The sequence below is a fragment of the Chelatococcus sp. KU-N122 genome, assembly GCF_055391085.1.
The window spans coordinates 5,678,881-5,735,368 of the sequence record NZ_AP043981.1 but is presented as its reverse complement, the minus strand read 5'-3'; the positions used below and the strand labels follow the sequence as shown (position 1 = coordinate 5,735,368).

Here is a 56,488-nt window from a genome sequence, read left to right as displayed (position 1 = left end):
GGCTTCGGCTCTCCGAGCCTGCGTCGGCATAGCCGAGATGCTTGCCGAGCTCGCCCCGGGACACCGTCGTGCCCCCGGCCCGGGCCAGATACTCGAGCAGCAGAAGCTCTCGCCCCGAAAGGTGTATGGGGTCGCCACCGGGTGGCAGCAAGCGCTGATGGACGACATCCAGCTGCCACGCGGCCGAAGCGACAGGCTCGACGCCGCCTCTGGCTCCGCCTGTCGCCGGAGGCGCCGGCCGGGCATCGTGTACGCGGCGGGCCAGGTTCCTGACAGCGAGGAGCAGCTCTTCGCCGTCGACCGGCTTGGTCAGGTAGAGATCCGTTCCTTCGGCGTAGCCGCGAACGCGATCGTCCCGCCCCGTGCGAGCGGTCAGCAGGATGATGCCGATGTGCCCCTCGGAGGAGAGGTCGCGAGCGAGATCGAAGCCGCTCGTATCCGGCAGGTTGACGTCCAGGATGGCGATATCGAAGCGCTCCGAGCGCAAGGCCCGGTAGAAGGCGAGCCCCGAACCGACGTCGGTGACGATGACGCCGCTGAGCCGCAGGTAGTCCGCCACGCCCTGCCGCAGGTCGAGATCATCCTCTACGAGGATGACGCGGATGGCATGGTCGGCAGGCCGCAAGTCGGCTTGCGGGCGCTCCGAGTCCGACATCACCGGGCTTTGCGGGACATGCGCGCACCCTTGTCTCGCGAGAACAGAGGACGCTCCGATCGAATCGAAACCCTCGCTCCATCTCTTTATCTCAGCACCGGATTCATCCCAAAGCGGGGCCCCGCTTTGGGATTCGATGCTCAAGAGCATGTCCCGATCAGATGGACTCGTCCGATCCGGTAGAAATGCTCCAAGTCTTTGAATCTGGGCCCCTTCTCTCTGATCGGGTGGTTCCACCCGATCAGGAAGCGCTCTAGCATGCGCCCGCGCGGCGAGGCGGTGCGAAAGGCGGCCCTGTTGACAACGTATCGCTCAGTGAGGGCCAGCCGCGTCAGCCTCCTCGGGGGCCTGATCGCTGCTGCTGTGGTCGTCGCGCTGATCATGGCCGTTCGCCTGGGCGCCGCCGGAGCGGTGCCCTCGCTCGCATGGACGTCGGGCCTCGGCGATCAATGGCCGTTCGACATGCGGATGCTCGTCGACCCCTCCCGGTCGCTGAGCTTGCAGGAGGTCCTGGCGGCGGACGCCGATTTCTCGCCGGCTCGCGGCCGGGACGTGAACCTTGGCTATACCAGGAGCGCGGCTTGGCTGCGGATCCGCGTCGACACCATGCCGGCAGAGCCGCTGCTGCTCTCGCTCACCCCGAATTTCGTCGATTTCGTCGACGTCTACACCGCAACGCAGCGTCCGGGCCTCACGGCGGGCGACTTTGCGCATCATGCGCTGGGCGACCACCGGCCGCTGCCGGCCGACGGCGTGTCGGGGCTGGACGACGTGGTGGCCTTGCCCACGGCCCCCAGCGGCACGACGCTGATCTATATCCGCATGGCCAGCGTCAACTCGTCGCTCAACATATCCGCGTCGCTGTACCCGGCGCGCCAGCACACGTTCTGGGTCAGCCTCACCAGCCTCGTCTCGGGCGTCTGGTTCGGCGGAATGGGCATTCTGCTGGCGATCCAGCTGGTCTTCTACCATTTCGACCGCAAGCCGTTCTATCCGCTCCTGGCCTTCAGCATCTTCGGCGCCATGCTGGTCTATACGGGCAATCTGGGGCTTTCCCGGATGCTGCTGTTCGCGCACGGGGGGCTCGGCAACGACATGTTCACCGGCGGCTCCGTCTGGCTCGGACTATTTGCCAGCTCGCTGGCGACCGCGAGCATCCTGGAGCTGCCCGCTCGTGCGCCCCGGGCCAACCGCGTGCTGCTCGGCGGCGCCGCCATCGGGCTGCTCGGCATCGTCTTCGTCGCCTTCGGCGGCAACCGGGTGTTCGCGCCGTACGGGAACATGATCATCGTGCTGCTGGCGACCCTGGCCGCGGCGCTCAGCCTTCGCGACATCAACCACGGCGGCAGCGGCACGCGCCTGCGTGCGGCGGCCTACCTGATCCTCTGGCTCGGCCTCGTGGTCACCCTGGCGCAGCGGTCCGGCGTCTGGGAGCTGCCCAACTGGATCGCGCACGGCTACGCGGCAAGCTCGCTGCTGCAGACGCTGCTGCTGACCGGGGCGCTGGCCGTGCGTCTGCGCGACGCGGAGGCGATGAACAAGACGATGAGCGCCCAGGCGCTGATGGCCGCGCGGTCGGCCGAGCGGCGCGCCACGGCCATGGTGGACGAGAAGACCAGCGAGCTCGCCGCTGCCAAGAAGACGGCCGAGGACGCGCTACGCGCTGAGCTGCTGTCGCAGGAGCAGCAGGTCCAGTTCATGGAGGTCATCTCCCACCAGTACCGCACGCCGCTCGCGGTCATCCGCTCCAACGTCGACAGCATCGGCCTCAGCCTGCCCGCCGGGGATCTCGCCAATCGCGACCGGCTCGACCGGGTGCGCCGCGGCATCGTACGGCTGGTCGAGACGCTCGAGGTCAACCTCGCGCGCAGCCGCCTCCAGGGACCGACGTTCGCCCCGCATCTGCTGCGCACCTCGCTGAGCGAGGTGGCGGTCGCGGCGGCGGCGCGCGGCGTCGACCTGCTGCAAGGCCGCATCGTGGTCGACATCGCGCCGGCCGCCGAGGGCGCCGACATCATGGCGGACGCGGAGATGCTGGGCATCGCGATCATCAATCTGCTGGAGAACGCCGTGAAGTACTCCGCCCTGACGGGAGACGCGCCGGTGACGTTGTCCTGCACGGTGGAGGGCGGCCTCGGGGTCATCGCCGTCAGCGACAGAGGCATCGGCATCCCGGCCGACGAGGTCGCGGGCATCATGGGACGGTCGGTCCGAGGCTCCAATGCCCGCAGCATCGAAGGATCGGGCCTCGGCCTGTCGCTGGTCTCGCGCATCGCAGCCGCCCACGGCGGAACGATCGAGATCCACGGCGCGAGCGGCGGCGGCACGACCATCCGCCTGATCGTGCCCCTGCTACTGGTCGACGCCGGGGCGGCGTCGCCGTGACTCCGGCGCCCTGCTTGGGCCGGACCTCCGGCGGGATTCTCCGATGCACGTCCGGCGTGGTATAAGAGCGGAGTGGAACGAAATGGAACACCTTGTAACTAATTGGAACGATCCCGCTGCGACGATCATAAATGACGGCTGTTCAGCCCGATTTCTTCGCAGATCTTGCTTGTCAGGTTGATCGAAGCGCGTTTTAATTAGGCTGGTTCGATCGTCGGCATGCCCGAAGCTAGCCCTGCGGATCGGATCTAGGGCTGGCATTGAGCGAGACTCGATGCCGGCCCTTTCGCATTCAGGGGGCAGACCTATCGTCAGCTCCAGACCCCGTGAGCCGCCCGAGCCCGTCCCGAGACCATCGTCCCGCTAGATGGCCTCAGGCCGTACGCGGCGCTCGATCCCGTTCAAGCCGCTGCGTGCCGACACCAGCCCACCTTCCCTCACGACCGCGGACGATGCGACCGTCGGGGTCTCTACACACCTACTTCGCCGCCTCCGCCGCCTTGGCCACGAAGCGGCCGTCGAAAGTCCGTGGCAGGTCGATCGTGGCGCCCGCCAACTCCGGGTCGAAGGCTGTGAGCATGCCGAGCGCGTTCTTCATGCCCGCCTCGGAGACGATCCCGGTCACCGAATAGGTCGGCTTCGACGCCTTTACCGCGGCGATGTAGAGCGCCCGGTCACCCAGCAGGTAGTCCTCGGGCACCACCTTGGCCACGTCCTCGGGGCTGGCGGTGTGCAGCCATTTCAGCGCCCGGTAGAAGGCGTTGACCAGCTTCTGGGTGGTCACCGGGTTGGCCTCGACGAAGTCGCTCTTCATGTAGAGCACCGCGGCCGGATTGGAGCCGCCGAAGATCCTGGCGTTGCCCTCCTCCGTGCGGCTGTCGGCCAGCACCGTCACGGCGCCGTCGCTCTCCAGCTTGGTGATGACCGGGTCCAGGTTGGAGATGGCGTCGATCTGCCCGTGGGTCATCTGCGCCACGGCCGAGATGCCGCCGCCGACGCCGACGAAGGCGACGTCCTGTGGCTTGAGGCCGTTCTTGGCGAGCAGGAAGTCGACGAAGAAATTGGTCGACGAGCCGGGCGCCGTCACGCCGATCTTGGCGCCCTTCAGGTCGGCGATGCTCTTGTATTGCGCGGCCTTGTCCTTGCGCACGGCCAGCACGATGCCGGGATAGCGCCCGAGCTCGATCACCGAGACGATGCGCTGCCCCTTGGCCTGCATGCGGATGGTGTGCTCGTAGGCGCCGGTCACCACGTCGATCGAGCCGCCGATCAGCGCCTGCAGCGATTTGGCGCCGCCACCGAAATCGTTGATGGTGACGGTGAGCCCCTCGTCCTTGAAGTAGCCGTTGCGCTCGGCGATGGTCAGGGGCAGGTAGTAGAGCAGCGGCTTGCCGCCGACCCCGAGGGTCAGGCTGGGCTTTTCCGCCTGCTGCGCCAGCCCGGGCGTCGCCAGGGCGAGCATGCCGAGGATGCTCAGCGCGGCGGCTTTCGCGAAAAATCTCATGGGGGGCCTCCCTGTCATGGCCGCTCGATGGCGGGTGCCGGCCGCCACACCAGCAGCCGGTTCTCGATGGCGCTGACGCCGGCGTCGATGATGATGACGAACACGGCGAGCACCAGCATGCCGGAAAAGACGCCGGCGACATCGAACACCCCCTCGGCCTGCTGGATGCGGTAGCCGAGGCCGGCGGCCGAGCCGAGGTATTCGCCGACGACCGCGCCGACCAGGGCGAACCCCACCGCCGTGTGCAGCGACGAGAACACCCAGGTGAGCGCCGACGGCCAATAGACGTGGCGCAGCAGCTGGCGCTCGCTCATGCCGAGCATGCGCGCGTTGGCAAGCACGGTGGGGCTCACCTCCTTCACGCCCTGGTAGACGTTGAAGAAGACGATGAAGAACACCAGCGTGACGCCCAGCGCCACCTTCGACCAGATGCCGAGGCCGAGCCACAGCGCGAAGATCGGCGCCAGCACGACGCGCGGCAAGGCGTTGGCCGCCTTCACGTAGGGGTCGAACACGGCGGCGACGGTGCGCTGGCGGGCGAACCAGAAGCCGATCAGCACGCCGGCCGCCGCGCCGATGACGAAGGCGAGCACGGTCTCCAGCAGCGTGACGCCCAGATGATACCAGATGACGCCGCTGGCGAAGTCGCGCCAGGTGCGCTCGAAGACGGCGAGCGGCGTGGAGAAGAAGAACGGATCGAGCGCGTAGAAGGCCCTGTCGGAGACGATGCCGGCGGGAATCCGCACGGTGGCGCCGAGGTGCCAGATGGCGATCAGCACCACGGCGACGGCGACCTGCAGCGCGAGCAGCTTCGGCCGCGTCATGCCGGGACCTCCGCCCGGGCATAGGTCTTCGCCACCTCGTCGCGCAGCGTCGACCAGATGTCGCGGTAGAGCCCGTGGAAGGCCGGCTCCAGGCGCACCTCGGCGATATCGCGCGGGCGCGGCAGCTCCACCCGCCATTCGCCGATGATGCGCGAGGCCGGGCCGGCCCCCATGATGACGACGCGGTCGGCCAGCGCGATCGCCTCCTCCAGGTCGTGCGTCACGAACAGGACGGCCTTGCGCTGAGCGCTCCACAGCTCGAGCAGCAGATTGCCCATGATCTGCCGGGTCTGAGCGTCGAGGGGCCCGAACGGCTCGTCCATGAGCAGGATCTCGGGGTCGCGGATCAGCACCTGGGCGAGCCCGACGCGCTTGCGCTGGCCGCCTGACAGCATGTGCGGATAGCGCTCGGCGAAGGCGGCGAGCCCGACGCGATCGAGCCAGGCCCGGGCGCGGGCACGCGCCTCGCCGGCCGGGATGCCCGCCACCTTGAGGCCGACGGCGACGTTGTCGAGGGCGGTCTGCCACGGCAGCAGGGCATCGGCCTGGAACAGGTAGCCGGCCTTGCGGTTCAGCCCGGCAAGGGGCTCGCCGAAGATGGCGACGCGGCCGGCGCTTGGCACCAGCAGCCCGGCGGCCGCATTGAGCAGGGTGGATTTGCCACAGCCCGTGGGGCCGACGATGGCGACGAACTCGCCGGGACCGACCTCGAGGTCGACCTCGTCGACGGCGGTGAAGGCGGGCGCGCCGCGGCGCGGTGCTGGGAAGGCGATGCGCAGCCCGGCAAGCGTGACCGCAGCCCCCGTGAGCGCCGCCCCGGGCGGGGCCTGCGCGGCGATCACACCCATGTTTCCTCCGGCACGCCTGCGGCTTAGTCCGCTCTGTCGTAACGTCAGCGCCTACCCCGGCGATAAAGAAGGGGCCTCGTCGGCTGTCAAGGACGCCGGCCGATGCGAGACGGCTCGCTGCAAGACTCAGGCGGCCGTGAGCGGTCATGAATGACGTCGATGAGCGCGCAGCTGGCGCCCAAGCGGTCAGTCCTTGTTGCCGCGTTAGTTCAATGCACGATCGATGCCGATGAGACGTGGGAGCGGTGTCGGCTCACCGGGCTGGCCTATGCGGATCCCTCCCGTCCAATCCGCCTGATAGGCAGGCAAGCCCGCCTGGATCAAACGGCACGCGCTCGCATACGCCAACTTGTACGTCCCGTCGGATCCGACATCGACCTTCGCCAGCGCTCCCGGGTCGCGGAATGTGAACACATGCGTCGGATTGGAGAGCGCTTCGCGTCTCACCACCGCCTCGGACGCCGTACCGTCGTCGAGGCCACGCTCCACGCGGATGGCCCCCATGAGCAGCGGCGCGGGCAGACAGCCGCTCCGAGCTGCCTTCGTCCGTCCATCGATGATCGTGACGAACACGAACGAAGGCGACGTGGACGAATTCTCGATCGCCGCGGCAAATTGTGCCTGCTCTTGATGAAAGGGCTCAACGGCCGTCGGCGGACCCTGGAATGCGCCGAACAACATAGTCCAGGCCCAAAAATCGCTCGATGCCATTGCAATCACCGCGAAGCAATTCAAATAGTTTCGACTAACTCAGCGGCTGTGAACATGGATTTACCGTGACGGAGCAGCAGCAACAAAGGACTATGAGGCTTCGGCCTGCAAACACGGTCAGCCGGCGGATGCTCTCACAAGCCGAGCTCCGCCTCGATCCGGCGCAGCCGCGTCTCGAGCGTGGGCTGCTCCGGCAGCCTGAGGCCGAAGCCGCGGAAGAAAGTGGCGGCGATGCCTCGTGCGAGGCCGGCCGTATCGAGCGTCGCCGTCTCGCCGCGCACGATGGCCGCCCAGGCGACGTGCTCGATGCCACCGTAGACGAGGTCGCGCAGGGTGCCCGGCCCGAGGTCGCCGGCGAGCATGCCGGCCTCTGCCGCCTGCTCGAGCGCATCGCGCATGAGCCCCGTGTAGCGCCTGTTGACCTCGCGGCCCAGGGACTCGCGATAACCCTCGACGGCGCGCACTTCCCGCACCAGCGTCACGTAGAGATCAGGGTTGCCGACGATGACGTCGAGGTGGCGTTGGATCAGGAAGTGGATGCGGTCGGCGAGATCGTGAATGGCTGCTGCTTCGCGCTCGGTGACCTGCGCGATCTCCTGAAACCAGTCGGCGGCTACGGCCGTGACGAGGTCCTGCTTGCCGGCAAAATAGAGATAGACCGTGCCCTCGGCGACGCCGGTCGCCTGGGCTATGTCGGCCATCGTCGTCTTGCCGTAGCCGCGGGCGCCGAACAGCCGGCGCGCTGCGCGCAGAATGTCGGCGCGCCGCTCGCCGCGCCGCCCCTCCGGCTCACCGGCGTCGATACGAGACTGAGGCTTCCTCATGGGCTCGTCTCGCGGGGCGGCTGGTCCCAAGCCGCGCGATGCCGCGTCAGGCGCTCGAAGCGGGCCAGCGCCGCCGCATAGTCCCGCTCCAGGGCGTCGACGATGGCGGCCACCGGCTCGACCGCGCGCACCTTGTGCAGGCCCTGCCCGGCCGCCCAGGTGTCGCGCCAGCGCTTGTGCGGGGAGCCGAGCGACGAATAGTTCCGCGTCACGCTGGCGTCCAGGTCGATGCCGCAGGCGTCGAGGCTCGGCTTGAGCCACGAGGCCGCCGTACCGGTGACCGCGGCGCTGACGACGAGATCGTCGGGCCCGCAGTCCACCACCATCTGCTTGTAGGCGGGCGCCGCGAGGCTTTCGGCCGCGGCCAGGAAACGGGTGCCCATGTAGACGAAATCGGCGCCGGCAGCGAGCGCGCCGGCGATGCCGGCTCCGTCGGCAATGCCGCCGCCGAGGACGAGCCAGCCGTCGAAGAACTCGCGCACGGCCGAGACGAAGGCGAACGGTGACAGGTGCCCGGTATGGCCGCCCGCGCCGGCCGAGATGCAGGCGAGACCATCGGCGCCGGCGTCCGCCGCCTTGCGGGCGAGCTTCAGGCTCGGCACGTCGGCGACCACCAGACCGCCATAAGCATGCACGATGTCGATCGCCGGCGCGGGCGAGCCGAGCGCCGTGATCACGATCGGCGGCTTGTGGCGGGCGACCAATGCGAGATCCGCCGCCAGCCGCGCATTGGTCGAGTGGGTCACCAGATTGGCAGCCCAGGGCGCCACGGTTCTCGTGCCGTCGCGCGGCTGCGCCTCGGCCAGCCGGTCGGTGATGTCGCTCATCCAGCCGTCGAGCTCGTCCGTGCTGCGGCAGTTCGGCGTCGGGAAACTGCCGATGACGCCGGCACGGCACGCCGCGATCACGAGATCAGGCCCGGAGACCAGGAACATGGGCGCCGCCCAGACCGGCAGCCGCAGGTGGTGAGGAAAGGGCCGGCGCATGTCTTATTCCACGAAATGAGGTTCGCTCACTTTATTTTTCCATGTGAACATGGACAAGATTATTATTCATGAGCTAGCCTCATTTATATCGATCAGCGAAGGAGGCACGGCAATGACCGACGTCCTGGCCGAAATCCGCGTGCTCGCGCCGACGATCCGGACTCGCGCGGCGGAGATCGAGCAGGCGCGGTGCCTGCCGGCCGACCTCGCGCAATCGCTGGCCCGCGCCGGCCTGTTTCGCATGGCCGTGCCGCGGGAGGTCGGTGGCCTGGAGCTCGAGCCGGCGCTTCTGCTGCAGGCCATCGAGGCCACCGCCGCCGCCGACGCGTCCGTCGGCTGGTGCCTGATGATCGGCGCGACGTCGGGCCTCAACGCCGCCTATCTGCCGATCGAGCTGGCGCGCGAGATCTTCGGCCCCGCCGACGCGATCGTGGGCGGCGTGTTCGCGCCGATGGGCCGCGCGGTGGTCGACGGCGACGACTATGTGCTCAGTGGCCGGTGGCCTTGGGCTTCGGGCTCGGCCAACTGCCGCTGGCTGATCGGCGGCAGCATCGTGATGGAGAACGGCTCGCCGCGGCAGCTGGCCAACGGCATGCCCGACGACCGCAAGCTGATCTTCCCGGCAGCGTCAGCCACGCTGAACGACACCTGGCACGTGTCGGGACTGTGCGGCACGGGCTCGGGCGAAATGGTGGTCTCGGGTGTGCGTGTCCCGCGGGCACGCTCCGTGTCCTACGGGAGCGATCGGCCCATCGCGCCCGGCCCGCTCTACGCCTTCCCGGTGTTCGGCCTTCTGGCCCTGGGCATCGCGGCGGTCGCCCTCGGCAATGCCCGCGCAGCTATCGACGACCTCGTCGAGCTCGCCGGCGGCAAGCGGCCGCAGGGCTCGCGGCGCACACTGGCCGAGCGGAGCACCGCGCAGGCCGCCCTGGCCGCGGCGGAGGCGAGCCTCAGGTCCGCGCGCGCGTTCCTCTACGAGTCCGTCGCCGAAGCCTGGGATATGGCCCGGCAGACCGGCGACGTGGACCTGCGCCTTCGCGTGTCGCTGCGGCTGGCGGCCACCCATGCGGCGCGCACCGCAGCCGAGGTGGCGGGCAGCATGTACGACCTGGGCGGTGGCTCGTCGGTGTTCCTGTCCTCGCCGCTCCAGCGCCGCTTTCGCGATGCGCATGTAGCGACGCAGCACTTCATGGTTGCCCCGCCCACCTACGAACTCACCGGGCGGGTGCTCATGGGCCTGCCGACCGACGCCGGCCAGCTGTGAGGCACCGTCCCGACGGGCTCCGACACCGTAGGGCGCGCCGTCTGAAATGGTGCCCAGCGGCCCCCTCAGGCTGCCCGTGCCGCAATGATGGCCTCGGCTGCCGCCACGCCCGTGCGGTACGCACCGTGAGCCGTCGAATAATCGTGGCGTGAGCAAGCCTCCCCGGCGAAATAGATCCGCCCGTCGACATCCGCAGCGAGGCGCTGGCGGTCGTCCGCGTGCCCCGGCAGGGCATGCGAATAGCTGCCCAGGCTGAACGGATCGCCGCTCCAGGCGGTCGCCAGGATCGGCTCCAGCTTGGTGCGAATCGCTGCGCCGAAGAGCTTGGCCAGCTCGTCGAGCGCGAACGCCGTGAAGGCATCGACGCCGCCGCGCTCCAGCTCCTGGGCCAGCTCGCCGCCGTAGTACCCCTCCACCGTCGGGCGGCCGAGCGGGCGCAGATGGTAGCTGCCGGTGCCGACGCGATCGGTCGAGCCGAAGACATGGGCATCCTGAGGCAGCTCCTCCGGCACCTTGACCTGGAGCATCAGCTTGTTGGCGACGCCGAGCGGCAGGCCATGCGCGGCCGCGAGCTTGTCGGGCAGTGCCGGCAGGAAGCGTGGGCGCTCGGCGGCCAGCAAGCTTGTCGGGACGGTCACGACGACGGCGCGCGCCATGAGGTCGCCCTGCGGCGTGACCAGACGAATGCCAGTGCCGCGGCTGTCGACCAGGGTCACGGGGCAGTCCAGCTTGACCGGCAGGCCGTGGGCGATCCCGGTGACGGCGGTGCCATAGCCCTCGCGGATGCGCCAGTTCACCTCGGTATCGGCATACCGCTCGTGGTCGACGATCGAGACGCGATCGAACTCGGCGCCGTCGATGTAGGTACCGATGGCGCCGAGCAGGCCATTCCAGCGGCCGTCGGGCTCGAGCAGGCGCGAGGCGGGCCCCTCGGTCCCGGCCTGCGCAGCCGCCTCCAGCCGCGCGTAGAAAGCGGCCGCAGCCGTGTGGAACTCGTCCTGCTCGGCAGGCGTGAAGCCGAGCCCGTGGTATTGCTGGCCCCAGCGCGACGGCGTGCGATCGATCGTGAGGCCGGCCTCCCGGGCGATCGTCGTCCATGGGTTGCGATCGGCCGAGTGCAGCCAGCCGCAGCCGAGATCGAGCGGCGTCGCCCCATGGAGCACGGTCCAGGCACGGCCGCCGATGCGCCGGCGCGCCTCCAGCAGCAGCGTATCGATGCCGGCAGCGACGAGCCTGCGCGCCGCGGCCAGGCCGGCGGCCCCGGCGCCGATCACGGCTACGTCGAGGGTCGGGCTCTCAGCCATCGGTCGCCATCAGCTGCTCTCCGCGCTCAGTTCCGCCCAGTCGAACTCTTCCTCCAGGGCGTGGTAGGCATCGTCGCCGATCTCGCCCTGCCGCCGCATCTCGTACGTCCTCTGCCGTGCCGCGCGGATGGCTCGCCGGCGCAGCGGGTCGCCGGGCAGCTCGCCGGGCGCCAGGCCGCGCGGATGACGGTCGGCCTGCTCGACCAGCCCCGTGTACTCCTTGCGCAACACGTTTGCCGCCATCGAATGGTCCCCGTCGATGGCGGCCAACGCGGCACGATAAGCTTCGGCTCGCGCCCGGCCAATCTCCTGGCCGACGGGGTCGTCGTCGCGGATCCTCAGCGCCCTGATCAGCGGCTTCAAGGTCAGGCCCTGGATCACCAGGGTGCCGAGCACGACGACAAAGGCGGTCAGCAGAATCAGGTCGCGGTAGGGGAACGGTGAGCCGTCGCCCAACGTCTCCGGAATGGCGAAGGCGGCTGCCAGGGTGACGATGCCCCGCATCCCGGACCAGGAGATGACGAGGGCGTTGCGCGCGGTTGGAGCCGCCCGCGGCCGCCCCGGACGAACCCCGGCGAGCGCGATCTTCAGGCGGATGGCGCCGCCGTAGCCGGCGACCCAGGCGAAGCGGATCGCCACCACCGTGGCCAGCGCCGCCAGCGCAAACAGGCCGTAGGCGGCGTGCTCGGACGGATCGAGGCGCCGCCAGATCGGCCCGATCTGCATGCCGATCAGCACGAAGGCGAAGGCGTTGAGAACGAAGACCACGGTCTCCCAGACAGCATAGGCCGGGACCCGCAGCCGCGCCGGCGTCCGGATCGGCGACGTGCGGGCAAGGACGATGGCATAGACGACGATGGTGAGGATGCCGGAGAGACCGACGCGCTCGGCCAGAATCCAGACGCCAAAGGTGGTGGCGAACTGGACGATGATGGCAATCGGCGCCTCGTCGAACAGGCCGATCACGCGCGATAGCAGCCGGCCGAGCGCCCAGCCCGCGAGCAGGCTGCCGATGACGCCCAGCACGAACACGGGTGCGACGGCCGTAACCGAGAAGCCCTGCGCCACCGCTGCGCCGACCGCCAGCCGATAGATCAGCAGCGCCGTTGCATCGTTGAGCAGGCTCTCGCCCTCGATGATCTTGAGCAGGCGGTACGGCAGGCCGACCTGACGCATGACCGCCGTGGCCGCTGCCGCATCGGGCGGCGCCAGAATGGCACCGAGCGCGACGGCGATCGCCCACGGCATCTCCGGCACGAGCAGCCGCGCCACCACCGCGACGGCGAGCGTGGTGATCCCAACGGCGCAGATGGCGAGACCGGCGATGGGGAGCCAGTTGGCGCGCAGGTCGCGCGTCGATGTGTCGAAGGCCGCATCGAGCAGGACGGGCGCGACGAAGAGCGCCAGTGCCAGCTCAGGCTCGAGCGTCCAGTTCGGGCTTTGCGGCAAGAACGCGAGGCAGGCGCCGCCGAGCGCCAGCAGGGTCGGATAAGGGACGCCGAGCCTGCGGGCCAGCACGGCCAGCAACCCGGCCGCCAGCAGCAACGCGATGATCCACTCGAATGTCGCCATGGCCGCTCACGCGCCGCCGCGGCAGGATCAGGGTCAGCGACGGCCGACGAAGATACCCTCGCCCATGTAGTTGCGGCCAGTGATGGACAGGAAGCCGCCCATTTCCGATGCGGGCCCGGCCGTGCCCTTGTAGAACTGCCCCGCCAGGACGGCGCTGGGGCCTGCTGTATCGGCGGTTCCCCCAACGGGCGCGCCGACGAGCGGCTGCATGCTGGCGAAGAGATTGACGCCGGGCTGCAGCGTCACGTTGGGCGTCGCGCCGCCGCCATAGCGATAGCCGTCGAGATTGTCGATGGTCACCGTGCCCGTGCGCTGGGCGAAGTCGACACGGTTGCTGAAGTTCGAAGCCGCGACGTATTCGCTTTCGCCGTTGCGGATCGACGCGACGGTATGGCCGACGTAGGTCGCAACCCCCTGGGTCGGGATGTCGGTCACCGCCGTAGGCTCACCGGCAACCCAGGCGCCCAGGTGCACCTTGTCCGTCGGGCCCACCGTCAGGCTGGCGGTGCCGGAGTCGATCGACCAGAACCCCCAGCGCGTGTAGTCGCAGGCGCAAGGCGTGGTCACCCCTGCGCCTTGAGGAACTGGGCGGCGTTGACCGCCTCCGAATTGACGAACAGGCCATCGGGCGCGGTGCCGGCACTGGCGCTCGGGGCGTCGCTGCGGCGGGCCGCGAAGTTGTTGTAGTCGACGTAGGTCCCCTTGTTGTTGTTCGAGTAGGTGACGACGCTCGAATCGCCCGCGCTTTGGGCCTGGCCGAACAGATAGTTCTTCTGGACGTCGGAATTGTCGGACGAGCCGAAGATGAAGGCAGCGACCTTCGAGGTCAGCGCATCCAGGCCCACCGCGACGGCGCCCCGGTAGGGCGAGGTCGTGGCCGCCCCGGTCGCATCCGTCGACGTCATCAGGCCCGTGCCATAGCCGACGAGCGTGGTCGACGGTCGATTGTCGCCGAGGCCGGCGGACGGGTTCGTCCGAGTCCCTCGTTGGTTGTACTGGTAGTTGTTGGGCGTTCCGTCGAACGTGTAGGTCGCCGGGGCCTGCACCACCTGGCCGTTCACGACCGGATTCTGCGTGACCGACAAGGACGCCGGGAAGTTGGCGGCGTCGAGCACGGCCGAACCGCTGAGGCCGCTGGACGCCCGGCCGATCGGCCCGTTCGCGGCCCGCCGCGAGGTTGCCGAAACGCCGCCGTCGACCCCCCGGTAGGTGACCGTGCCGCTCTCGTTGGGATTCACCGTCCCGGTCATGACGTAGATCGTCGAGACCTGATTCCTGCCCGCACCGGTGATGTTGAGGCCGGTCTGCATGACGCGCGATGTGGTGGAGTCGGAGCCACCGCCGAAGCCGACGACGTCCGAATTCGTGAACGTACCCGCCGCGACGAAGCCGCTCGGCAGATACGGCGCCCCCGAGCCAAGTGCCGGATCCACGCTCATCGTCATCCGAAACGCCCGCGGCGGCCTCGGTGGTGGAGGCGGGGGCGGCGGTGGTGGAGGTGGCGGCGGTGGAGGTGGAGGTGGCGGCGGAGGAGGCGGAGGCCCCGGTGGCGGAGGTGGCGGCGGGGGGCCAGGCGGTGGAGGCGGCGTCGGTCCCGGAGGCGGCGGTGGGCTCGGTCGATTCTGCTGCGCGGCGAACTGCTCGGCGGCCAGCTCCTGCTGCTGCGTGCCCGCCTGCTGGAAGATGTTGGTGATGGCCTGCAGCAGCGGGTTGTCGCCCGTCTTGAACTGCGTGGCCACGCGCGGAACCGGCTGCGGCTGGTTGGGTGGCCGCACGTCGCCGGGGATCGTCCCGGCGTTGGCACGACCGAAGCCCAGCGCGGAGGCGGCGGTCTCCGTCGGTTGCTTCTTGGCGCCTCCGGACTGTCCCGGGCCACTGGTCAGCGCCGCCGTGGCCTCGGCCATCTCGGTCGCAGTCACGCGCGTGGGGGAGCTGGCCGAACCCGCGGTCCCGCTGATGGCGAAGCCCGGTCGTGAGATGGTCTGCGTCCCGGTGGCGGTGGTCACCGTCAGCCGCCCGAACATGTTGATGACGCGGAACCAACGCGTGGCCGGATCGTACTCGAGATTGGCGACGCCGCCGCGGATGCCGATCGTGGCGACCGGCGTCCTGATCGTCGCTCCGTCCGTATGGCTCGTCTGCCCGCCGACGAACCTGAGCGCCCCCTTGCCGAGGGTCGCCGCCATATGGCCGGATCCACTGGCCGGATTGAAGACGAATTCGTCGATGATCAGGTTGCTGTTGGGGCCGACGTTGAGCGTGGTCTTGTCGATGAACAGCAGCTGCGCCGTGCCCTGCGCCGAGGTCTGCACGCGCTGCTTGAAGATGATGTCCTGGCCGAGCTCGATGACGCGCGTGCCGCTCTTGACCGCCGGATTGACCGCCCCTGCCTTGCCCACCACCCGTTCCGCGTGCGCGGGGCCTGCCCCCGTGAACAGGGCGGCGACGATGGCCAGCGACGAGGTCGCGCCGCGGCAGAGGCGGGCGAAGGAGCGGATCGGTCGGGGCCTGGCGAGCTCTTCCATGGCGCCCTCAAAAACGGAACGTCGGCCCGCCCGAGACCACGAAGTCCCTGAGCGAGTAGTTGGGGATGTTGGAGACGTCGCGCAGGTAGGACACCTGCAGGCCGAGGCCGAGCCAATTGTTGATCGGCATGTCGAGAATGGCGCCGACCCGCCACTCCTTGTCGACCCGCGCGCGATAGGGATCGATCAGCCAGTTCGGCGCGTCATACTCCGTGTAGGCGAAGCCGAACGACGGGGTCAGCGTCCAGCGCTTGGCGTAGCTCCACGAGGCCACTTCCACATCGAATTCATAAGGCAGCAGCACCTCGAAGCCGCCCTGCTGGTAGGCGTTGTAGTTGGCCTTGGCGTCGGCATTGCCGTAGAACGCCCGCGTCTGCCAGCGCCAGTTCGGCGCCAGCACGCCCGCCGTGGAGAACGCAGCGAGCACCAGATCGCCGCTCTGCTCGGACGACAGCGGATAGGTCCGCGAATTGCGGTAGTTGCGATCGCGCCATTCGACGCTCGCTTCCAGATCCACGCCTGCGAGCCGCCAGTTGAGCGCGGCGCCGACGCCCCCGGTCGTCTGGTAGGGCGCGTTGGCGAGCGAGACGACGTTGGCAATGCCATAAGGTCGGAACGTCAGGCCGGGAAGCGTATCGGGCGCGACGGGCAGGCGCGGGCCGGATTGGATCTCGGCGAGGGCCAGATTGAAGCGTCCCAGATCGAACTGGCGCGCCGCATAGAAATAGACGTTCGTCTCCCAGGTGTCGCCGCGCTGCGTGCCGAGATCCGCCACCCAGCGGAAGCCGCCGAGCGCGAAGCTGTTCCAGTCCGGCTTCCGGGCATACTGGCGATCGAGAAAAGCGTCCTGCCCCAGCGCCTTCACCAGCATGGTCGAGGGCGATGCGTTGGCGTTCGTCTGGTAGCGCAGGCCCGTCTGCGCGAAGAACGAGAACTGGTTCACCTCGAGCCGACGGTCCACCTCCAGCAGGAAGGTGTTGAGCCGGTCCCGCACGTCAGGCGGCACGTCGGGGGCGCTGACCGCCGTCGTGAGATAGCTCTTGGCCATCTCGAACGAGCCGAGCTTCATGTAGAGGATGCCGAGCTCGAGGCGCACGCGCGGCAGATTCGGATTGTAGAAGAGCATGCGCTCCAGCGCGCCGATCGCCGCCTCGTAGTCGCCGAGCTTGGAGGCGACCTCCGCAAACCGGAACGACGCGTCGAGATCGGCCGGATTGCGCAGCGTCTGGGCGAATAGGATACCGTATTCCTGCTTCAGAGCCTGGGTATCGTCCTGGGCGACGGCGGCGCTTCCCAGCGCCAGCGCGAGCAGCCCCGCCAGCACGGCCGACCAGCGCCGCAGACGCGCAAAGCTACGCACAGGCGGCCGTACGGCGCCGCAAGTGCGATCTGCCGCGCCGCCCACTTCAGCGCCTGACTGCCCGGAACGATGCACCCCTGCCCCCGCCTGCTGCCCCCGACTCAAACGGTAGCAGATTCCTGCTAAAAAAGAGCGCCCATCGCCACCGCGCTCCTCTTCTGTTCCCCGCTGGCCATGACGTCGGCAGCGACTTGAAGAGTCAATGGCGCAGGCGGCATATGGTCGCTCGCGCGCGCAGAGTTCGACTTTGCGTTGCAGGAGCGCCACAGGCGCCGCATCAACCCTGCCACGATGCGATGAAGCCATCCGCACGGGATGCATGCATGCGCGCGGCGCGCATGGGAATGTTCCGCGGGCGCTGGCGCGGCCGCACCGCCTGTGGCCGGATAGCGGCGCACACGGGGAGAATGCCATGGAATACGTGAAGTTCGGCTCCACCGGCCTCGAGGTCTCGCGCGTCTGCCTCGGCTGCATGAGCTTCGGCGAGCCCTTGCGCGGCACCCATCCCTGGACCCTGCCCGAGGACCAGAGCCGGCCGCTCATCCGCCAGGCCCTCGAGCTCGGCATCAACTTCCTCGACACGGCCAACGTCTATTCGGATGGCACGTCCGAAGAGTTCGTCGGACGAGCCATCAAGGAATTCGCCAGACGCGACGACGTCGTGCTGGCCACCAAGGTGCACGGGCGCATGCGCCCGGGGCCCAACGGCGAGGGCCTGTCGCGCAAGGCGATCATGACCGAAATCGACGCCAGCCTCCGCCGGCTCGGCACGGACTATGTCGACCTCTACCAGATCCATCGGTGGGACTACGGCACGCCGATCGAGGAGACGCTGGAGGCCCTGCACGACGTGGTGAAGGCTGGCAAGGCCCTCTACATCGGCGCCTCGTCCATGTTTGCCTGGCAGTTCGCCAAGGCGCTGTTCACCGCCCGGCTGAACGGCTGGACCGAGTTCGTCAGCATGCAGGACCACCTCAACCTGCTCAATCGCGAGGAAGAGCGGGAGATGCTGCCGCTGTGCGAGGATCAGGGCATCGCGGTGATGCCCTGGAGCCCCCTGGCCCGCGGGCGCCTGACCCGCGACTGGAACGAGACGAGCGAACGCCAGCAGACGGACGTCTTCGGCGGCCGGCTCTATACGCAGACGGCCGAGGCCGACCGCGCCATCGTCGATGCCGTCGCCCGCGTGGCGGCTGCCCGCGGCGTGCCGCGGGCCCAGGTCGCGCTGGCCTGGGTGGTTCAGCACAGCGGCGTGACGTCGCCGATCGTGGGCGCATCGAAGCCGCAGCACCTCACCGACGCCGTGGCCGCCCTGTCGCTCGACCTCACATCCGAGGAAATGGCGGCGCTCGAGACCCCCTACTCTCCCCATCCGGTCGTCGGCTTCCGGTAAGAGGGGACAACCGCGCCGTGCCGCAGGAAGGATCGGCGGGCAGGCACACGCGTTCCGAGGCCTATCTCCCCGGCCGGAGGCGTCGGGCCGCGGGGGCCGCCTAGGCCGGGCGTCCATCGCGACGGTGCAATGCACGAGGCGCATTCTCCTGCTGCGCGAGTATCGTAGCGGATATATTGGAATCGATCTAAATCATTGAGTTTGCAATATGATTTTCGAGGAGCTAGGGGTTCGCCATCTCGTCGGCGCCGCCGCCGGGGATGATGCCGTTCGCGTCTAGGTGCGCCGCATCCGATGCTGGGCGTCGGAATGCGCCGGACGTCGGGTCGGAGCGGCGAGCCTCGGCGTGCGCTTGCGCCCCCGGCCTCGATGCCCGGATTGCAACCGCTTCAGGAGCTTATGCCCGTGCCGGCACTCTTCGGTTCAACCACACCGTCGCCCGCGGTCGCCGTGTCTCGCCAGCCGTGGCTTGCCGGGGCCGTCCTCGCCGCTGTGCTGCTGATCGGCCCGCCGCAGGCCTGGTCGCAGTCGTCCGCCACCGAGCAACCGCCGGCCACGCAGGCGCCAGCTGCGCAGGCGAGCCCGCCGGCAGCAGACCCCACTGCAAAGCCCGCGGAGACGCCCGCGGGACAGCCGTCGGCGGCTCCCGACGGCGCCGCCGCATCGTCCGCGTTCGAGCCCCCGGTTCCGACCCTGGCCGGCTCCGAGGTTGAGCCCGGGCAGCCCGGCGCCAACGCGCTGCTGCCGCACGACCTGTCTCCGTGGAAGATGTTCCTGCAGGCGGACGTGATCGTGAAGGCGGTCATGATCGGCCTTGCCTTCGCATCGCTCGTCACCTGGACGATCTGGCTGGTGAAGGGCCTCGAGCTGCTCGCCGCCCGGCGCCGGGCCCGGACGGCCGTACTGCGGCTGGAACAGGCCGCGAACCTGGCCGAGGCGGCCGACGAGCTCGCGCGAGGCGCCGGCAGGCGCGGCCCCGTTGCGGAGCTGGTGAACGCGGCCGTCGAGGAGTCGAAGCGCTCCGCGGACCTCGGCGCCGAGGGCATCAAGGAGCGCGTGTCGATCGCCCTGTCGCGCATCGAGGCCAAATCCGGCCGCGCCATGGCGCACGGCACGGGCCTGCTCGCGACGATCGGATCGACCGCTCCCTTCGTCGGCCTGTTCGGCACCGTCTGGGGCATCATGAACTCGTTCATCGGCATCTCGGTCGCCAAGACGACCAACCTCGCGGTCGTGGCCCCGGGCATCGCCGAAGCCCTGCTCGCCACGGCGATCGGCCTGGTGGCCGCCATCCCCGCCGTGATCATCTACAACGTCTTCGCCCGCGGCATCTCCGGTTACCGGGCTCAGCTGTCCGACGCCTCGGGGCAGGTGCTGCAGCACCTCTCGCGCGATCTGGAACGCCGGCCGCGGACGGCCGGCGGGTTCGCACGGGCGGCGGAGTAATCCGATGGGCGTGAGCCTCAAGGAGCCTCAGGACGGGGATCTGGCCGAAGTCTCGGACATCAACGTCACGCCGTTCATCGACGTCATCCTGGTGCTGCTGATCATCTTCATGGTGGCCGCGCCCCTGTCGACCGTCGACGTGGCAGTCGACCTGCCGGTCTCCAATGCGCAACCGCAGCCGCGGCCGGAGAAGCCGCTGTTCCTGTCGGTGAAGAGCGACCTGACGCTGACGCTCGGCAATGACGAGGTGCCGCGCGGCGGCCTCCAGGGCATCCTCGACGAACGCACCCAGGGCGACCGCGAGCAGCGCGTCTTCCTCAGGGCCGACCAGTCGGTGTCCTACGGCGAGATCATGAAGGTCATGAACCTTCTGCGCGAGAGCGGCTACCTCAAGATCGCGCTGGTGGGGCTGGAGGATACGCGGGGCAGCGCCAAGCCATGAGTCTGGCCGCCTCGAGTCCGGCCTGGCGAGGCACCGCCCGCTGGGGGCCGCCGCTGCGGTCGTGCTCGCGGCCCACGTCGGCGCCGCGTGGCTCGCGCTCAACTGGCACAAGGCCCAGGAGCCGTCGCCGACCCCGCCGCCGGCCATCATGATCGAGCTGACGCCGATCACCGTTCCCTCCACGCCCCCGACGGAAGCAGCGCCGCCGCCGGCGGCCGCGGAGCCACCGCCTGCGCCGGCCGCCGAGCCGCCGCCTCCGCCGGCGAGCGCCGAAGCCCCTCCTCCTCCGCCGGAGCCCGCGCCTGAACCGCAGCAGCAGGCCAGCGCCGAGCCGCCGCCGCCTCCACCGCCCCCTGCGGAGGCGGCGCCGCCTCAGCCTGAGCCCTTGCCTGCGATGCAGCCGCCGGCACAACCCAAGGTCACCGCGCCGGAGGTACAGGCCAAGGCCCAGGCCGTTCTGCCCAAGCGCAGGCCGCGCGCCGTGGAGCGCGACGAGGACGAAGAGGACGAGCGCGAAGCAGCCCGCCAGGCAAGGCAGCGGCAGGCCCGGCTCGAAGCGCAGCGGGAGGCGCGCGAGGAAGCCCGCGAACGCGAGCGCCAGCGCGAACGGATGCAGGAGCGCGCGGAGGCCCGGCAGCAGGCCGCCGCCGAGGCCCGCGCCAGAGCCGCGGCCGAGGCGCGCCGGCAGCAACAGGCCGAGGCGCGCGAGGAAGCGCGGGCCGAAGCGGCGCGACGGGCACACGCCAGGGCTCAGTCCGAAGCGCGTGCCATCGCGGTCGAGCGCGCCAGAGCGGCGCGCGCCGAGGCCGCCGAGCGCGCCCGGGCCAATGCGCAGGCGGCAGCCCGCGCCGCAGCCCAGGCCGAAGCGCGCGGTCGTGCCCTCGCCCAGGCGCGGGCGGCTGCCGCGCACGCCGCCGCGGCCCGGGCGGCGGCGGGCCAACGAGCGGCAGCGTCGTCGGGGATGTCGCTCGGCGCCTGGCGAAGCGCGCTCTTCGCGCACATCAGCCGCTACAAGCGACCGCAACCTGGCCTCGTCGGCACCGCCGTCGTGTCGTTCAGCGTGTCCGCATCGGGTCAGGTCGTCAGCGCCGGGCTGGTGCGCTCGTCCGGCAATCCGCGCATCGATGCCGAGGCCGTCGCCATGGTGCGCCGCTCGAGCCCCGTTCCCAGGCCGCCGTCCGGCGGTTCCACCGTCAGCGTGCCTATTCGTTTCAATTGACGGCCACCCGATCCCCGATCATCGACAATTATCCGGCATGCCTCCTGTGACCGAGCCCATGACAGCCATCCGCTTCCGTTCCAAGGCCAGCCCGCCGGCGGCACGCGCAAGACTCGTGGCGCTTGCGATCGTGTCCGCGGGCCTCGCGATCAGCCCGATCGGCGCGCCACCGACGTTTGCGCAGTCCGCGCCCGAGGACGCGGAGGCACCGGCCAAGCCGCAAGCCAGACCTGTGCCGGCCAAGCCCGCACCGGCCAGACCTGCACCGGCCAAGCCGGCTGCCGCCAAGCCGGCGCCCGTGCCGCCAGCTGCCGCCGCCGCCGCGCCAACACCGGCGGCGACGACCACGCTGCCCCGCGGCGCCAGCATGATTTCCGAGACCTACGGCGACTGGACGGTCGAATGCCGGGTCGTGCAAGGCCGCAAGGGCTGCACGCTATCGCAGGCCCAGGGCGATCCGGCGACCGGCCGCCGGGTGTTCGCCATCGAGTTCCTGCCGACGCGGGAGGGGCAGACGCCCGGTACGATCCTGCTGCCGTTCGGCGTCAACCTGGAGCCCGGCATCAAGCTCAAGCTCGACGAGACCGATCTGGGCCGCGGCGCGACCTATTCGACCTGCATCTCCACCGGCTGCCTGGTGCCGATCAGCTTCCCGACCGTCGCCACCGACGCCATGAAGAAATCCAAGGCGCTCGTAGTCATCGCCACCAAGCCCGGCCAGAGCGAGCCCGTGACGTTCTCGGCGCCCCTGCAGGGCTTCAACGACGCGATGGCGCGGATGACGGAGCTGTGGACGAGCTGAGCGGCCGTCGTCACTGCGGCTTGGCCGCCTCCGGCTGCTTGGCTGCATCCGCCGGTTTGGCTGCATCGGCCTGCTTGGCCGCGATGGCCGCGCCGGCCTCCTCGGCGGCCTGCTCGATCACCGCCACAACCTTCTCCGGCTCCGACAGCATCGGCACGTGGCTGGTGTCGAGCTCGGTCGTCCTGGCCTTGATTTCCTTGGCGAGGAACGCCTGCAGGCCGGGATCCAGCATGCGGTCGTTCTTGGCGACGATGTACCAGGAGGGCTTCGATTTCCAGGCCGCGTTGGTGACGCGCTCCTCGAAGCACTTGCCGAAAATCGGGCCTTGCACCGCGGCCAGCTCGGCCGCCTCGGCAGCGGGCAGGTCGGGGGCGAAATCTCGCGCGAAGCCCTCCGGCGTCAGGCTGACGAAGCCGGAGCTGTCGGTCCGCATGCTCTCCACGCCCGGCGGCTTGGGATACCCCTTGGTGCGGTCGATGAACGACTGGCCGCCATCGTTGGCCATCGCGGCGACATAGACGAGGCCCGCCACCTTGTCGTCGCCGCCCGCTTCGGTGATGACCGTTCCGCCCCAGGAGTGACCGACGAGGAGGACCGGGCCCGTCTGCAGCGCGATCGCCCGATCCGTCGCCGCAACGTCGGCGCTGAGCGAGTTCAGCGGGCTCTGCACGGCGACCACCGTGTAGCCCTTCGCCTGCAGCAGCGGAATCACCTTGTGCCAGCTGGAGCCGTCGGCGAAGGCGCCGTGGACCATGACGATGGTCTTGACCGGATCGGCGGCGGCGGAGCCGGCGACGAGAGGCGGACCGGCCAGGGCCATCACGACGACGATCGCTCCAACCCCGCGCCGGACTTTCGATCGAAACGACATGAGCAGCTCCATCGCTCACAAGCGTGTCGGCGTCGGTCGAAGTCGGCGCGAACGACGGACTCGTGGCTGTTCGATGCTTACAGCTTCGTCAGCCGAACCTCCATAGAAGCGTGGCTCATGGACGCGCCATTGCAGGGAGGCGGGCCCACCCGCCTCCCTGCATCCGGCGGACGATTACTGCATGAACCACCCATGGCTCACGACCAGCGACTGGCCGGTGAGCGCGTTGGTCTCCATGCCGGCGAAGAACAGCACCGCGTCGGCGACGTCGTCAGTGGTCGTGAACTCGCCGTCGACGGTGTCCTTCAGCATGACGTTCTTGATCACCTCCTGTTCGGAGATGCCGAGCTCCTTGGCCTGCTCGGGGATCTGCTTGTCGACGAGCGGCGTGCGCACGAAGCCGGGACAGACGACGTTGGCCCGCACGTTGAATTCGGCGCCTTCCTTGGCGACGACCTTGCAGAGGCCGATCAGCCCGTGCTTGGCGGTGACGTAGGGCGCCTTGAGCTTGGAGGCCTCCTTGGAATGGACCGAGCCCATGTAGACGATCGAGCCGGACTTCGCGGCGTACATGTGCTTCAGGCAGTACTTGGTGGTGAGGAAGGCGCCATCGAGATGGATCGACAGCAGCTTCTTCCAGTCCGCAAAGGGGAAATCGACCACCGGCTTGACGATCTGGATGCCGGCGTTGCTGACCAGGATGTCGACCTTGCCGTACTTCTGCACGGTGTCGGCCACGCCCTTCTCGACCGCCGCCTCGTCGACGACGTTCATGGCCACGGCGAAGGCGTCGCTGCCCTTGCCCTTGATCTCCTGCGCCGTCGCGTCGGCGGCCTCCAGGTTCAGATCCGCGATCACCGGGATGCCGCCCTGGGCCGCGAAGCGCAGAGCGATCTCCTTGCCGATGCCGCTCGCCGCGCCGGTGATGATCGCGACCTTTCCGTCGAATTTGGACATTGTCGTCTCCCGTAACTTGCTGAAAGCGGTGGGGGTGCAACGAGATAAGACGAGGCGCGCGACAATTGAGTGAAGCCGTTCGCGCGCGGACGTGAGCCGGCTTTCCAACAAGGCCGGCGTACTGCTGAATACGCGATGGATCAGGGCTTTTTTGCGCGGGCGGTCTTCGCCGCCGCCGTCAGCGCTTTAGCCTGTTCATCGGGCGCTGGGAAGCGTGGGGCCGCCCCAAAGTGCGTCGCCCGGCGACGGCCCTACGGCGCGTGGCCGACCGGCGGCTGAAACAGGAATCTGAGCGCGAGGTCTCCCGCCAGACCGTCCCCCTTCACCTGCGCCGCGACGAGAGGGTCGTCGTCGCCGCGAAAGGCGGGCAGGCCCGCGCCGCCTTCGGCGGCGAGGAGCTGCGGGGCCTGCCGCAGCAGCGCGGCCGTCAACACGGCGGACAGCAGGCGGCCGAAGCGATCGGCCGGCAGAGTGGCGGCGGCCGGCGTCCCGGCGAGGCTGACCTTCGGTGAGAGGCGATCCAGCTTCAGCAGGGCCGCATCCGGGCACGCGGCCGGTGGCGGGCGCTTTGTCGCACCGGGAAGGCAACTCAATCCCTCCGCCAGAGCCGCCGCCACGGCTGCCATGCGGCCGTCGTCGACGACCGGCCGGCCATCGGCATCGGCGCGCACGACCTGGTCGAGCGGCATGACCAGCGAGGTATTCCCGGGGTCGACCTGAACCGTCAGGCTGGCCTGGCGCATCCGGCCCGCTACGTGCTCGAGGAAGCCGTTCAGTTGCTGGCGCCACGTCCGGGCGACCACCGTGGCGGTGTCCTGCTGCCGCTCGGCCTCGTCGCCATGCCGGATGAAGAACATCTGGGCGCTGATCAGAATCAGAAAGACGAAGAGCACGCCGACGAACAGATCGAGAAAGGGCTTGTAGTCGACCTTCTCCATGTGGCCGCCTAGGCCGCGTCGAGCGGATGGCGTGAACCGGGCGGCTGGGCGACCAATCGATCCGTCAGGGCCTGGACACTCGCGATGAGCGCGTCGAGCCGCTCGACCACGTCAGCGACGGTCCGTTCGCGCTCCGGCGGCGCCTGGGTCGCGCGGAGCGCATCCAGATGCTGATCCGCTGCCTCGATCGCCCGCCGCGCTGCGCGACGAACGGCGGAATGACTCAGGTTGGCCACGAGGCTGAGCAGGAGGGCGCTGGACAGCGCCGCCACGGAGATGAGGAACTTGAACGACGACGCATTGAGCAGGCGCAGGATAGCGTCGCGGGCCTCGCCGACATCGCCCGACTGGAAGCCCTTGCCGGCGAAATAGAGCGCCACGACGAGCCCCACGAAGGTCAGGACCAAGCCGGCCGAGGTATAGTAGCCCGGGAGTGCCTGCATCAGGCCGCCGCGCGTGCCCTCGATCGCCCCGAGATCCTGCAAGGCCAGCGGCGCATAGGGTGCCGCGGGAATGCGTCCGGCCCGGCGTGCCTCGCTCTGATACGCCGCCCAGCTCGGTCCGAAGGCGGTCGCGTGGCCCATGACCCGCCCGAGCTCCGCCAGCGCGTCGATGCCGTCGTGGCCCCGCTGCTGCGGCCCTTCGAGCGATCGGACCTCCCCCTCCAGACGGCGCAGGCGCCGCAGCTCCGGCCGGGCGACGCGCAGCCAGTAGTAGATGCAGACGCCGATCGCCGAGAGCACGATGACGGTCGAGACGACGTAGACGAACGAGGGCTTGTTGATCAGATCGACAAGCGGCACGAGCAGCGGTTTGGCCACGCCGGCAACGCCCTGCGCGATCGCCTCCTGCCATTCGGGGGCGACCGCCAGACGCCACGCGAGCAGCGCGATGAAGGCCGCAGCAATAAGATAGAACATGAGCCCACTTGGGTCGCCGGAATGCGTAAGAGGTGACCGGCGCAGGCCCGCGTGTCAACGCGAGCCCGCTCGCCCATGGCGCGCTGTCGGTCGGCCACGGCCTGCGGCAGGCTGCCCCGGCGCATGCGGCGAAAACCGACCGGCGCCGTGGACGTTCTGCCGAATGCCGAGGGCGACCGGACGGTCAGCCCTTGTGCCGCAGCGCCTTGAGCGCCGACCGGCCGGCATAGACCGCCTGGCCGCCGAGCTCCTCCTCGATGCGGATCAGCTGGTTGTACTTGGCCGTGCGGTCCGAGCGGGCGAGCGAGCCGGTCTTGATCTGCCCGCAATTGGTGGCCACCGCGAGGTCGGCGATGGTCGCATCCTCGGTCTCGCCGGAGCGGTGCGACATCACCGCCGTGTAGGCGGCGCGTTGCGCCATGTCGACGGCCGCGAGCGTCTCGGTCAGGGTGCCGATCTGGTTCACCTTGACCAGGATCGAATTGGCCACGCCGCGGCCGATGCCGTCGGCGAGGCGCGCCACATTGGTGACGAAGAGGTCGTCGCCGACGAGCTGGCAGCGGTTGCCGACGAGCTCGGTCAGCGCCCGCCAGCCATCCCAATCGTCCTCGGCCATGCCGTCCTCGATGGACGCGATCGGATAGTCGGCGACCAGCTTGGCCAGGTACTGCGCCTGCGCCTCGCCGCTGCGCGTCGTGCCCTCGCCTTCGTAGACGTAGGCGCCGTCCTTGAAGAACTCGGTGGCGGCGCAGTCCAGCGCGATCATCATGTCGTCGCCCGGCTTGTAGCCGGCGCTCTCGATGGCCTTCACGACGAAGTCAAGCGCGGCCTCGGCGGACGGCAGGTTCGGCGCAAAACCGCCCTCGTCGCCGACGTTGGTGTTCTGGCCGGCGGCCTTGAGCGCTTCCTTGAGCCGATGGAACACCTCCGCCCCGGCGCGCACCGCGTCCGCCAGCGTCTCGGCGCCGACGGGCATCACCATGAATTCCTGGAAGTCGATGGGATTGTCGGCGTGCGCGCCGCCGTTGACGATGTTCATCATCGGCACGGGCAACACCCGCGCCGTCGGCCCACCGACGTAACGGTAGAGCGGCAGGCCGGTGGCCTCGGCCGCCGCCTTGGCGACGGCGAGCGAGACGCCGAGAATGGCATTGGCGCCGAGCTTGCTCTTGTTGGCCGTGCCGTCGAGGTCGATCATGATCTCGTCGATCTTGATCTGGTCCTCGGCGTCCAGGCCGCCGATGGCGTCGAAGATGTCTCGGTTGACCGCGTCGACCGCCTTGAGGACCCCCTTGCCGCCGTAGCGCGACTTGTCGCCGTCGCGCAGCTCGACCGCCTCGTGCGCGCCCGTCGAGGCGCCGGACGGCACGGCGGCGCGGCCCTTGGAGCCGTCGTCCAGCACCACATCGACCTCCACGGTCGGGTTGCCTCGGCTGTCGAGAATCTCGCGGGCGAGGATGTCGACGATGGCGGTCATGGACGGTGGCTCCAGTGCGATGGTCGTACGGACAGGCGGGCAGCCTCCCCGCTGCGCGGGGAAGCGCTGGCGCGGTTTTGACCGCTAGCGGCCTCGCTGGCAAGACGGCGCGGCCCGTTCACCTTGCACGAACACCACTGGCGCGCCGGGTGGCCGACGCATTAGATGACGCGAATGAGCGATCCCACCCCACACCTCCACCACCTCGGCCAGGGCAGCGCCATCCCAGCCACGCCCGAGGCCGCCGTGCTCGACCGCGTGCCCAACCCGCACGCGGACACCGACTACGTCGCCCGCTTCACGGCGCCGGAGTTCACCTCGATCTGCCCGGTCACGGGCCAGCCCGACTTCGCCATCCTGGTCATCGACTACGTGCCCGACCGCTGGCTGGTCGAATCCAAGTCGCTGAAGCTCTATCTCCACGCCTTCCGCAACCACGGCGCCTTCCACGAGGATTGCACCGTGGCGATCGGCAGGCGGCTGGCCGAACTGCTCGAGCCCCGGTTCCTGCGCATCGGCGGCTACTGGTACCCGCGCGGCGGCATCCCCATCGACGTCTTCTGGCAGAGCGGCGAGCTGCCCAAGTCCGTCTGGCTGCCGGACCAGGGGGTCGCCCCTTACCGGGCTCGCGGCTAGATCCTCCCGTCGGAGTCATTGGATAGGGGCCGCCGGGCGCCCCCGCCACGGCGCATCTTGCCTATCTAAACCGATCGGTCTACTGTGGAAAGATCGGTTCAACACGGAGACGCAGGATGGCTCTGGTCCCTCCCTTCACGCGGGAGACCGCGATCGCAAAGGTCCGCATGGCGGAGGACGGCTGGAACAGCCGCGACCCGCAGCGCGTGGCGCTCGTCTATACCGAGGACAGCCGGTGGCGGAACCGCGCCGAGTTCCCGGTCGGGCGCCAACAGATCGTCGCGTTCCTGACCCGCAAGTGGGCCAAGGAGCTGGACTACCGGCTGATCAAGGAGCTGTGGGCCTTCGACGGCAATCGCATCGCTGTACGCTTCGCCTACGAATGGCACGACGACAGCGGCCAGTGGTTTCGCTCCTACGGCAACGAGAACTGGGAATTCGCGGCCGACGGCCTGATGCAGCGCCGCTTCGCCTCCATCAACGACCTGCCGATCAAGCCCGAGGACCGCAAGTTCCACTGGCCGCTCGGCCGGCGCCCGGACGATCACCCCGGCCTGTCCGATCTCGGCCTGTGATTGAGCGGTCGCGATGGCGCGGATCGTCTTCGAGAAAGCGGATGTGGTCCCCCTCGTCGCCGAGGTCTTCCGGGAACTCGGCTACGAGGGCGCCTCGATGAGCGCCATCACGGCGCGGACGAAGCTGTCGAAGGGCAGCCTCTACCACTTCTTCCCGGGCGGCAAGGACGAGATGGCGGCCCAGGTCCTCGCCTACGTCGACGCCTGGTTCGTCCGTGAGGTGTTCGAGCCGCTGGAGCGGGACGAGCCGCGGCTGGCGGTCGCGCGGATGTGGACATCCGTGGATGCCTACTTCCGCTCCGGCCGCCGCGTCTGCCTCGTCGGAGCCTTCGCCTTGGACGAGACGCGCGACCGCTTTGCGGCGCCCATCCGGGACTATTTCCGGCGCTGGATCGCAGCCCTGCGTGACGCCCTGGTCCGGGGCGGGACGGAGCCGGCAGGCGCCGAGCGGCTCGCCGAGGAGACGGTGGTCGCCGTCCAGGGGGCACTGACCCTGGCCCGCGCGCTCAACGACAACCGCATCTTCGGGCGGACGCTGGACCAGCTCAGGCAGCGCGTCGATGCGGCGCTCGGCGCGCCGATCGGGTGAACGTCAGCGCATCAACCAGGCGCGGGCTGCGAAGCCCGGAAACTAAGGGCTACGCCGAAGCCGACTTCGGCTCCGCGCGCGGGCCGAGCAGAACGGCACAGGCGATGCCGACCAGGGCGATGACCGCGGCCGAGGTCGCCAGTGTCGCGAAGACGCCCATGGTCGTGATTCCCGGGCCGTAGATGACCGGGCCGAGCGCCTGGCCGGTCATGAACGAGCTGCCGTGCATGGCGACCGCCGAACCACGATGGCGGGACGACAGCTCCGTCGCCTGCACCTGCATCGAGTTGTGCAGCGTGTAGAAGCCGATCCCCAGGACGACGAAGGCGATGGCATCACCCTGCCACGGCAGGCCGAACCCAACGGCCAGCAGCGACAGGGCAGCCACGATGCCGCCGCCCGCCATCATGCCGGCAGTGCCAAGCGACGCGATCAGGCGCGACGCCACGGCGGCGTAGAGGATCCCGCCCAGCGGAAAGCCGGCGATAACGAGCCCGGCGATGGCTGGGCCGCCCTCGCCGCGCGCCTCGAGCAGCAAGGCGACGAACGGCAGCAGGCCGAACACCGCAAGCCCCTCGAAAAAGACCGCAGTGAAGCAGACCTTCGCGCGTGGATTGCGAAGGACACTCAAGAACCCCTCGATCACACCGGCGGCCGGATGATCGGCATGGGGCCGCCCCGCCGGCAGCGCGACGAACAACGCCGCCGCGGCGGCCGCCGACATCGCCGTATACACGAGGAAGACGCCACGCCAGCCGACGAGGTCGACCAGGAGCCCGGCACCGATGGCGCCGAACAGCGTGCCACTGATCGTCGCAGCGAGCATTTTGCTGAGCATCGCCTGCCGCTGGTCGAGGGGGACGCGGTCGCCGACGAGCGCGATGGTCGCAGGGAAGATGCCGGCGGACGCCGCGCCGCAGACGACCCGCAGGGCAAACAGCGTTCCGAAGCCCCAGGCAAAGGCGCTGGCCAGGCCGCCGAAGGTCATGAGGACCATGCAGACCCGGATCACCCCGCCGCGCCCGACGCGGTCACCGATCGGCCCAAACGCCAGCTGCAAGAGGCCGAAGGGCAGCGCGAACGCGGTCGACAACAGCGCGACGCGCTCGGGCGCCGTCTCCAGGTCGCGGGCGATCAGCGGCACCAGCGGGTCGATGGCACGGCTGAACAGCGACGAGGCGAAGCAGGCGAAGGCGAGGATGTACTGGAGGCGGCCCACGGACTGTGTTCAGCCCGCTTCGCCCGTCGCGCCGCTCGCGTGCGTGGCTGCCTTCGCCAGACCATCGAAGGCGAGAAGCTCGGCCAGCAGCGCTTCCATCTGGGCGAGCGGCACCATGTTCGGCCCGTCGGACGGCGCGCGGTCGGGGTCGGGATGGGTCTCGATGAAGACGCCGGCCACGCCGACGGCCACCGCCGCCCGCGCCAGCACCGGCACGAAACGGCGCTCACCGCCGGACGACGTCCCCTGCCCGCCCGGCTGCTGCACCGAATGCGTGGCGTCGAAGATGACGGGGGCGCCTGTCTGCTCGGCCATGATCGGCAGCGCCCGCATGTCCGAGACCAGGGTGTTGTAGCCGAACGAAGCGCCGCGCTCGGTGACGAGCACGTCGGCATTGCCCGCCGCCGTCAGCTTGGCGACGACGTTCTTCATGTCCCACGGCGCCAGGAACTGCCCCTTCTTGACGTTCACCGTGCGCCCGGTGCGGGCCGCGGCGACGAGCAGGTCGGTCTGCCGGCAGAGGAAGGCCGGAATCTGCAGGACGTCGACCACCTCGGCCACCGGCTGGCATTGGGCGGCATCATGCACGTCGGTGAGCACGGGAAGCCCCAGCGTGTCGCGTATCTCGGCGAACACCGGTAGCGCGCCCGCAAGGCCGACGCCGCGCGCGGCCGATGCCGAGGTGCGATTGGCCTTGTCGAACGAGGTCTTGAAGACGAGCCCGATGCCCAGGCGCTGGGTGATCTCGCGCAGGGCGGCCGCCACCTCGAGCGCATGCGCCCGGCTCTCCATCTGGCAGGGGCCGGCGATCAGCGACAGCTTGAGGCCGTTGCCGAAGCGGACCGGATGGGCCCGATCGGCGCCGACCGTTACGATAGAGTGCGCGGACGTGGTCATGAGCGAGGCTATAGCCGGATCGCCCTGCCGGCGCATCCGGCAAGTTTGCATGGCAAGAGCGCTTCACGATCGGTGCAGCGCCTCGGCTTCGGACAGCAGGAGCATGCCGCCGATCGGGGCATGCGTGCGTCAGACCAGCCGGCTCTGCTCGATGGCCGCCTTGACGAAGCTCTTGAACAGCGGATGGGGCTCGAACGGGCGCGACTTCAGCTCCGGGTGGAATTGCACGCCGATGAACCAGGGATGGTTCTCGTATTCCACGGTCTCCGGCAGCAGGCCGTCGGGCGACACGCCGGCGAAGCGCAGGCCCTTGGCTTCGAGGCGGTCCCGATAGTCCATGTTGACTTCATAACGGTGGCGGTGGCGCTCGGAAATGTCGGTCGTTCCGTAGATGGACGCGATCCGGCTGCCCGACGCCAGCGCCGCCTGGTAGGCGCCGAGCCGCATGGTGCCGCCGAGGTCGTTGCCCGCCTGCCGGCGCTCGAGCTCGTTGCCCCGCAGCCACTCGGTGAGCAGGCCGACCACCGGCTCCGGCGTCGGCCCGAACTCGGTCGAATTGGCGTCGGCGACGCCGGCGAGGGAGCGGGAGGCCTCGATGACGGCCATCTGCATCCCGAAGCAGATGCCGAAATAGGGCACCCGGCGCTCGCGCGCGAAGCGGGCCGCTCGGATCTTGCCCTCGGCGCCGCGCTGGCCGAAGCCGCCGGGCACCAGGATGCCATGCACGTGCTCGAGAAACGGCGACGGATCCTCGCTCTCGAACACCTCGCTCTCGATCCAGTCGATGTTGACCTTGACCCGATTGGCGATGCCGCCGTGGGTCAGCGCCTCGATCAGCGACTTGTAGGCATCCTTCATGCCCGTGTACTTGCCGACAACGGCAATGGTGACGTCGCCCTCCGGGCTGCGCACGCGCTCGGAGATGGCCTGCCAGCGGGATATCTCCGGCTCGCTCGCGTCCTTGATGCCGAACGCCGCCAGCACCTCGCCGTCCAGCCCTTCCGCATGGTAGGAGACCGGCACGTCATAGATGGAGGCGACGTCGCGCGCTTCGATGACCGCGCTCTCCCGCACATTGCAGAACAGCGACAATTTGCGCCGCTCCTCGCGCGGAATGGGCCGGTCGGTGCGGCAGAGCAGAATGTCCGGCTGCACGCCGATCGACCTGAGCTCGGCCACCGAGTGCTGCGTCGGCTTGGTCTTGAGCTCGCCGGCCGACGGGATGTAGGGCAGCAGCGTGAGATGGACGTAGATGGCCTGGCCGCGCTCCAGCTCCTGGCCGAGCTGGCGGATGGCTTCGAGGAACGGCAGGCTCTCGATATCGCCCACGGTGCCGCCGATCTCGACCAGCACGAAATCGTAGGCATCGTTGCCCGACAGCACGAACTCCTTGATGGCGTTGGTGACGTGCGGGATGACCTGAACGGTCGCGCCGAGATAGTCGCCGCGGCGCTCGCGCGCGATGATCTCCGAATAGATGCGGCCGGTCGTGATGTTGTCGTCGCGGCTGCAGGGCCGGCCGGTAAATCGCTCGTAATGGCCGAGGTCGAGGTCCGTCTCCGCGCCGTCGTCGGTCACGAACACCTCGCCGTGCTGATACGGGCTCATCGTGCCGGGATCGACGTTGAGGTAGGGGTCGAGCTTGCGCAACCGCACCGTGTAGCCACGGGCCTGCAGCAAAGCGCCGAGGGCCGCCGACGCTAGCCCCTTGCCAAGAGAGGACACCACGCCGCCGGTGATGAATACGTACCGCGTCATGGGACTCGCTGCGTACATGGAGTCGTGCGGCTTGGCGAGGGGGGCCGATGCATAACCCCCAGGCCAGGCGCACAGACTGGGCTTCACAATCACGAGTGAAGAGCTTGTCCGCCCTTCCCCGCGCTACGCCGTCTCTCGCGATACCGCGCGCCTATTGCTGCGTCGGCACCTGCGGGCTTGCCGGGGCGGCCGGCGCCGGCGGCGCCGACGGAGTGCCTCGGCCCTCCTGCAAACGCTTGAGCTCGTCGAGCACGCCGCCGGCCGGCGCCGACGGATTGGCCGGGCTCGCAGGGGCACCAGGGGCCGACGGCGCGTTGGTATCGAAGATCGAGCGCGGCCCTCGGCTCATCCCCGCCATGATCGAAAGCGTCAGGCTGGTCACGAAGAACAGCGTCGCCAGAATCGCCGTGGTCCGCGTCAGCACGTTGGTCTGCCCCCGCCCGGTCATGAAGCCCGAGACGCCGCCACCGCCGCCGAGGCCGAGGCCTCCGCCTTCCGAGCGCTGGATCAGCACGACGCCGACGAGCGCCAGCACGATGAGCAGATGAACGACGATCAGAACGCTTTGCATGAATAAGGGTCCGCGGACGGCCGGATGACGCCGACAACATATAAGAAGGGATCGGCCGCGCATCTAGCACGCCGCACCGCGGCTTCAAAGCGCGTTGGCACGGCGGCCGCTCTGCCGCCGCAGCGGGCGGCGAAAAAAATGCCACCGACCGCTCGGATGGAGCCAAATCCTTTCGCCAAACTTCGGCGAATGAATAATAAATTTCTATATAAATTTTGTCAGGCGCGATGAAGCACCGTTCACTTGCAATATATACGAAAATTGCAAAGATAAGCCTATCGGAAATCCGGCCCAGAAACACGCGGATATAGGCGGAGGCTATTCAAATGGGACTTCAGATCGGCGACGTAGCGCCTGATTTCGACGCTGAAACCACAGAGGGCAGCATCCGCTTCCACGAGTGGCTCGGCGATTCATGGGGCGTGCTGTTTTCGCACCCCAAGAACTTCACGCCGGTCTGCACCACCGAGCTCGGCTACACGGCGAAGCTGAAGCCGGAGTTCGAGCGCCGCGGCGTCAAGGTCGTAGGGCTCAGCGTGGACGCCATCGAAGCTCATGGCAAATGGGCCGACGACATCGAGGAGACCCAGGGCCACCGGCCCAACTTTCCGTTGATCGCCGACGCCGACCGCAAGGTTGCGACGCTCTACGGCATGCTGCACCCCAACGCCAGCGACACGCTGACGGTCCGTTCCGTCTTCGTCATCGGCCCGGACAAGAAGATCAAGCTCACCCTCAACTACCCGGCGAGCACGGGCCGCAACTTCGACGAGGTGCTGCGCGTCATCGATTCCCTCCAGCTCACCGCCAGACATAGCGTCGCGACCCCGGTGAACTGGAAGCAGGGCGAGGACGTCATCATCGTGCCGGCGGTGTCCGACGAGGCGGCCAAGGAGAAGTTCCCGGGCGGCTGGACGACGCTCAAGCCCTATTTGCGGGTGGTGCCGCAGCCGCGCTGAGGCCCGGCCCGCCGAGGCGACCACCCCCGCGCCAACCGGAGCACGCACCGCTCCGATGCCCTCATCCGATCGAATGGAAGCGCTCCCGTTCCGTGAATGGGAGCACTTCTTTTGCGATCGGGTGAGTCCGTCCGATCGCGAAGCGGCCTAGCCACTCACAGCAGCGGCGATGGCCAGGAAGTCCGCAGCGACGAGGCTCGCGCCGCCGACCAGCGCACCGTCCACGTCGGCCACGGCCAGCAGTTCGCCGGCGTTGGCTGGCTTCACCGAGCCGCCGTAGAGCAGCCGGACGAGGTCGGCCGCCGGGCCGAACCGCTTGCGGAGGCCGTCGCGCATGAAGGCATGCATGTCGGCCACGTCCTGCGTGGTCGGCGTCAGGCCGGTGCCGATGGCCCACACGGGCTCGTAGGCGACAATGAAGTCGCAGCCCTCATCCGGCACCGAGGCGGCGAGCTGGGTGCCCACGACCTCCAGCGCCTGGCCCGCGTCCCGCTCCTGCCGCGTCTCGCCGACGCAGATGATCGGCGTCAGCCCGGCGCGGCGGGCTGCCAGCGCCTTGCCGCGCACGTCGCCGTCGCTCTCGCCGTAATAGGCGCGGCGCTCGGAATGGCCGACGATCACCGCCGTCGCCCCGGCGTCCGCGATCATTTCGGCCGAGACCTCGCCGGTGAAGGCGCCCAAGGGCTCGGCGTGGCAGTCCTGGGCGCCGATGGCCACCCGCGAGCCGACGGCCACGACCGAGAAGGCGTGCAGCAGCGGCGCCGGCGGGCAGACCAGAAGATCGACCTTGGCGCGCAGCGCCGCGTCGTATCCCTCGACGATCTCGCCCAGCGTTCGCGCGCCCTGAATCTTCAGCCCGTGCATCTTCCAGTTGCCCGCGATCAGCGGACGGCGCGTGGCGTCGGCCATAGGTCGGCCCCCTTTCTCGTCGCTTGCGGCTGCCGCGGCGGTCCCGCCGGTCTCGCAGCCGAGCACCCTCTGGTCATGGCTGCGCCAGGCTCCAAGCCGGTCCGGGCCGGGGCGACAGCCACCGTCGCCTCTAACAGAGGGGCCCTCGTGCTGCAACGGAACCCTGGCAAATCAGACATTTGAGGCTGGCAGCTGCGAAACCGATTCACCGCGCTCCTCAGATCTTGATTCAACGCGCAGGTCTTGATTCAACGCGCAAGACGCCGATCATGCTGCGCAGGCGGGAAGCGGCCCACGCCGTTGTTTGACGGCTGTGTTTCGTGGCGGCTTTGGGCTATGACCGCAGCGCCCGTGCAGCAGGCGCCGGCAATTGCGCCTCCCGCCAGAGGCGGACACTCATCGCAGGGCCGGCGGCACTTCGTCGGCCAGGGCTTTATGGAAGGTCGCTGGTTCTCATGCTTAAGGGTATGCGTAACGCAACGGCGGGCTGGGCCGGACGCATCGTCGTCGGCGTGTTGTTCGGCTTGCTGATCATCTCCTTTGCGATCTGGGGCATCGGCGACATCTTCCGCGGCTATGGACGCAACACGGTGGCCATGGTCGGCTCGACCGAAATCACCATGGACCAGCTGCGGACCGCCTACCAGAACGAGATCCAGCGCCTGACCCGCCAGTTCCGCCGCCCCGTGACCCCCGATCAGGCTCGCGCCATGGGCCTCGATGCCCAGGTGCTCGGCCGCCTGGTGACCGATGCGGTGCTCGACCAGCAGACCAAGACCATGGGCCTCGGCATCACCGATGCATGGGTTGCCCGCAGCATCGAGAACGACCCGAACTTCCGCGGCCCGTCCGGCCGCTTCGATCGCGCCCAGTTCGCCGACCTGCTGCGCAACAACGGGCTCACCGAGGCGGCGTACGTGCAGGACCAGCGTGCCACGCTCACCCGCCGCCAGATTCCGGATGGCATCACCGGCGGCCTGGCGGTGCCCGAGGCGTTGCGAGAGGCGGCCTTCCGCTACGGCGCCGAACGACGGGCGGTCGACTACTTCATCCTCCCCGCCTCGGCGATCGCCGATCCCGGCACCCCCGAGCAGGCGGAGCTCGAGCGCTTCTTCAACGAGCGCAAGGCGAGCTTCCGCGCTCCCGAATACCGCAGCCTCAGCGTGCTGGCGTTGACGCCCGATGCCTTGGTCAAGCCCGACGCCGTCAGCGACGCCGATGCCCGGGCCCGCTACGAGCAGATCAAGGGGACCCAGTTCGGCACGCCGGAGCGGCGGCGGCTCCAGCAGCTCACGTTCCCGGACGACGCGGCCGCCGCCGCGGCCTCCGCAGCGCTCAAGGCGGGCAAGAGCTTCGACGATATCGCCAAGGAGCGGGGCGTCGGCGAGAAGGATCTCGACCTGGGCACCGTATCGCGCGCCGAGATCTTCGATCCGGCCGTCCGCGATGCTGCTTTCTCGCTCGCCGCCGGCGGCGTGAGCGAGCCGCTGAAGGGCCGATTCGGGCCGGTCATCGTGCGCGTCGTGTCGATCACGCCGGAGGCGGTGAAGCCCTTCGAGGAGGTCGCAGCGACCGTCAAGCGGGAGCTGGCGCTGGTCAAGGCGCGCAGCGAGATCGCCGACCTGCACGATCGCATCGAGGACCAGCGGGCCGGCGCCAAGCCGCTCGGCGAGATCGCCCAGAGCGTCGGCGTGGCGCTGACCCAGATCGACGGCGTCGACCGCCAGGGCAACGACAAGACCGGCAAGCCGGTCGCTGGGATCCCGAACGGCGAGGCGCTGCTCGCCGCGGCCTTCGCCACCGATATGGGAGCCGACAACGAGGCCGTGCGCACCGCCGACGGCGGCTATGTGTGGTATGAAGTTACCGCCATCGACGCCAGCCGCGACCGGCCGCTGGACGAGGTGAAGCCTGCCGTGACGGCGCTGTGGCGATCGGACGAGATCGCCAACCGCCTGGCCACCAGGGCGCGCGAGCTGGTCACCAAGATCGATGGAGGTGAAACCGTCGCGGCCGCCGCCGCCGGCCTCCCGGTCAAGTCCGTCGACCAGCTCCAGCGCGGTGTTGGGCACGACGAGCTGACCGAGCCCGCAGTCACGCAGATCTTTGCCACCTACGCCGGCAAGGCGGGTTCGGTCGCCCTCGCCGACGGCAACGCCCGCGCCGTCTTCAAGGTGACGTCGGCGACGGTTCCGCCGTTCGGCCCCAAGGCGCTCGATCCGCGGCTCGACGAGCAGCTCGGCCTCGCCGTCACCGACGACCTCCTCACCCAGTACGTACGGCGGCTGCAGAACGAGATGGGTATTACCGTCAATCAGCAGGCGCTCCGCAACGCCATCGGCGCCGCCGGGGAATAGACTCCCGATGCAGATCACCCCCCTGCCCGACCGGGCTGCGGACCTCTACGCGACGGGCCAGCCGTTCGTGCTCAGCGTTCGCCTCGTCGCCGACCTGGAAACGCCGGTCGCCGCCTACATGAAGCTCGCGCGGCAGCCCGGCCTGTCGTTCCTGCTGGAATCGGTGGAAGGCGGCGCCGTGCGCGGCCGCTATTCGATGATCGGCTTCGCGCCGGACCTGATCTGGCGCTGCATCGACGGCAAGGCGGCGATCAATCGCGCGCCGGACGAGGATCCGGACGGCTTCGTGGCCGAGCCGGCGGCGCCGCTCGCGAGCCTGCGCCGGCTGATCGCGGAGAGCGAGATCTCCCTCGACGCCGACCTGCCGCCGATGGCGGCCGGCATCTTCGGCTATCTCGGCTACGACATGGTCCGGCAGATGGAGCGTCTGCCCCACGTCAATCCGGACCGTCTCGGGGTCCCCGACGCGATCCTGCTGCGGCCGACCGTGATGGCGGTGTTCGATTCGGTCAGGGACGAGCTGACGCTCGTCGCGCCGGTGCGACCGCGGCCCGGTGTCGGCGCCAACGCCGCGTACGAGGCGGCGGCCGAGCGCCTCGAGGCCGCCGTCGCGGCACTCGACGTGCCACTTCATGCCGACGTGCGGCCGAACGTCGAGGGCCTGGCGCTGCCGGTGCCGGCCTCCAACACCACGCCGGCGGAGTTCGAGCGGATGGTGGCGCGGGCGCAGGAGTACGTGCGCGCCGGCGACGTCTTCCAGGTCGTGCTCGGCCAACGCTTCGAGTGCCCGTTCCCGCTGCCCGCGCTGTCGCTCTACCGGGCGCTGCGCCGCGTCAACCCGTCGCCGTATCTCTGCTATCTCGACTTCGGCGGCTTCCAGGTCGTCTGCTCGAGCCCGGAGATCCTGGTGCGGTCGCGCGGCGGCAAGGTCACCATCCGGCCCCTCGCCGGCACGCGCCCCCGCGGCGCCACGGAGGCGGAGGACCGGGCGCTGGGCGAGGACCTGCTGGCCGATCCGAAGGAACGCGCCGAGCACCTCATGTTGCTCGATCTCGGCCGCAACGACGTCGGCCGGGTGTCGAAGATCGGCACCGTCAAGGTCACGGAGAGCTTCGTGCTCGAGCGCTACAGCCACGTCCAGCACATCGTCTCGAACGTGGAGGGCGACCTCGATCCCAGCCACGACGCGCTCGATGCGCTGATCGCCGGCTTTCCGGCCGGCACGCTCTCCGGCGCGCCCAAGGTCCGCGCCATGGAGATCATCGACGAGCTCGAGAAGGACAAGCGCGGGCCGTTCGGCGGCTGCATCGGCTACTTCGGCGCCAACGGCGAGATGGACACCTGCATCGTGCTGCGCACGGCGATCGTCAAGGACGGCCGCATGGCGGTTCAGGCCGGTGCGGGCGTGGTCTACGATTCCGACCCCGCCGCCGAGCAGCAGGAATGCGTGAACAAGGCGAAGGCGCTGTTCCGGGCTGCCGAGGAAGCCGTCCGCTTCGCGTCGGCCGCCGGCCGGGGGCAATAGAACGCCGCCGATGCGCCTCAGCCTTGACCACGCCGGCGCTTCGGAGGCAAAGGTGCCCTTTGGCGCCGCCGCAACAGCCCTAACCCGTTCATGCCCCGCATCGTCCTGATCGACAACTACGACTCGTTCACCTGGAACCTGGTGCATCTCATCGGTGCGCTCGGGGTGGACGTCGACGTGCACCGCAACGATACGCTGACGGTGGCCGACGTCGAGGCCATGAAGCCCGACGCCATCGTGCTCTCGCCCGGGCCGTGCACGCCGAACGAGGCGGGCATCTGCCTCGATCTCGTGGCGACGCTCGGCCCCTCGGTGCCGACCTTCGGCGTCTGCCTCGGCCTGCAGACGATCGGCCAGGCCTACGGCGGCGACGTGGTGCGGGCGGCGCTGCCCATGCACGGCAAGCTATCGGCCATCCGCCACCAGGGCCGCACCATCTTCCGCGGCATCAACGGTCCGTTCGCCGCCACCCGCTATCACTCGCTCGTCGTCGACCGCAAGACATGCCCGGCGCCGCTCTCGATCGTCGCCGAGACCGACGATGGCGTCATCATGGCGCTGTCGCACACCGATCATCCGGTGCACGGCGTGCAGTTCCATCCCGAGAGCATCATGTCCGAGCACGGCTCGACCATGATGCGCAATTTCCTCGACCTCGCCGCCGCGTGGAACAGCGCCCGGCGCGGCCCTTCCTGACGAAAGCCATGGACGCCTTCAAACCCTTCATCGCCAAGGTCGCCACCGGCGCCCCCCTCACCCAGGACGAGGCGCGCGCGGCATTCGAGACGCTGCTGTCGGGCGAGGTGACGCCGGCGCAGGCCGGCGCCTTCCTGATGGCGCTGCGCGTGCGCGGCGAGACCGTGGACGAGATCGCCGGCGCTGTATCGGCGCTGCGCGCCCGCATGATCCGGGTGAAGGCGCCTGCCGATGCCATCGACATCGTCGGCACCGGCGGCGACAACGTCGGCACCTACAACGTCTCGACGCTCGCCTCGCTCGTGGTTGCCGCCTGCGGCGTCACCGTGGCGAAGCACGGCAACCGCGCCGCCTCCTCGAAATCGGGCGCCGCGGACGTGCTGACGGCGCTGGGCGTCAGGATCGGCCTCGACGCCGACGCGGTCGGCCGCTGCATCGAAGGCGCCGGCATCGGCTTCATGTTCGCGCCCGGCCATCACGCCTCGATGCGCCATGTCGCGCCGGTGCGCACCGAGCTCGGTACGCGCACCCTGTTCAACCTGATCGGCCCCTTGGCCAACCCGGCCGCGGTGAAGCGGCAGCTGCTCGGCAGCTTCTCCGAGACTTGGCTCGAGCCGATGGTCGAGGTGCTGCGCACGCTGGGCTCCGAGCGCGTCTGGGCGGTGCACGGCTCGGATGGTCTCGACGAGATCACCATCACCGGCCCGACCCAGGTGGTGGCGCTCGACAACGGCACGATCAGCCGCTTCACGGTGGCCCCCGAGGACGTCGGCCTGGGCCGGGCCAAGCTCGAGGATCTCAAGGGGGGCGATCCGGAGCACAACGCCCTGGCGCTCAAGCGTGTGCTGGACGGCGAGAAGGGCCCCTACCGCGACATCGTCGTCATCAACGCGGCCGCCGCCCTGGTGGTCGCCGGCCGCGCGGCGAACCTTGCGGAGGGCGCAAGCCTGGCATCGGCCGCTCTCGACAACGGCGCCGCGTTCACCACACTCTACAAGCTGATCTCGCTCTCCAACGACGGAAGCGGCGCGTGAGCAACGTCCTCGATCGCATCGGCGCCTACAAGCGCGAGGAGATCGCCGCGGCCAAGGCCGCGGTCCCGCCGGCGGACATGGAGCGGCGTGCCGCTGCGGCGCCGCCGCCGCGGGGTTTCGCCGCGGCGATCAGGCAGCGCATCGCGGCGGGGCAGCCCGCGCTGATCGCCGAGATCAAGAAGGCAAGTCCCTCCAAAGGCCTCATTCGGGAGGACTTCGATCCGCCGGCGCTGGCTCGCGCCTACGAGGACGGCGGGGCGGCCTGCCTGTCGGTGCTCACGGATGCACCCTCGTTCCAGGGCCGGCCCGAATACCTGGGCGCCGCCCGCGCGGCCTGCCGGCTGCCGGTGCTGCGCAAGGATTTCATGTACGAGCCCTATCAGGTGTTCGAGGCGCGCGCCTGGGGCGCCGACTGCATCCTGATCATCATGGCCGCCGTCGACGACGGCCAGGCCGCCGCCCTCGCCGACGCCGCCGCTTCGGTCGGCATGGACGTGCTGGTCGAGGTGCACGACGCCGCCGAGCTCGACCGCGCCTTGGCCCTGCCGTCCCGGCTGATCGGCATCAACAACCGCGACCTCAGGACGTTCGAGACGAGCCTGGAGGTCTGTGAGCGGCTGGCGCCGCGCGTTCCGTCGGACCGCATCGTCGTCGGCGAGAGCGGGATCTTCACGCCGGCCGACATCGCCCGCCTGGCGGCAGTCGGCATCGACACCTTCCTCGTCGGCGAGAGCCTCATGCGCCAGCCGGACGTCGCCGCCGCGACACGCGCGCTGCTGCGGCGCGAGACGGCCGCCGTGCCATGAGCCGCCTGAGCCACCTCGACGACAGCGGCGCCGCCCGCATGGTCGACGTGGGCGACAAGGCGGCGACGGCTCGCGTGGCGTTGGCCGAAGGGCGGATCGTCACGCGCCCGGAGACGGTTGCCCTCATCCGCAGCGGCGACGCCAAGAAGGGTGACGTCCTCGGCACGGCGCGGCTCGCGGGCATCATGGCTGCAAAACGCACGCACGAGCTGATTCCCCTCTGCCACCCCCTGCTCATCACCAAGGTCGCCGTCGACCTGTCGCTGGACGACGCCCTGCCCGGCGTCACCGTGCGGGCCGAGGTAAAGGTCAACGGCCCGACCGGGGTCGAGATGGAGGCCTTGACCGCGGTGTCGGTCGCCTGCCTCACCGTCTATGACATGGTCAAGGCTGTCGATCGCGACATGCGCATCGAGGGGATCCGGCTGCTGCGCAAGGAGGGTGGGCGCTCCGGCACATGGCACGCCCAGGACGTCGTCCCATGAAGCCCATGCTGTCCGTCGACGAAGCGCTGCGACGCATCCTCGCCTCGGCGGCGACGCCGACGGAGGCCGAGGATGTGGCAATCGCCGCCGCCCATGGCCGCACGCTGGCGTGCGATCTCGCCGCCCGCCGCACCCAGCCGCCTTTCGATGGTTCCGCCATGGATGGCTATGCGGTCCGCGCCGCCGACTGCCCGGCGCCCGGCGCCACGCTGCGCCTGATCGGCACCAGTGCCGCCGGCCATCGCTTTCCGGGCACCGTCGGGCCGGGCGAGACCGTCCGCATCTTCACCGGCGCCCCCGTCCCGGCCGGTGCCGACACGATCATCATCCAGGAGAACGCCGAGGACGCGTCGGCCGGTCAAGCCGTCCGCTTCGCCACGGCGGCCGAGCCCGGCCGCCACATCCGCCCCGCCGGGCTCGACTTCAAGGCCGGCGACGTCCTGCTCGAGGCCGGCGACCGGCTCGATTTCCGGCGGCTCGGCCTCGCGGCGGCGATGGGCCATCCGACCCTGCCGGTGCGCCGCAAGCCGCGCGTCGCCCTCCTGGCCACGGGCGACGAGTTGGTGCGCCCCGGCCAAGCCGCCGGCGAAGACCAGATCGTCAGCTCCAACAGCTACGCCGTGGCCGCGCTGACGGAGGCGGCCGGCGCGGAGCCGCTCGACCTGGGTATCGCCCGCGACGACAGGGCCGCCCTCGTCGCGGCCGTGGAACGGGCCGGCGCCGCGGCGGCCGACGTGCTGGTCACCCTGGGCGGCGCCTCCGTCGGCGACCACGATCTGGTAAAGGACGCTCTGGCGGACGCCCGCATGGAGCTGGACTTCTGGCGCATCGCCATGCGCCCCGGCAAGCCGCTGATGCACGGCCGGCTCGGCTCCATGATCGTGCTGGCGCTGCCCGGCAACCCGGTTTCGGCCATCGTCTGCGGGACGCTGTTCCTCGTCCCCCTGCTGCGGGCCCTGCAAGGTGATCCGCGCGCCGGCGGCGACAGAAGCATCGCTGTCCGGCTCGGCAGCGACGTCGGCGCCAACGACGCCAGGCAGGACTACCTGCGAGCGCGGGTGACACCGGGCGAAGATTTGCCGGTCGCCACGCCGGCGAGCCTGCAGGACAGCTCGCTGCTCAGGGTGCTGGCCGACGCCGAGGCGCTGATCGTGCGGCCGCCCGGCGCGGCCGCGGCGCGGGCCGGCGAGATCGCGCGCGCCATTCCGCTGATAGGATGTTGAGCTGAAAGCCGGCGGCGCGCTGCCCAGCTAGTTGTTGCAGAACACAGCGAGAACGGCTACATATTGTTCATGCTTTGTTTCGACAAGCGAGTCGAGCCGGCATGAGCATGATGCGGAAACGACCGGGCGGCTTGCGCCGATGCTCGCTCTCGGTGCGAGATAATGTCGTGCTCTAACCTTTTGGAATGGATCGCGGGAGCATTGTGGGCGCCGTGATCTGCGGCCTGCCGATCGGGCGGCCACGAGCGCGACGGGACGGACCGACCATGTTGACCAGCAAGCAGCATGAGCTTCTGCGCTTCATCAATGAGCGTCTCCGCGAAACGGGCGTGCCGCCATCCTTCGACGAGATGAAGGAGGCCTTGGACCTCAAGTCCAAGTCCGGCATCCATCGCCTGATCATGGCGCTCGAGGAGCGCGGCTTCATTCGCCGGCTGCCCAATCGGGCGCGGGCGGTCGAGATCATCAAGCTGCCGGAAACCGCGGGCCCGCAGCCGAGCCGCCGCTTCAGCCCGAGCGTCGTCGAGGGCGGGCTCGGACGCGTCAAGCCGGCCTCGGCCGACGGCGAGGACGATCGCAAGGTCATCTCCGTCCCGGTGATGGGGCGGATTGCGGCGGGCGTGCCGATCAGCGCGATCCAGAATCGCAGTCACACGCTCCAGCTTCCGGTGGAACTGCTGTCGTCCGGAGAGCACTACGCGCTTGAGGTGCGCGGAGATTCGATGGTCGACGCGGGCATCCTCGAGGGTGACACCGTCGTCATCCGTCGTCAGGACACGGCGAACACGGGCGACATCGTGGTGGCGCTGATCGACGACGAGGAAGCGACGCTGAAGCGGCTGCGCCGACGGGGCTCCTCCATTGCGCTGGAGGCCGCCAATCCGGCCTACGAAACCCGCGTGCTCGGACCCGACCGGGTCAAGATCCAGGGCAAGCTGATCAGTCTGGTGCGCCGGTACTGAGCTCGCCGCTCACGGCTCGTCGGCAGCAGCCGTGTCGTCCGGCCCCGGAGCGGCGTCCGGTGCGGCGGGTGCAGGCTCGGGTTTGGGCCTCGGCGCCGGCGCATTGATCCAGGGACGCGATCGGTCCTCGCCGCGTGCGGGGGTGGTTTGCAACACCCCGTCCCCGGCCTTGACTGCGACCGCGCCGGCGCGCGCCAGGCGCGGGCCGTCAAGCACCAGCGCGGCACCGCACGTTGACGGCGCCGCACGCCTGGAGATCACCACGTCGGCCCGCGCGCAGTCCTCCTCGAAGGCGCGCCGGTCGACGATGAAGGCGACGGCGCCGCCGTCAGCCAGGCGGCCGACGCAGCCGAAGCTGTCGCAGCGGGCGCCGGCGCGCAGGGTCGGGTCGGAGGGATGCCTGCGGTCGCCATCGGCCCGCAGCCATTGCTCCACCACGAAGCCGGAGGGCTTGCCGAGGATCAGGAGCCGGCCATCCTCGCCGCGCACGGCCGCCCCGTCCGCCCGGCGATCCACCAGGATGTCCGGCCGTTGCGGATGAGCGGCCAGCAGCAGGCCGACGACGACTGGCGCCAACGCGCCCCAGCGCAGCGCCGTGCTCCATAGCGTGAACCATAGGATGGCGACGACGAAGGCACCGAGGGCCCAGGCCGACATCGCCGGCATGCCGACCGTCGACTGCTCGATCGTCGCGATCAGGCGCGAAGCCCACAGGATCGGCTCGGTAGCGAGCCCCATGACCCACCAGATCGGCCAATCGAGACCGAACGGATAGGCGACCATGCCGGCGACGGCCGAGGGCATGACCACCAGCGAAATGAACGGCAGCGTCAGCACGTTGCCGAGAATGCCGAGCGGATTGAGCTTCTGAAAATGGTAGGCGCTGAAGGAGCCGGTCGCGAACTCGGCCACCGCCGTCGTCACGACGGCGGCGAGCAGCGCCCGCCCCAATCGGCCGAGCACGCCGAGGGGCGCGTCCTGCGCCCGGGCCAGGCCGGTCAAGCTGCCGGTGCGCTCGGCCACGGCGATCAGGCCGGCGACCGCGGCAAACGACATCTGAAAGCTCGGCCCGAGCAGGCTTTCGGGCTCCATGGCCAGGACGATCAGCGCGGCAATGGCCAGGTTGCGCATGGCCAGCGCCGGACGCTCCACCAGAATCGCCCCGAGCATGACCAGCGTCATCACCAGGGAGCGCTCGGTGGCCACGTCGGAACCGGTGAAAATGCAGTAGGCGGCGGCGCCGACCATGGCGATCGCCGCCGCGATCTTCTTGATCGGCCAGGCCAGGGCCAGTCCCGGCAGGAGGGCGAGCAGCGCCCGGCTCGACCAGAAGAAGACGCTGGCCGTGAGCACCATGTGCAGGCCGGAAATCGAGACGATATGGTAGATGCCGGCGGCGCGCAGGATGTCGTTGGTGTCCTCGGTGATCTGACCGCGCTTGCCGGTGACCAGGGCGGCCGCCACGGCGCCCGCCTGCCCCCGAATGCCGCCGCGATCCGCGCGGTGACGACGGAGCGGGCAGCGTCGATAGCGGCGGCCCACCGCACCGACCGCGGCGCTTCGGCCGCGGCCGGGGTCAGCTCAATGGCGCCGCTGACCGAGCCGACCGCGCCGAGCCGCTTGAAGTAGGCGTCGCGTGCGAAATCGTAGCCGCCCGGCCGCGCTTGCTCCGGCGGCGGCAGCAGCCGCGCGGACGCCCGGACATGGTCGCCCGGCTTGATCGTCGTGCGTGACTTGACCGTCACGCGCACCAGCGCCGGCAGCGCCTCCGGCGTGACGTCGGCAAAGGAGGTCGGGACGATCACCAGGCGCGAGCCCGCGCCATGATCGTCGACCGCGGTGACGAAGCCGGTGAGCTTGCCTGCCATCATGCGCGGCAAGACCGGCGCGGCGACCAGCATCGTACGGATGCAGGCCGCGCCGAAGCCGGCGAAGGCGAAGGCGATGCCGATCAAGGCGAGCCGACCGAGCGGACGGCGATGCAGCGCCACGGCACCGGCCGCGGCAATGCTCGTACCGAGCAGCGGCGCCCAGAGCGCCGGCTCGCCGTCTGCTGCGAAGTAGAGCAGGATGCCGATGCCGAAGGCCACGGGCAGCCATACGAACGGCCTGCGGCGCTCTTGCTCGAGCGCAAAGAGACGCCAGATAGATTGCGTCGGATGCAGGAGCAGCGCCCGCCCGCGCAGGCCGAGCCCAAGCGCGCGGGCCGTCGCCGGCACGATCGCCTCGGACAGGGCTGAGCTGTGGTCTCGGGGCATACGGGGATTTCGGCTCGGCGTCGGCGCATGCTACACGACGCGGTCGCCAGCCGGCGAGTCCCGCTTCAGCTCCCGCTCCGTTTCGAGTGTGACCGCCGCACGTTGTTGTTGGAAATGGCCGATCAGATCATCACCCGCTTTGCCCCCTCGCCTACGGGCTACCTGCATATCGGCGGCGCCCGGACGGCGCTGTTCAACTGGCTGTTTGCACGCAGGCATGGCGGCAAGATGCTGCTGCGCATCGAGGATACCGACCGCGAGCGGTCGACCGATGCCGCCATCGCCGCCATCCTCGACGGACTGAGCTGGCTTGGCCTGCAATGGGACGGTGACGTCGTCTATCAGTACAGCCGCGCCGATCGCCATCGCGCCGTGGTGCAGGAGCTTCTGGACCGGGGGCGTGCCTATTATTGCTACGCCAGCGCCCAAGAGCTAGAGGAGATGCGCGAGCAAGCCCGCCGCGAAGGGCGCCCGTCCCGCTACGACGGGCGCTGGCGCGACCGCGATCCGGCCGAGGCGCCGGCGGGTGTCAAGCCGGTGGTGCGGCTGAAGGCGCCGACCGAGGGCGAGACGGTCATCGAGGACCAGGTGCAGGGGCGTGTCGTCTGGCAGAACAAGGAGCTGGACGATCTCGTCCTGCTGCGTTCGGACGGCTCGCCGACCTACATGCTTGCCGTCGTCGTCGACGATCACGACATGGGCGTGACTCACGTCATTCGCGGCGACGACCACCTGACCAATGCCGCACGCCAACGCCAGATCTACGACGCCCTGGGCTGGGCGACGCCGGCCGTGGCGCATATCCCGCTGATCCATGGCCCCGACGGCGCCAAGCTGTCCAAGCGGCACGGCGCGCTCGGCGTCGAGGCCTACCGGACGCTGGGGTATCTGCCGGAGGCGCTGCGCAACTACCTCGTTCGCCTCGGATGGAGCCATGGCGATCAGGAGATCTTCTCGACGGAGGAGATGACGCAGGCCTTCTCCCTCGAGCAGATCGGGCGATCGCCGGCCCGCTTCGATTTCGCCAAGCTGGAGAGCATCAACGGCCACTATATGCGCCTGGCCGACGACGAGCGCCTGCTGGAGGCCATCAAAGCGATGCTGCCCCAGGTCGGCCCCGAGCGCGGGCTGGGCGAGACGCTCGATCCCGAGATCGAGGGCAAGCTGCGGGCCGCGATGCCCGGACTGAAGGAGCGCGCCAAGACGCTGATCGAGCTGCTCGATAGCGCAGCCTATCTCTATGCCAAGCGGCCTCTCGGCCTTGATGCCAAGGCTGCGACGATACTCGACGGCGACGCCCGCCAGCGGCTATCGCTGGCACTCAGCGAGCTCGAAGCGGTTGCGGACTGGTCGGCGGCGAACACCGAGGGCGCCGTGCGTCGGGCTGCCGACGCGGCGGATCTCAAGCTCGGCCAGCTGGCGCAGCCGCTCAGGGCAGCGCTGACCGGCCGGGCGACGTCGCCCGGCCTGTTCGACGTGATGGCCGCGCTCGGCCGTGACGAGAGCCTTGCACGCGTGCGGGATCAGCTTCCCGCCTGACGCAGCGCGACGTCGCCGCGGCTGCCCCGACATCGAAGCAGAATGGAGGCTTGCGCAGCGAAGTTCATGTAATACTTGAGCGAGCGCCGTGCGATGCGGGAGGTCATGGGTGCACTGCCGCAGGGTCCCCGGCTCAGCCGCTTGATGGGGCCCGGCAAATGGGCTACCGAATGGCGCTCAAGTTCGCACTTGCGATATCAAGGCCAGCGTATCCAGCAGCCGCCTGCTCGGCGAACAAGCCCGGCTTCCTCGCTGCCCTACGTCGGTCTCCTCAGACAAGGGTGACGATAATGAACGCGCGGACGACTGCACTTAGCGTCGATGGCAAAGTGGTGGACTTGCCGACCCTGGACGGCTCCATCGGGCCGAGCGTCGTGGACATCGCCTCTCTCTACAAAGAGACCGGCATGTTCACCTACGATCCGGGCTTCACCTCCACGGCGAGTTGCGAATCCAAGATCACGTACATCGACGGCGACGAGGGCGTTCTGCTCTATCGTGGCTATCCGATCCAGGAGCTGGCCGAGCACGGCGACTTCCTGGAGACGTGCTACCTGCTGCTCGAGGGCGAGCTGCCGACGACCAGCCAGAAGGCCGACTTCGACTACCGCGTCACGCGCCACACCATGGTGCACGAGCAGATGATGCGGTTCTTCCAGGGCTTCCGGCGGGACGCCCACCCCATGGCCATCATGGTGGCCTCGGTCGGCGCGCTGTCGGCCTTCTATCACGACTCGACCGACATCTCGGACGAGAAGCAGCGCATGATCGCCTCCATGCGCATGATCGCGAAGATGCCGACCCTGGCGTCGCTCGCCTACAAGTATCATGTCGGGCAGCCGTTCATCTATCCGCGCAACGACCTCGACTACACCACCAACTTCCTGCACATGTGCTTTGCTGTGCCGTGCGAGGAGTACAAGCCCAATCCGATCCTGTCGCGCGCGCTCGATCGCATCTTCATCCTGCACGCCGACCACGAGCAGAACGCCTCGACCTCGACCGTGCGGCTCGCCGGATCCTCGGGCGCCAACCCCTTCGCCTGTATCGCCGCGGGCATCGCCTGCCTGTGGGGCCCCGCCCATGGCGGCGCCAACGAAGCGGCGCTCAAGATGCTGCAAGAAATCGGCACCGTCGACCGCATCCCGCAGTTCATCGCCCGCGCCAAGGACAAGAACGACCCGTTCCGCCTGATGGGCTTCGGCCATCGCGTCTACAAGAACTACGATCCCCGCGCCAAGATCATGCAGCGGACGACGCATGAGGTGCTGAACGAGCTCGGCCACAAGGACGACCCGCTGCTCGAGGTCGCGCTGGAACTCGAACGGATCGCCCTCAGCGACGAGTATTTCGTCGAGAAGAAGCTCTACCCGAACATCGATTTCTACTCGGGCATCACGCTCAAGGCGATGGGCTTCCCGACCGAGATGTTCACCGTGCTGTTTGCGGTGGCCCGCACGGTCGGCTGGATCGCCCAGTGGAAGGAGATGATCGAGGACCCGAGCCAGCGCATCGGTCGTCCGCGCCAGCTCTATACGGGCGCCCCCTTGCGCGACTACGTCAGCATCGCCCAGCGGTAAGCCGTTCGGCGCAGAGCACCATGCGAAAGCCCGGCCCACGGCCGGGCTTTTTGCTGTCTAGAGCGGGATGATTTGTCTTCGAATCATCCCGCTCTATGTCGTTCTCCAAGCATGATCTATTCGCTTCGGTTCCAAAAACCGGCGTCCACTTTTTGGGATCATGCTCTATGGCGCGGCTCATGCGGTCGAGCCGCTTGCATCGGGGATGTCGGCGGCCGTCGCGCGCATCGCGATCGGACAGAATCCTGCGATCGCTCAGGAAGCGCTTCAGCTCTGTCGCGAATTCGGGTCGAGCCCGGCCGTTTCGAGCACGATACGCGCGCCCCGCTCGCTCGGACGTTCGGCGCCGGTCGACATCAGGGCATCGAGGCGGCCCAGAGCCTGCAGCTGAGTTCGCCGCGCGGCCGTGTCGCTCAGCAGCGGCAGCAAGGCCTCCGCCAGCCGGTCGGGCGTACAATCCTCCTGGATGAGCTCAGGAATGGCATTGCTCCCCAGGATGAGGTTGGGGAGCACGATGGACGGCACCTTGACCAGAAAGCGCAGCCCCTCCTCCAGGAACGACACTTTGTAGGCGACGACCATCGGCACCGCCGCCAGTGCCAGCTCCAGCGTCACTGTGCCGGAGGCGGCCAGCGCCGCGTGCGCCTGCCGAAAGGCCGCCCACTTCAAAGCCTCGCCCGCGACCATCTCGGGCTTGACGGGCCAGGCGGCGGCACGTGCGGCTATCTCGTCCTTGAGGTGCGGCACCGCGGGCAGGACGACCCTGACGTCCGGCCGCGCCTGCGCGACCAGACCAAGAGCGGCGCCGAACGGCTGCATGAGCCGCGAGATCTCACTGCGGCGGCTGCCCGGCAAGACCAGCAGCATGGGCCGGCCCTCGTCGATGGTCGTGCGCTCGCCCGGCCCCGGGCGCAGGTCCGCAAGCCGCTCGATGAGCGGATGGCCGACGTAGCTGCACGCAGGCCCTCCCAAGCGCCGGTGTGCTTCGGGCTCGAAGGGCAGAAGAGCCAGCAAATGATCGACATAGGCGCGCATCGCGCGGGCGCGGCCTGGACGCCAGGCCCAGACGGTCGGGCTGACATAGTCGACGATCGGAAGGCCCGGCAGCCGCGAGCGGACGCGCTTGGCCACGTTGTGGGTGAAATCGGGGCTGTCGATGATCACCAGGACATCGGGCTTCGCCGCCACTACGGCGTCGACCGTGGCATAGACGCGCCGGACGATCGTCGGCAGCCGCGCTAGGACCGCCGAAAAGCCCATGACGGCGATGTCGCTCAGCGCAAACAGGCTGGTGAGCCCGACGCGGGTCATGCGTTCGCCGCCCACCCCGGCAAACGTCACGCCATCGGGGCCTAGCCGATCGAGCATCGCCCGCATCAACCCGGCGCCGAGCTGATCGCCCGATTCCTCGCCGGCGACAAGAAAGACGGAAAGCGGCGACCCCGGCATCATTCGCTCGTCATTCGCGCGCCGCCGCTTCTCGAGCTGCGTCCACGCCGATCAGGAACAGGCTTCTGCGGTTGGCTTCTGCGATCGTCGCAGCGCGATCGAGCACAAGCGTGGCGCCGGCGCCGATGGCGATGCCGGCAAAGCCGGCCCGTGCCGCCTTGCGCACCGTGTTGGGACCAATCGCCGGCAGATCGACGCGCAGGTCCTGGCCAGCCTTCGCCATTTTCACCAATACCGGCCCGGCGTCGCCCTCATACAGACGCAAGGTCCGCCCGAGCCGCTGCACGCGCGCGATCATGGCGTCGGTCCCCTCCGGGCCTTCGACCGCCGCCACGCGCGATCCGGCGACGACCGCCCCCTGTCCGACGTCGAAGGGCGACAGGGCCGTCAGGCAGCGGACGCCGAGCGCCACGGCGGCGCGCGACGCCTCGCTCGGCGCGACGTCGCCAAGAACGCCGACGCCGGCCAACAGCTCGGGCGCAAGCGAGGCGAGGCCGTCGACGATGAATCCCTCGCGTTCAAACAGGTTGACGACCGTGCGCAACAAACGGTCATCGCCCGCTTTCATGATCGGCACGAGATAGTCGCGGTTACGGTAGGCGGCGACGGCGCCCAGCAGGGCGCGAGGGGTCGGCCGATGCACCATGCCGGCGAGGACGACCGCAGCCGGCCGCCAGGTGTGCAGGCGCGTGATGATCCCGCGCGCGTCGACGATGTCGAACGCGCACTCGGCCCGCCGCAGCGTCGCCCGGTCGGCGAAACCGCGAATCGCCAGGATGCGCACGGCGCGCCCGCGCGCCGTCAGACAATCTGCTAGCTCGCGTGGCAGCGCGCCCCCACCGGCCAGAATCGCCACGCTGCCGTCGGTCGCGACCACCTCACGCCTCGGTGTCGCGCGGCGTACAGATCGCCCGTTCCCCGCCCTCGCGGATGAAGTTCAGCACCTCCTGGACCAGGGGGTGCCCGCCGAGCTCGCTGTCGGCGTCGGCAACGCGCTCGAGCAGGGTTCCTTCGTCGGCGAACAACAGGCGGTAGGCACGCCGCAGGGCGTGAATGTCGTCACGCGAGAAGCCGCGACGCCGCAGGCCCACCAGGTTGAGCCCGGCCAGATGGGCGCGATTGCCGATCACCATACCGTAGGGGATGAGATCGTTTTCCAGGCCCGACATGCCGCCCACGAAAGCGTGGGCGCCGACGCGGGTGAACTGGATCACCGCCGAGCCGCCGCCGCAGATGACGTGATCGCCAAGGGTCACGTGCCCAGCGAGCATCACGTTGTTGGACAGGATGACGTTGTCACCGACCTTGCAGTCGTGGCCGATGTGCGCGTTCGCCAGCAGCGCGCAACGCTCGCCGACGACCGTCGCCATGCCGCCGCCCTCGGTGCCCGGATTGATCGTCACGCCCTCGCGGATGACGCAATCGGGCCCGACCGTCAGCGTCGAGGGCTCGCCCTTGTACTTCAGGTCCTGGGGCGCATGGCCGATCGAGGCGAACGGATAGATCCTGGTGCGGGCGCCGATCGACGTTCGCCCGGCGACGACGACGTGGCTCAGCAGAGCCACCCCGTCGCCGAGGGTTACGTCGGGGCCGACCAGGCAGAATGGGCCGATCGAGACGCCATGGCCGAGCGTGGCGTTGGCGTCGACGATGGCCGTGGGGTGGATTGAAGGTGCATTCACTCGATCACCAGCATGGCGCTGACTTCAGCCTCGGCCACCAGCGTGCCGTTCACCTTCGCCTCACCCCGGTACCACCACATGGTGCGGCGGTTGTTGAGCTTGCGCATGTGGTACTCGACGACATCGCCCGGCTGGACCGGCTTGCGGAACTTGCATTTGTCGATGGTCATGAAGAAGACCTCCTTCGGACGCTTCTTCTCGGCCAGTTTCGATGCGACGCAGATGGCACCGGCGGTCTGTGCCATGCCCTCGATGATCAGCACACCGGGAAACAGCGGCCGCGTCGGGAAATGCCCCATGAACTGCGGCTCGTTGTAGGTCACGTTCTTGATGCCGATGCAGGAGTTGTCGCTGTCGATGTCGATGATGCGATCGACCAGCAAGAACGGATAGCGATGGGGCAGATAACTCATGATCTGAACGATATCGGCCGTATCGAGCTTAGCCGGCGCCTGCTCCATCAATGCGTCTCCCATCCTTTCAGTCGTCGGCACCGGTGCGCGCCGAGCCTCCCCGCTTGGCTGCCAGGTTCTTGAGAGCCGTCAGCTCACGGAACCAATCCCGCATCGGCTTCGCCGGCGTCCCGCCCCAGATCACTCCGGGCGGCACATCGGCGTTGACGTTGCTGCTGGCGGCGATCTGCGTGCCGCGGCCGATGCGGATGTGCCCGACGATGCCGACCTGCCCGCCGATCGTGACGAAATCCTCGAGCGTCGTGCTGCCAGCGATACCCACCTGGGCGACGATGACGCAGTGGCGCCCGATCACGACGTTATGTGCAATCTGCACCAGATTGTCGATCTTGGTGCCCTCCCCGATGATCGTATCCCGCGTCGCCCCGCGGTCGACGGTCGTGTTGGCGCCGATCTCCACATCGTCCTGGATGATCACCCGCCCGATCTGGGGCACCTTGAGATGGCCGCGGGCGCTCATCGCGAAGCCGAAGCCGTCCTGGCCGATCCGCACGCCCTGGTGAATGATCACCCGGTTGCCGATCAGCGCGTGCTGAATGGTGGCGCCCGGCGCGACGGAGCAGTCCCGGCCGATCCGCACTTCGGCTCCGACGACGGCCGTGGCGCCGATCGTGGTGCCCCGGCCGATCTCGGCGCGTGGCCCGACCACTGCGCCGGGATCGATCACCACCCCGGCCTCGATGCGGGCCGACGGATGCACGAAGGCGCCCGGCGTAATGCCCGAGGCCTCGAAGACCGAACCCGGCCGGGTGGCCGCGGGGAACAAGGCGCTCAACACGGCCGCAAAGCCGCGGTGCGGATCGCGAACGAGCACGGCGACGGTGCCGGCCGGCACCCTGGCGGCGAACCGATCCGACACGAGGCAGACACCGGCCTGCGTCGCAGCAAGCGCGGCCGCGTAGCGGACATTATCCATATAGGCGAGATCGGAGGCTGCCGCGGTTTCGAGTGGCGCCACGCCGCGAATGGTCCGCTGCGGATCGGCCCCTTCGGGCAGGGCCGCGCCCACGAGCTCGGCGACCTCCGACAGCGTCAAGCCAGAGGTGGCGGGGAAGAAGACTGGCTCAGCCATGCGGGCTTCATAACTGAAGATCGGCGGACCGCAACAAGGCGGACCGCCGACCCGATGTGGGGAGGGGCGCCCAATGGCGCCCCACGACGCTCGACTAGAAGCTGCCGCCGCCCGAGAAGCGGAACGCCTGGGTGCGGTCGCCATCCGCCTTGGTCAGGGCGAAGGCGTAGTCGAAGCGGATCGGGCCCAGCGGCGACTGCCACAAGATGCTGGCGCCGACCGAGGTACGGATCGTATGCGAATCCTTGACGATCATGCACTCGGGCTGCACCGGCTGCGAGTTCGGCTGGCAGACGCCACCGACATAGCCATCGATGATGCCGTTGTAGTTGAGATCGAAGGTCTTGGCTCCCTTGTAACCGAACAGCGTGCCGGCGTCGGCGAACACGGCGCCCTTCAGCCCCAGCTCACGCGGCAGGCCCCAGATCGGGAACTGCGCCTCGACGCTCGCACCCAAGTAGTTCACGCCGCCGATGGCATTCGTGCTCGGATCACCCGTCAGGTCGCGAGGACCGATACCGGACGGCGCGAAGCCGCGCACCAGAGACGGTCCGAGGAAGAAGTTGTCGGTAAGGCGCAGGTCGTTACCGCCCAGGGGCTGGATGGTGCCGCCCTGCAGCCTGACGATGCCGACGACATCATCCCACAGCTCGCGGTAATAGCGGGCCTCGCCGGTGGCGCGGAAGAACTTCGAGTCGCCGCCAAGTCCGGCGATCTCGGGCCGCACCTCGGCGTAGATGCCGCTGTGCGGGTCCTTCATGCTGTCGAGCGTGTTGTAGGTCAGCGTCACGCCCACCAGCGACGTCAGCGTCCGGCCGATCGCCTGCTTCACCGCCACCGACGCTTCACCGTCGTAGGCGCAGTTCGGGTAGTAGGACAGCGCCCCGGGGGTGCCGTTGTAGGTGTAGGTGGTGCCGTTGAACGGCGGGTTGAACACCGACGTGTAGCCCAGCAGCGGGAAGCTACAGTCGTTGTACGGCTGCTTGTAGCTATCCGGCACCGACAGCTTCGTCTGGTACAGCGAGTAGCGCGCGGTCACCGTGAACTCGTCGGTGATCGGGAAGCCGAAGCGGATCGTTCCACCGGTGGCCCGCGTCTCGTAGCGAGCGTACTGGGTGTTGTCCGTGTACTTCGTATAGACGTCGAAGCCCGCCGCCAGTCGCTGGCCGAGGAAGTAAGGCTCGGTGAACGACAGCTGGACGCCGTTGGTCCGCTGACCGAGCTGGCCGGCGAGGCGGATGTACTGGCCACGACCGAGGAAGTTGGACTCGGCCACGGCGACCTCGCCGATGACGCCGTCCTGGGTGGAGTAGCCGCCCGAGACGGAGAATTGGCCGGTCGACTGATCTTCGACGTCGATGTTGATGACCACCCGGTCCGGCTGCGAGCCCGGCTCGTTGGTGATGCGCACCTTCTTGAAGTAGCCAAGCCCGTTGAGCCGCCGCTCGGCGCGATCGATGAGCACCTTGTTGTAGGCGTCACCCTCTTCCAGATCGAGCTCGCGACGGATCACGTAGTCACGCGTGCGCACGTTGCCGCGCACGTTGATCCGCTCGATGTAGACGCGAGGGCCTTCCTCCACCACGTAGGTGAGGCCGATGGTATGGTTGACGCTGTCGCGGACACCGGAGGGACGAACCTGGACGAAGGGATTGCCCTTGCGCATGACGCTCGTGGTCATGGAGGTCAGGGCCTTTTCGACGTTCTCGGCGTCGTAGATGTCGCCGGGCGACGACGTCACCTCGCGGCGTACCGAGTCCGACGATACGCCATCGACCCGCGATTCCACGTCGACCGAGGAGATCCGGTAGGGCTGCCCTTCCTCGACGGTGATGGTCACGATCCACCCGCCCTTGGCGGCGTCGAACGTCGCATCCGTCGAGATGATGCGGAAATCGGCATAGCCGTTGCGCAGATAGAAGCGGCGGATCAGCTCCTCGTCGGAGGCGATCTTGTCGGGGTCGTAGACGTCGGAGGTCTTGAGCCACGACAGGAGGTTCATCTCCG

50 protein-coding genes and 1 pseudogene (2 of these 51 running past the window's edge) are annotated in these 56,488 nt (G+C 69.0%); 21 read left to right on the top strand and 30 right to left on the bottom strand.

Annotated features, from left to right (window positions below; translation table 11 throughout):
* Window positions 1–655: the 5' portion of a response regulator transcription factor gene (locus tag ACZ5PO_RS25820; protein WP_464184899.1), read on the bottom strand. Its footprint begins 134 nt before the window's first position; the window shows 655 of its 789 coding nt (coding positions 1–655); it begins with the start codon at window positions 653–655; its stop codon lies beyond the left edge, outside the window.
* A gap of 297 nt (window positions 656–952) precedes the next feature.
* Between ACZ5PO_RS25820 and ACZ5PO_RS25815 the strand changes: the two genes are divergently transcribed.
* Window positions 953–3,040 carry a sensor histidine kinase gene (locus tag ACZ5PO_RS25815; RefSeq protein WP_464184897.1) on the top strand — a complete coding sequence of 696 codons (2,088 nt, stop codon included), beginning with the start codon at window positions 953–955 and terminating at the stop codon, window positions 3,038–3,040.
* 478 nt (window positions 3,041–3,518) lie between these two features.
* Here the strand turns inward: ACZ5PO_RS25815 and ACZ5PO_RS25810 are convergent, their stop codons facing one another.
* The 6 genes from ACZ5PO_RS25810 to ACZ5PO_RS25785 all read right to left on the bottom strand — a co-directional run bounded on the left by ACZ5PO_RS25810 (window position 3,519) and on the right by ACZ5PO_RS25785 (window position 8,737).
* Window positions 3,519–4,544 (bottom strand): ABC transporter substrate-binding protein, encoded by a 1,026-nt coding sequence (locus ACZ5PO_RS25810; RefSeq protein ID WP_464184895.1) that lies wholly within the window; start codon window positions 4,542–4,544, stop codon window positions 3,519–3,521.
* A gap of 14 nt (window positions 4,545–4,558) precedes the next feature.
* A complete protein-coding gene (locus ACZ5PO_RS25805; RefSeq protein ID WP_464184894.1) occupies window positions 4,559–5,368 on the bottom strand; it encodes an ABC transporter permease in 810 nt (269 codons plus the stop codon).
* Window positions 5,365–6,216, bottom strand: coding sequence for an ABC transporter ATP-binding protein (locus ACZ5PO_RS25800; RefSeq protein WP_464184893.1), 852 nt, complete (start codon window positions 6,214–6,216; stop codon window positions 5,365–5,367). Before ACZ5PO_RS25800 ends, ACZ5PO_RS25805 begins: the two co-directional genes overlap by 4 nt.
* Before the next feature lie 204 nt (window positions 6,217–6,420).
* On the bottom strand, window positions 6,421–6,927 hold the full coding sequence (locus ACZ5PO_RS25795) for a hypothetical protein (RefSeq protein ID WP_464184891.1): 507 nt from the start codon (window positions 6,925–6,927) through the stop codon (window positions 6,421–6,423).
* 134 nt (window positions 6,928–7,061) lie between these two features.
* A complete protein-coding gene (locus ACZ5PO_RS25790) occupies window positions 7,062–7,751 on the bottom strand; it encodes a TetR/AcrR family transcriptional regulator (protein ID WP_464184890.1) in 690 nt (229 codons plus the stop codon).
* Window positions 7,748–8,737, bottom strand: a complete 990-nt coding sequence (locus ACZ5PO_RS25785; protein WP_464184889.1) for an NAD(P)H-dependent flavin oxidoreductase — start codon at window positions 8,735–8,737, stop codon at window positions 7,748–7,750. Before ACZ5PO_RS25785 ends, ACZ5PO_RS25790 begins: the two co-directional genes overlap by 4 nt.
* Window positions 8,738–8,849: 112 nt before the next feature.
* On the opposite strand from ACZ5PO_RS25785, the gene ACZ5PO_RS25780 reads away from it, so the two are divergent.
* Window positions 8,850–10,001 (top strand): acyl-CoA dehydrogenase family protein, encoded by a 1,152-nt coding sequence (locus ACZ5PO_RS25780; protein ID WP_464184887.1) that lies wholly within the window; start codon window positions 8,850–8,852, stop codon window positions 9,999–10,001.
* Window positions 10,002–10,066: 65 nt separating this feature from the next.
* On the opposite strand, the gene ACZ5PO_RS25775 is transcribed toward ACZ5PO_RS25780, so the two are convergent.
* The 5 genes from ACZ5PO_RS25775 to ACZ5PO_RS25755 are packed head-to-tail and all read right to left on the bottom strand — an operon-like array spanning window position 10,067 to window position 16,762.
* On the bottom strand, window positions 10,067–11,305 hold the full coding sequence (locus ACZ5PO_RS25775) for a flavin monoamine oxidase family protein (protein WP_464184886.1): 1,239 nt from the start codon (window positions 11,303–11,305) through the stop codon (window positions 10,067–10,069).
* A 9-nt stretch (window positions 11,306–11,314) separates the two neighbouring features.
* Window positions 11,315–12,877 carry a Na+/H+ antiporter gene (locus tag ACZ5PO_RS25770; RefSeq protein ID WP_464184884.1) on the bottom strand — a complete coding sequence of 521 codons (1,563 nt, stop codon included), beginning with the start codon at window positions 12,875–12,877 and terminating at the stop codon, window positions 11,315–11,317.
* A 33-nt stretch (window positions 12,878–12,910) separates the two neighbouring features.
* The gene (locus tag ACZ5PO_RS25765) at window positions 12,911–13,444 is read right to left on the bottom strand and encodes a HupA family protein (protein WP_464184883.1); all 534 of its coding nucleotides are present in this window, start codon (window positions 13,442–13,444) and stop codon (window positions 12,911–12,913) included.
* Window positions 13,441–15,402 (bottom strand): FecR family protein, encoded by a 1,962-nt coding sequence (locus tag ACZ5PO_RS25760; protein WP_464184881.1) that lies wholly within the window; start codon window positions 15,400–15,402, stop codon window positions 13,441–13,443. The genes ACZ5PO_RS25765 and ACZ5PO_RS25760 overlap by 4 nt, the downstream gene beginning before the upstream one ends.
* Before the next feature lie 7 nt (window positions 15,403–15,409).
* Window positions 15,410–16,762 carry a tetratricopeptide repeat protein gene (locus ACZ5PO_RS25755; RefSeq protein WP_464184879.1) on the bottom strand — a complete coding sequence of 451 codons (1,353 nt, stop codon included), beginning with the start codon at window positions 16,760–16,762 and terminating at the stop codon, window positions 15,410–15,412.
* A 412-nt stretch (window positions 16,763–17,174) separates the two neighbouring features.
* On the opposite strand from ACZ5PO_RS25755, the gene ACZ5PO_RS25750 reads away from it, so the two are divergent.
* The 5 genes from ACZ5PO_RS25750 to ACZ5PO_RS25730 all read left to right on the top strand — a co-directional run bounded on the left by ACZ5PO_RS25750 (window position 17,175) and on the right by ACZ5PO_RS25730 (window position 22,064).
* Window positions 17,175–18,155, top strand: coding sequence for an aldo/keto reductase (locus tag ACZ5PO_RS25750; protein ID WP_464184877.1), 981 nt, complete (start codon window positions 17,175–17,177; stop codon window positions 18,153–18,155).
* Window positions 18,156–18,554: 399 nt separating this feature from the next.
* Window positions 18,555–19,601 carry a tonB-system energizer ExbB gene (gene exbB, locus ACZ5PO_RS25745; RefSeq protein WP_464184875.1) on the top strand — a complete coding sequence of 349 codons (1,047 nt, stop codon included), beginning with the start codon at window positions 18,555–18,557 and terminating at the stop codon, window positions 19,599–19,601.
* 4 nt (window positions 19,602–19,605) lie between these two features.
* Window positions 19,606–20,043, top strand: a complete 438-nt coding sequence (exbD, locus tag ACZ5PO_RS25740; RefSeq protein ID WP_464184873.1) for a TonB system transport protein ExbD — start codon at window positions 19,606–19,608, stop codon at window positions 20,041–20,043.
* Between the two features lie 61 nt (window positions 20,044–20,104).
* The gene (gene tolA, locus ACZ5PO_RS25735) at window positions 20,105–21,262 is read left to right on the top strand and encodes a cell envelope integrity protein TolA (RefSeq protein ID WP_464184871.1); all 1,158 of its coding nucleotides are present in this window, start codon (window positions 20,105–20,107) and stop codon (window positions 21,260–21,262) included.
* Between the two features lie 58 nt (window positions 21,263–21,320).
* Window positions 21,321–22,064, top strand: coding sequence for an invasion associated locus B family protein (locus ACZ5PO_RS25730; RefSeq protein WP_464184869.1), 744 nt, complete (start codon window positions 21,321–21,323; stop codon window positions 22,062–22,064).
* A gap of 10 nt (window positions 22,065–22,074) precedes the next feature.
* Here ACZ5PO_RS25730 and ACZ5PO_RS25725 read toward each other — a convergent pair whose 3' ends face one another.
* The 5 genes from ACZ5PO_RS25725 to eno form a co-directional block, all read right to left on the bottom strand.
* Window positions 22,075–22,935 carry an alpha/beta fold hydrolase gene (locus ACZ5PO_RS25725; protein ID WP_464184867.1) on the bottom strand — a complete coding sequence of 287 codons (861 nt, stop codon included), beginning with the start codon at window positions 22,933–22,935 and terminating at the stop codon, window positions 22,075–22,077.
* A 174-nt stretch (window positions 22,936–23,109) separates the two neighbouring features.
* A complete protein-coding gene (locus tag ACZ5PO_RS25720; RefSeq protein WP_464184865.1) occupies window positions 23,110–23,892 on the bottom strand; it encodes a 3-hydroxybutyrate dehydrogenase in 783 nt (260 codons plus the stop codon).
* Window positions 23,893–24,143: 251 nt separating this feature from the next.
* On the bottom strand, window positions 24,144–24,830 hold the full coding sequence (locus ACZ5PO_RS25715; protein ID WP_464184863.1) for a hypothetical protein: 687 nt from the start codon (window positions 24,828–24,830) through the stop codon (window positions 24,144–24,146).
* A gap of 8 nt (window positions 24,831–24,838) precedes the next feature.
* On the bottom strand, window positions 24,839–25,750 hold the full coding sequence (locus ACZ5PO_RS25710) for a hypothetical protein (protein ID WP_464184862.1): 912 nt from the start codon (window positions 25,748–25,750) through the stop codon (window positions 24,839–24,841).
* Window positions 25,751–25,934: 184 nt separating this feature from the next.
* The gene (eno, locus tag ACZ5PO_RS25705; RefSeq protein WP_464184860.1) at window positions 25,935–27,227 is read right to left on the bottom strand and encodes a phosphopyruvate hydratase; all 1,293 of its coding nucleotides are present in this window, start codon (window positions 27,225–27,227) and stop codon (window positions 25,935–25,937) included.
* A 174-nt stretch (window positions 27,228–27,401) separates the two neighbouring features.
* On the opposite strand from eno, the gene queF reads away from it, so the two are divergent.
* The 3 genes from queF (at window position 27,402) to ACZ5PO_RS25690 (ending at window position 29,027) form a co-directional block, all read left to right on the top strand.
* Window positions 27,402–27,863: a preQ(1) synthase gene (gene queF / locus ACZ5PO_RS25700; RefSeq protein WP_464184858.1), complete on the top strand. Its 462-nt coding sequence runs from the start codon at window positions 27,402–27,404 to the stop codon at window positions 27,861–27,863.
* Window positions 27,864–27,979: 116 nt separating this feature from the next.
* Window positions 27,980–28,438 carry a nuclear transport factor 2 family protein gene (locus ACZ5PO_RS25695; RefSeq protein ID WP_464184856.1) on the top strand — a complete coding sequence of 153 codons (459 nt, stop codon included), beginning with the start codon at window positions 27,980–27,982 and terminating at the stop codon, window positions 28,436–28,438.
* A 13-nt stretch (window positions 28,439–28,451) separates the two neighbouring features.
* The gene (locus ACZ5PO_RS25690; RefSeq protein WP_464184855.1) at window positions 28,452–29,027 is read left to right on the top strand and encodes a TetR/AcrR family transcriptional regulator; all 576 of its coding nucleotides are present in this window, start codon (window positions 28,452–28,454) and stop codon (window positions 29,025–29,027) included.
* A gap of 49 nt (window positions 29,028–29,076) precedes the next feature.
* Here ACZ5PO_RS25690 and ACZ5PO_RS25685 read toward each other — a convergent pair whose 3' ends face one another.
* The 4 genes from ACZ5PO_RS25685 to secG all read right to left on the bottom strand — a co-directional run bounded on the left by ACZ5PO_RS25685 (window position 29,077) and on the right by secG (window position 33,472).
* On the bottom strand, window positions 29,077–30,246 hold the full coding sequence (locus ACZ5PO_RS25685) for an MFS transporter (RefSeq protein ID WP_464184854.1): 1,170 nt from the start codon (window positions 30,244–30,246) through the stop codon (window positions 29,077–29,079).
* Between the two features lie 9 nt (window positions 30,247–30,255).
* Window positions 30,256–31,143 (bottom strand): 3-deoxy-8-phosphooctulonate synthase, encoded by an 888-nt coding sequence (kdsA, locus tag ACZ5PO_RS25680; RefSeq protein WP_464184853.1) that lies wholly within the window; start codon window positions 31,141–31,143, stop codon window positions 30,256–30,258.
* A 129-nt stretch (window positions 31,144–31,272) separates the two neighbouring features.
* The gene (locus tag ACZ5PO_RS25675) at window positions 31,273–32,901 is read right to left on the bottom strand and encodes a CTP synthase (protein ID WP_464184852.1); all 1,629 of its coding nucleotides are present in this window, start codon (window positions 32,899–32,901) and stop codon (window positions 31,273–31,275) included.
* Between the two features lie 151 nt (window positions 32,902–33,052).
* Entirely contained in the window at window positions 33,053–33,472 is a 420-nt protein-coding gene (gene secG, locus ACZ5PO_RS25670; RefSeq protein WP_464184850.1) for a preprotein translocase subunit SecG, read from the bottom strand.
* A gap of 326 nt (window positions 33,473–33,798) precedes the next feature.
* Between secG and ACZ5PO_RS25665 the strand changes: the two genes are divergently transcribed.
* Complete coding sequence (locus tag ACZ5PO_RS25665) at window positions 33,799–34,431, top strand: peroxiredoxin (RefSeq protein ID WP_464184847.1); 633 nt, start codon at window positions 33,799–33,801, stop codon at window positions 34,429–34,431.
* 147 nt (window positions 34,432–34,578) lie between these two features.
* Here ACZ5PO_RS25665 and tpiA read toward each other — a convergent pair whose 3' ends face one another.
* The gene (gene tpiA / locus ACZ5PO_RS25660) at window positions 34,579–35,340 is read right to left on the bottom strand and encodes a triose-phosphate isomerase (RefSeq protein ID WP_464184845.1); all 762 of its coding nucleotides are present in this window, start codon (window positions 35,338–35,340) and stop codon (window positions 34,579–34,581) included.
* A 467-nt stretch (window positions 35,341–35,807) separates the two neighbouring features.
* Here tpiA and ACZ5PO_RS25655 point away from each other — a divergent pair, with 467 nt between their 5' ends.
* From ACZ5PO_RS25655 to lexA, 8 genes are all read left to right on the top strand, one after another.
* Entirely contained in the window at window positions 35,808–37,697 is a 1,890-nt protein-coding gene (locus ACZ5PO_RS25655; protein ID WP_464184843.1) for a SurA N-terminal domain-containing protein, read from the top strand.
* Between the two features lie 7 nt (window positions 37,698–37,704).
* Window positions 37,705–39,222, top strand: a complete 1,518-nt coding sequence (trpE, locus tag ACZ5PO_RS25650) for an anthranilate synthase component I (protein ID WP_464184841.1) — start codon at window positions 37,705–37,707, stop codon at window positions 39,220–39,222.
* Window positions 39,223–39,312: 90 nt separating this feature from the next.
* A complete protein-coding gene (locus ACZ5PO_RS25645; protein WP_464184839.1) occupies window positions 39,313–39,918 on the top strand; it encodes an anthranilate synthase component II in 606 nt (201 codons plus the stop codon).
* A gap of 8 nt (window positions 39,919–39,926) precedes the next feature.
* Entirely contained in the window at window positions 39,927–40,952 is a 1,026-nt protein-coding gene (gene trpD / locus ACZ5PO_RS25640; RefSeq protein ID WP_464184837.1) for an anthranilate phosphoribosyltransferase, read from the top strand.
* The gene (gene trpC, locus ACZ5PO_RS25635; RefSeq protein ID WP_464184836.1) at window positions 40,949–41,758 is read left to right on the top strand and encodes an indole-3-glycerol phosphate synthase TrpC; all 810 of its coding nucleotides are present in this window, start codon (window positions 40,949–40,951) and stop codon (window positions 41,756–41,758) included. The genes trpD and trpC overlap by 4 nt, the downstream gene beginning before the upstream one ends.
* Window positions 41,755–42,243: a cyclic pyranopterin monophosphate synthase MoaC gene (moaC, locus tag ACZ5PO_RS25630; protein WP_464184834.1), complete on the top strand. Its 489-nt coding sequence runs from the start codon at window positions 41,755–41,757 to the stop codon at window positions 42,241–42,243. The genes trpC and moaC overlap by 4 nt, the downstream gene beginning before the upstream one ends.
* Complete coding sequence (locus tag ACZ5PO_RS25625) at window positions 42,240–43,466, top strand: molybdopterin molybdotransferase MoeA (RefSeq protein WP_464184833.1); 1,227 nt, start codon at window positions 42,240–42,242, stop codon at window positions 43,464–43,466. Before moaC ends, ACZ5PO_RS25625 begins: the two co-directional genes overlap by 4 nt.
* Before the next feature lie 266 nt (window positions 43,467–43,732).
* Window positions 43,733–44,428, top strand: coding sequence for a transcriptional repressor LexA (gene lexA / locus ACZ5PO_RS25620; RefSeq protein ID WP_464184832.1), 696 nt, complete (start codon window positions 43,733–43,735; stop codon window positions 44,426–44,428).
* 9 nt (window positions 44,429–44,437) lie between these two features.
* Here lexA and ACZ5PO_RS25615 read toward each other — a convergent pair whose 3' ends face one another.
* Both ACZ5PO_RS25615 and ACZ5PO_RS25610 read right to left on the bottom strand, forming a co-directional pair.
* Complete coding sequence (locus ACZ5PO_RS25615; protein ID WP_464184830.1) at window positions 44,438–45,892, bottom strand: ComEC/Rec2 family competence protein; 1,455 nt, start codon at window positions 45,890–45,892, stop codon at window positions 44,438–44,440.
* Between the two features lie 179 nt (window positions 45,893–46,071).
* Window positions 46,072–46,686 (bottom strand): annotated as a pseudogene (locus ACZ5PO_RS25610) (DUF4131 domain-containing protein); the annotation flags it as partial.
* A gap of 114 nt (window positions 46,687–46,800) precedes the next feature.
* Between ACZ5PO_RS25610 and gltX the strand changes: the two are divergent.
* Complete coding sequence (gene gltX / locus ACZ5PO_RS25605) at window positions 46,801–48,225, top strand: glutamate--tRNA ligase (RefSeq protein WP_464184829.1); 1,425 nt, start codon at window positions 46,801–46,803, stop codon at window positions 48,223–48,225.
* Window positions 48,226–48,515: 290 nt separating this feature from the next.
* Window positions 48,516–49,805, top strand: coding sequence for a citrate synthase (gene gltA, locus ACZ5PO_RS25600; RefSeq protein ID WP_464184827.1), 1,290 nt, complete (start codon window positions 48,516–48,518; stop codon window positions 49,803–49,805).
* Window positions 49,806–50,072: 267 nt separating this feature from the next.
* Here the strand turns inward: gltA and lpxB are convergent, their stop codons facing one another.
* The 6 genes from lpxB to bamA all read right to left on the bottom strand — a co-directional run.
* Window positions 50,073–51,257, bottom strand: a complete 1,185-nt coding sequence (gene lpxB / locus ACZ5PO_RS25595; RefSeq protein ID WP_464184825.1) for a lipid-A-disaccharide synthase — start codon at window positions 51,255–51,257, stop codon at window positions 50,073–50,075.
* A gap of 7 nt (window positions 51,258–51,264) precedes the next feature.
* Entirely contained in the window at window positions 51,265–52,131 is an 867-nt protein-coding gene (locus ACZ5PO_RS25590) for an LpxI family protein (RefSeq protein WP_464184824.1), read from the bottom strand.
* 1 nt (window position 52,132) lies between these two features.
* Entirely contained in the window at window positions 52,133–52,936 is an 804-nt protein-coding gene (gene lpxA / locus ACZ5PO_RS25585) for an acyl-ACP--UDP-N-acetylglucosamine O-acyltransferase (protein WP_464184823.1), read from the bottom strand.
* Entirely contained in the window at window positions 52,933–53,397 is a 465-nt protein-coding gene (fabZ, locus tag ACZ5PO_RS25580) for a 3-hydroxyacyl-ACP dehydratase FabZ (RefSeq protein ID WP_464184822.1), read from the bottom strand. Before fabZ ends, lpxA begins: the two co-directional genes overlap by 4 nt.
* 19 nt (window positions 53,398–53,416) lie before the next feature.
* Window positions 53,417–54,481 (bottom strand): UDP-3-O-(3-hydroxymyristoyl)glucosamine N-acyltransferase, encoded by a 1,065-nt coding sequence (lpxD, locus tag ACZ5PO_RS25575; protein WP_464184820.1) that lies wholly within the window; start codon window positions 54,479–54,481, stop codon window positions 53,417–53,419.
* 94 nt (window positions 54,482–54,575) lie between these two features.
* On the bottom strand, window positions 54,576–56,488 hold the 3' portion of the coding sequence (bamA, locus tag ACZ5PO_RS25570; protein ID WP_464184819.1) for an outer membrane protein assembly factor BamA. It continues 577 nt past the right edge of the window; the window shows 1,913 of its 2,490 coding nt (coding positions 578–2,490); its start codon lies beyond the right edge, outside the window — the gene reads right to left on this strand; its stop codon occupies window positions 54,576–54,578.

Coding starts and splice junctions, on each gene's coding strand:
- secG (WP_464184850.1), bottom strand. CDS start 33,472: ATGCAAAGCGTTCTGATCGTCGTTCATCTGCTCATCGTGCTGGCGCTC.
- exbD (WP_464184873.1), top strand. CDS start 19,606: ATGGGCGTGAGCCTCAAGGAGCCTCAGGACGGGGATCTGGCCGAAGTC.
- ACZ5PO_RS25625 (WP_464184833.1), top strand. CDS start 42,240: ATGAAGCCCATGCTGTCCGTCGACGAAGCGCTGCGACGCATCCTCGCC.
- trpD (WP_464184837.1), top strand. CDS start 39,927: ATGGACGCCTTCAAACCCTTCATCGCCAAGGTCGCCACCGGCGCCCCC.
- ACZ5PO_RS25720 (WP_464184865.1), bottom strand. CDS start 23,892: ATGTCCAAATTCGACGGAAAGGTCGCGATCATCACCGGCGCGGCGAGC.
- ACZ5PO_RS25710 (WP_464184862.1), bottom strand. CDS start 25,750: ATGTTCTATCTTATTGCTGCGGCCTTCATCGCGCTGCTCGCGTGGCGT.
- ACZ5PO_RS25795 (WP_464184891.1), bottom strand. CDS start 6,927: ATGGCATCGAGCGATTTTTGGGCCTGGACTATGTTGTTCGGCGCATTC.
- ACZ5PO_RS25645 (WP_464184839.1), top strand. CDS start 39,313: ATGCCCCGCATCGTCCTGATCGACAACTACGACTCGTTCACCTGGAAC.
- tpiA (WP_464184845.1), bottom strand. CDS start 35,340: ATGGCCGACGCCACGCGCCGTCCGCTGATCGCGGGCAACTGGAAGATG.
- ACZ5PO_RS25800 (WP_464184893.1), bottom strand. CDS start 6,216: ATGGGTGTGATCGCCGCGCAGGCCCCGCCCGGGGCGGCGCTCACGGGG.
- ACZ5PO_RS25665 (WP_464184847.1), top strand. CDS start 33,799: ATGGGACTTCAGATCGGCGACGTAGCGCCTGATTTCGACGCTGAAACC.
- eno (WP_464184860.1), bottom strand. CDS start 27,227: ATGACCGCCATCGTCGACATCCTCGCCCGCGAGATTCTCGACAGCCGA.
- ACZ5PO_RS25730 (WP_464184869.1), top strand. CDS start 21,321: ATGACAGCCATCCGCTTCCGTTCCAAGGCCAGCCCGCCGGCGGCACGC.
- ACZ5PO_RS25655 (WP_464184843.1), top strand. CDS start 35,808: ATGCGTAACGCAACGGCGGGCTGGGCCGGACGCATCGTCGTCGGCGTG.
- ACZ5PO_RS25725 (WP_464184867.1), bottom strand. CDS start 22,935: ATGTCGTTTCGATCGAAAGTCCGGCGCGGGGTTGGAGCGATCGTCGTC.
- ACZ5PO_RS25690 (WP_464184855.1), top strand. CDS start 28,452: ATGGCGCGGATCGTCTTCGAGAAAGCGGATGTGGTCCCCCTCGTCGCC.
- lpxB (WP_464184825.1), bottom strand. CDS start 51,257: ATGATGCCGGGGTCGCCGCTTTCCGTCTTTCTTGTCGCCGGCGAGGAA.
- ACZ5PO_RS25760 (WP_464184881.1), bottom strand. CDS start 15,402: ATGGAAGAGCTCGCCAGGCCCCGACCGATCCGCTCCTTCGCCCGCCTC.
- moaC (WP_464184834.1), top strand. CDS start 41,755: ATGAGCCGCCTGAGCCACCTCGACGACAGCGGCGCCGCCCGCATGGTC.
- ACZ5PO_RS25810 (WP_464184895.1), bottom strand. CDS start 4,544: ATGAGATTTTTCGCGAAAGCCGCCGCGCTGAGCATCCTCGGCATGCTC.
- ACZ5PO_RS25695 (WP_464184856.1), top strand. CDS start 27,980: ATGGCTCTGGTCCCTCCCTTCACGCGGGAGACCGCGATCGCAAAGGTC.
- trpE (WP_464184841.1), top strand. CDS start 37,705: ATGCAGATCACCCCCCTGCCCGACCGGGCTGCGGACCTCTACGCGACG.
- ACZ5PO_RS25715 (WP_464184863.1), bottom strand. CDS start 24,830: ATGGAGAAGGTCGACTACAAGCCCTTTCTCGATCTGTTCGTCGGCGTG.
- ACZ5PO_RS25750 (WP_464184877.1), top strand. CDS start 17,175: ATGGAATACGTGAAGTTCGGCTCCACCGGCCTCGAGGTCTCGCGCGTC.
- lexA (WP_464184832.1), top strand. CDS start 43,733: ATGTTGACCAGCAAGCAGCATGAGCTTCTGCGCTTCATCAATGAGCGT.
- queF (WP_464184858.1), top strand. CDS start 27,402: ATGAGCGATCCCACCCCACACCTCCACCACCTCGGCCAGGGCAGCGCC.
- gltA (WP_464184827.1), top strand. CDS start 48,516: ATGAACGCGCGGACGACTGCACTTAGCGTCGATGGCAAAGTGGTGGAC.
- ACZ5PO_RS25780 (WP_464184887.1), top strand. CDS start 8,850: ATGACCGACGTCCTGGCCGAAATCCGCGTGCTCGCGCCGACGATCCGG.
- gltX (WP_464184829.1), top strand. CDS start 46,801: ATGGCCGATCAGATCATCACCCGCTTTGCCCCCTCGCCTACGGGCTAC.
- ACZ5PO_RS25805 (WP_464184894.1), bottom strand. CDS start 5,368: ATGACGCGGCCGAAGCTGCTCGCGCTGCAGGTCGCCGTCGCCGTGGTG.
- ACZ5PO_RS25775 (WP_464184886.1), bottom strand. CDS start 11,305: ATGGCTGAGAGCCCGACCCTCGACGTAGCCGTGATCGGCGCCGGGGCC.
- ACZ5PO_RS25770 (WP_464184884.1), bottom strand. CDS start 12,877: ATGGCGACATTCGAGTGGATCATCGCGTTGCTGCTGGCGGCCGGGTTG.
- ACZ5PO_RS25785 (WP_464184889.1), bottom strand. CDS start 8,737: ATGCGCCGGCCCTTTCCTCACCACCTGCGGCTGCCGGTCTGGGCGGCG.
- lpxD (WP_464184820.1), bottom strand. CDS start 54,481: ATGGCTGAGCCAGTCTTCTTCCCCGCCACCTCTGGCTTGACGCTGTCG.
- ACZ5PO_RS25790 (WP_464184890.1), bottom strand. CDS start 7,751: ATGAGGAAGCCTCAGTCTCGTATCGACGCCGGTGAGCCGGAGGGGCGG.
- exbB (WP_464184875.1), top strand. CDS start 18,555: ATGCCCGTGCCGGCACTCTTCGGTTCAACCACACCGTCGCCCGCGGTC.
- ACZ5PO_RS25675 (WP_464184852.1), bottom strand. CDS start 32,901: ATGACGCGGTACGTATTCATCACCGGCGGCGTGGTGTCCTCTCTTGGC.
- fabZ (WP_464184822.1), bottom strand. CDS start 53,397: ATGGAGCAGGCGCCGGCTAAGCTCGATACGGCCGATATCGTTCAGATC.
- kdsA (WP_464184853.1), bottom strand. CDS start 31,143: ATGACCACGTCCGCGCACTCTATCGTAACGGTCGGCGCCGATCGGGCC.